The organism is Geotoga petraea (assembly GCF_900102615.1).
GTDB classification, from domain to species: Bacteria; Thermotogota; Thermotogae; order Petrotogales; family Petrotogaceae; genus Geotoga; species Geotoga petraea.
This window is the reverse complement of the sequence record NZ_FMYV01000008.1, coordinates 1-57,671: the sequence shown is the minus strand read 5'-3', so window position 1 is coordinate 57,671 and position 57,671 is coordinate 1. Positions and strand designations below refer to the sequence as shown.

49 protein-coding genes (1 of these 49 running past the window's edge) are annotated in these 57,671 nt (G+C 28.4%); 41 read left to right on the top strand and 8 right to left on the bottom strand.

Going from position 1 to position 57,671, the window contains the following annotated elements; genetic code table 11:
• The 5 genes from BLS00_RS09080 to BLS00_RS10625 form a co-directional block, all read right to left on the bottom strand.
• Positions 1 to 945 carry the 5' end (the start) of an ATP-dependent Clp protease ATP-binding subunit gene (locus BLS00_RS09080; protein WP_091405116.1) on the bottom strand. Its footprint begins 1,560 nt before the window's first position, so only the first 945 of its 2,505 coding nucleotides appear in the window; it begins with the start codon at positions 943 to 945; the stop codon falls past the left edge of the window.
• Positions 926 to 1,063 (bottom strand): hypothetical protein, encoded by a 138-nt coding sequence (locus tag BLS00_RS10635; protein WP_167848998.1) that lies wholly within the window; start codon positions 1,061 to 1,063, stop codon positions 926 to 928. The genes BLS00_RS09080 and BLS00_RS10635 overlap by 20 nt, the downstream gene beginning before the upstream one ends.
• Positions 1,064 to 1,176: 113 nt before the next feature.
• A complete protein-coding gene (locus tag BLS00_RS09075) occupies positions 1,177 to 3,381 on the bottom strand; it encodes a TIM-barrel domain-containing protein (protein WP_091405113.1) in 2,205 nt (734 codons plus the stop codon).
• A 54-nt stretch (positions 3,382 to 3,435) separates the two neighbouring features.
• Entirely contained in the window at positions 3,436 to 3,576 is a 141-nt protein-coding gene (locus BLS00_RS10630) for a hypothetical protein (RefSeq protein WP_176759891.1), read from the bottom strand.
• A gap of 46 nt (positions 3,577 to 3,622) precedes the next feature.
• Positions 3,623 to 3,799 (bottom strand): hypothetical protein, encoded by a 177-nt coding sequence (locus BLS00_RS10625; protein ID WP_176759890.1) that lies wholly within the window; start codon positions 3,797 to 3,799, stop codon positions 3,623 to 3,625.
• A gap of 121 nt (positions 3,800 to 3,920) precedes the next feature.
• Here BLS00_RS10625 and BLS00_RS09070 point away from each other — a divergent pair, with 121 nt between their 5' ends.
• The 4 genes from BLS00_RS09070 (at position 3,921) to BLS00_RS09055 (ending at position 7,928) form a co-directional block, all read left to right on the top strand.
• Entirely contained in the window at positions 3,921 to 4,862 is a 942-nt protein-coding gene (locus tag BLS00_RS09070) for an Rpn family recombination-promoting nuclease/putative transposase (protein ID WP_091405111.1), read from the top strand.
• A gap of 156 nt (positions 4,863 to 5,018) precedes the next feature.
• The gene (locus tag BLS00_RS09065) at positions 5,019 to 5,351 is read left to right on the top strand and encodes a nucleotidyltransferase domain-containing protein (protein ID WP_205742428.1); all 333 of its coding nucleotides are present in this window, start codon (positions 5,019 to 5,021) and stop codon (positions 5,349 to 5,351) included.
• Positions 5,332 to 5,706, top strand: coding sequence for a HEPN domain-containing protein (locus tag BLS00_RS09060; RefSeq protein ID WP_167849000.1), 375 nt, complete (start codon positions 5,332 to 5,334; stop codon positions 5,704 to 5,706). Before BLS00_RS09065 ends, BLS00_RS09060 begins: the two co-directional genes overlap by 20 nt.
• A gap of 917 nt (positions 5,707 to 6,623) precedes the next feature.
• Positions 6,624 to 7,928 carry a Fic family protein gene (locus tag BLS00_RS09055; protein ID WP_091405106.1) on the top strand — a complete coding sequence of 435 codons (1,305 nt, stop codon included), beginning with the start codon at positions 6,624 to 6,626 and terminating at the stop codon, positions 7,926 to 7,928.
• 455 nt (positions 7,929 to 8,383) lie between these two features.
• On the opposite strand, the gene BLS00_RS09045 is transcribed toward BLS00_RS09055, so the two are convergent.
• Positions 8,384 to 10,297 (bottom strand): methyl-accepting chemotaxis protein, encoded by a 1,914-nt coding sequence (locus BLS00_RS09045; protein WP_176759889.1) that lies wholly within the window; start codon positions 10,295 to 10,297, stop codon positions 8,384 to 8,386.
• Positions 10,298 to 10,675: 378 nt separating this feature from the next.
• Between BLS00_RS09045 and BLS00_RS09040 the strand changes: the two genes are divergently transcribed.
• Positions 10,676 to 12,874: a GGDEF domain-containing protein gene (locus BLS00_RS09040; protein ID WP_091405100.1), complete on the top strand. Its 2,199-nt coding sequence runs from the start codon at positions 10,676 to 10,678 to the stop codon at positions 12,872 to 12,874.
• Positions 12,861 to 14,108 (top strand): alkaline phosphatase family protein, encoded by a 1,248-nt coding sequence (locus BLS00_RS09035; RefSeq protein ID WP_091405098.1) that lies wholly within the window; start codon positions 12,861 to 12,863, stop codon positions 14,106 to 14,108. Before BLS00_RS09040 ends, BLS00_RS09035 begins: the two co-directional genes overlap by 14 nt.
• Positions 14,109 to 14,376: 268 nt before the next feature.
• Here BLS00_RS09035 and BLS00_RS09030 read toward each other — a convergent pair whose 3' ends face one another.
• Positions 14,377 to 16,209, bottom strand: coding sequence for a hypothetical protein (locus tag BLS00_RS09030; protein ID WP_091405097.1), 1,833 nt, complete (start codon positions 16,207 to 16,209; stop codon positions 14,377 to 14,379).
• A 61-nt stretch (positions 16,210 to 16,270) separates the two neighbouring features.
• Entirely contained in the window at positions 16,271 to 21,307 is a 5,037-nt protein-coding gene (locus BLS00_RS09025) for a hypothetical protein (RefSeq protein ID WP_091405094.1), read from the bottom strand.
• Between the two features lie 324 nt (positions 21,308 to 21,631).
• Between BLS00_RS09025 and BLS00_RS09020 the strand changes: the two genes are divergently transcribed.
• The 35 genes from BLS00_RS09020 to BLS00_RS08855 form a co-directional block, all read left to right on the top strand.
• The gene (locus BLS00_RS09020) at positions 21,632 to 23,470 is read left to right on the top strand and encodes a GumC family protein (protein WP_091405092.1); all 1,839 of its coding nucleotides are present in this window, start codon (positions 21,632 to 21,634) and stop codon (positions 23,468 to 23,470) included.
• Positions 23,471 to 24,051: 581 nt separating this feature from the next.
• Positions 24,052 to 25,353 carry an AAA family ATPase gene (locus BLS00_RS09015; protein ID WP_091405089.1) on the top strand — a complete coding sequence of 434 codons (1,302 nt, stop codon included), beginning with the start codon at positions 24,052 to 24,054 and terminating at the stop codon, positions 25,351 to 25,353.
• Complete coding sequence (locus BLS00_RS09010) at positions 25,334 to 25,537, top strand: hypothetical protein (RefSeq protein WP_176759888.1); 204 nt, start codon at positions 25,334 to 25,336, stop codon at positions 25,535 to 25,537. The genes BLS00_RS09015 and BLS00_RS09010 overlap by 20 nt, the downstream gene beginning before the upstream one ends.
• Positions 25,538 to 25,835: 298 nt before the next feature.
• Entirely contained in the window at positions 25,836 to 27,680 is a 1,845-nt protein-coding gene (locus tag BLS00_RS09005; RefSeq protein WP_091405086.1) for a GumC family protein, read from the top strand.
• 795 nt (positions 27,681 to 28,475) lie between these two features.
• Positions 28,476 to 29,810 (top strand): exopolysaccharide biosynthesis polyprenyl glycosylphosphotransferase, encoded by a 1,335-nt coding sequence (locus BLS00_RS09000; RefSeq protein ID WP_244885749.1) that lies wholly within the window; start codon positions 28,476 to 28,478, stop codon positions 29,808 to 29,810.
• A gap of 9 nt (positions 29,811 to 29,819) precedes the next feature.
• Entirely contained in the window at positions 29,820 to 30,563 is a 744-nt protein-coding gene (locus BLS00_RS08995) for a formyltransferase family protein (RefSeq protein ID WP_244885750.1), read from the top strand.
• Positions 30,560 to 31,393, top strand: coding sequence for an XrtA system polysaccharide deacetylase (locus tag BLS00_RS08990; RefSeq protein ID WP_091405074.1), 834 nt, complete (start codon positions 30,560 to 30,562; stop codon positions 31,391 to 31,393). The genes BLS00_RS08995 and BLS00_RS08990 overlap by 4 nt, the downstream gene beginning before the upstream one ends.
• A 32-nt stretch (positions 31,394 to 31,425) precedes the next feature.
• Positions 31,426 to 32,652 (top strand): glycosyltransferase family 4 protein, encoded by a 1,227-nt coding sequence (locus BLS00_RS08985; protein WP_091405071.1) that lies wholly within the window; start codon positions 31,426 to 31,428, stop codon positions 32,650 to 32,652.
• A 41-nt stretch (positions 32,653 to 32,693) separates the two neighbouring features.
• On the top strand, positions 32,694 to 33,716 hold the full coding sequence (locus BLS00_RS08980; protein WP_091405067.1) for a polysaccharide biosynthesis protein: 1,023 nt from the start codon (positions 32,694 to 32,696) through the stop codon (positions 33,714 to 33,716).
• Entirely contained in the window at positions 33,713 to 34,822 is a 1,110-nt protein-coding gene (locus BLS00_RS08975) for a capsular polysaccharide biosynthesis protein CapF (RefSeq protein ID WP_091405064.1), read from the top strand. Before BLS00_RS08980 ends, BLS00_RS08975 begins: the two co-directional genes overlap by 4 nt.
• Positions 34,823 to 34,827: 5 nt before the next feature.
• On the top strand, positions 34,828 to 35,955 hold the full coding sequence (gene wecB / locus BLS00_RS08970) for a non-hydrolyzing UDP-N-acetylglucosamine 2-epimerase (protein ID WP_091405062.1): 1,128 nt from the start codon (positions 34,828 to 34,830) through the stop codon (positions 35,953 to 35,955).
• On the top strand, positions 35,955 to 37,085 hold the full coding sequence (locus BLS00_RS08965; RefSeq protein ID WP_091405059.1) for a glycosyltransferase family 4 protein: 1,131 nt from the start codon (positions 35,955 to 35,957) through the stop codon (positions 37,083 to 37,085). Before wecB ends, BLS00_RS08965 begins: the two co-directional genes overlap by 1 nt.
• 14 nt (positions 37,086 to 37,099) lie before the next feature.
• Positions 37,100 to 38,497 (top strand): O-antigen polymerase, encoded by a 1,398-nt coding sequence (locus BLS00_RS08960; RefSeq protein WP_091405057.1) that lies wholly within the window; start codon positions 37,100 to 37,102, stop codon positions 38,495 to 38,497.
• Positions 38,494 to 39,609, top strand: a complete 1,116-nt coding sequence (locus BLS00_RS08955) for a polysialyltransferase family glycosyltransferase (RefSeq protein WP_091405055.1) — start codon at positions 38,494 to 38,496, stop codon at positions 39,607 to 39,609. The genes BLS00_RS08960 and BLS00_RS08955 overlap by 4 nt, the downstream gene beginning before the upstream one ends.
• Positions 39,606 to 40,769: an acylneuraminate cytidylyltransferase gene (locus BLS00_RS08950; RefSeq protein WP_091405052.1), complete on the top strand. Its 1,164-nt coding sequence runs from the start codon at positions 39,606 to 39,608 to the stop codon at positions 40,767 to 40,769. The genes BLS00_RS08955 and BLS00_RS08950 overlap by 4 nt, the downstream gene beginning before the upstream one ends.
• Positions 40,770 to 40,773: 4 nt before the next feature.
• Positions 40,774 to 41,670 carry an N-acetylneuraminate synthase family protein gene (locus tag BLS00_RS08945; protein ID WP_091405050.1) on the top strand — a complete coding sequence of 299 codons (897 nt, stop codon included), beginning with the start codon at positions 40,774 to 40,776 and terminating at the stop codon, positions 41,668 to 41,670.
• Entirely contained in the window at positions 41,670 to 42,944 is a 1,275-nt protein-coding gene (locus tag BLS00_RS08940) for a glycosyltransferase (RefSeq protein ID WP_091405049.1), read from the top strand. Before BLS00_RS08945 ends, BLS00_RS08940 begins: the two co-directional genes overlap by 1 nt.
• Complete coding sequence (locus tag BLS00_RS08935) at positions 42,941 to 43,369, top strand: sugar 3,4-ketoisomerase (protein WP_091405047.1); 429 nt, start codon at positions 42,941 to 42,943, stop codon at positions 43,367 to 43,369. The genes BLS00_RS08940 and BLS00_RS08935 overlap by 4 nt, the downstream gene beginning before the upstream one ends.
• Entirely contained in the window at positions 43,350 to 44,447 is a 1,098-nt protein-coding gene (locus BLS00_RS08930) for a DegT/DnrJ/EryC1/StrS family aminotransferase (RefSeq protein ID WP_091405156.1), read from the top strand. Before BLS00_RS08935 ends, BLS00_RS08930 begins: the two co-directional genes overlap by 20 nt.
• A 6-nt stretch (positions 44,448 to 44,453) precedes the next feature.
• Complete coding sequence (locus tag BLS00_RS08925) at positions 44,454 to 45,869, top strand: oligosaccharide flippase family protein (RefSeq protein WP_091405043.1); 1,416 nt, start codon at positions 44,454 to 44,456, stop codon at positions 45,867 to 45,869.
• A 4-nt stretch (positions 45,870 to 45,873) separates the two neighbouring features.
• A complete protein-coding gene (locus BLS00_RS08920) occupies positions 45,874 to 46,935 on the top strand; it encodes an ATP-grasp domain-containing protein (RefSeq protein WP_091405041.1) in 1,062 nt (353 codons plus the stop codon).
• 167 nt (positions 46,936 to 47,102) lie between these two features.
• Positions 47,103 to 48,053, top strand: coding sequence for an RNA polymerase beta'' subunit family protein (locus BLS00_RS08915; protein ID WP_091405039.1), 951 nt, complete (start codon positions 47,103 to 47,105; stop codon positions 48,051 to 48,053).
• The gene (locus tag BLS00_RS08910) at positions 48,040 to 48,795 is read left to right on the top strand and encodes an ABC transporter ATP-binding protein (RefSeq protein ID WP_091405036.1); all 756 of its coding nucleotides are present in this window, start codon (positions 48,040 to 48,042) and stop codon (positions 48,793 to 48,795) included. The genes BLS00_RS08915 and BLS00_RS08910 overlap by 14 nt, the downstream gene beginning before the upstream one ends.
• Positions 48,782 to 49,360, top strand: coding sequence for a pyruvate kinase alpha/beta domain-containing protein (locus BLS00_RS08905; RefSeq protein ID WP_091405034.1), 579 nt, complete (start codon positions 48,782 to 48,784; stop codon positions 49,358 to 49,360). Before BLS00_RS08910 ends, BLS00_RS08905 begins: the two co-directional genes overlap by 14 nt.
• A 14-nt stretch (positions 49,361 to 49,374) precedes the next feature.
• Positions 49,375 to 50,328 (top strand): ABC transporter substrate-binding protein, encoded by a 954-nt coding sequence (locus BLS00_RS08900; protein ID WP_091405031.1) that lies wholly within the window; start codon positions 49,375 to 49,377, stop codon positions 50,326 to 50,328.
• Positions 50,329 to 50,338: 10 nt separating this feature from the next.
• Positions 50,339 to 51,115 (top strand): ABC transporter permease, encoded by a 777-nt coding sequence (locus tag BLS00_RS08895; RefSeq protein WP_091405029.1) that lies wholly within the window; start codon positions 50,339 to 50,341, stop codon positions 51,113 to 51,115.
• Positions 51,116 to 51,127: 12 nt separating this feature from the next.
• Positions 51,128 to 51,658 carry a GNAT family N-acetyltransferase gene (locus BLS00_RS08890; RefSeq protein ID WP_091405027.1) on the top strand — a complete coding sequence of 177 codons (531 nt, stop codon included), beginning with the start codon at positions 51,128 to 51,130 and terminating at the stop codon, positions 51,656 to 51,658.
• Positions 51,655 to 52,527 carry a glucose-1-phosphate thymidylyltransferase RfbA gene (rfbA, locus tag BLS00_RS08885; protein WP_091405026.1) on the top strand — a complete coding sequence of 291 codons (873 nt, stop codon included), beginning with the start codon at positions 51,655 to 51,657 and terminating at the stop codon, positions 52,525 to 52,527. The genes BLS00_RS08890 and rfbA overlap by 4 nt, the downstream gene beginning before the upstream one ends.
• Positions 52,528 to 52,544: 17 nt before the next feature.
• Entirely contained in the window at positions 52,545 to 53,591 is a 1,047-nt protein-coding gene (gene rfbB, locus BLS00_RS08880; RefSeq protein WP_091405024.1) for a dTDP-glucose 4,6-dehydratase, read from the top strand.
• An 88-nt stretch (positions 53,592 to 53,679) separates the two neighbouring features.
• Entirely contained in the window at positions 53,680 to 54,678 is a 999-nt protein-coding gene (locus BLS00_RS08875) for a mannose-1-phosphate guanylyltransferase (RefSeq protein ID WP_091405021.1), read from the top strand.
• Positions 54,679 to 55,359: 681 nt separating this feature from the next.
• Complete coding sequence (locus tag BLS00_RS08870) at positions 55,360 to 55,551, top strand: hypothetical protein (RefSeq protein WP_091405020.1); 192 nt, start codon at positions 55,360 to 55,362, stop codon at positions 55,549 to 55,551.
• Positions 55,552 to 55,665: 114 nt separating this feature from the next.
• A complete protein-coding gene (locus BLS00_RS08865; RefSeq protein ID WP_091405017.1) occupies positions 55,666 to 56,634 on the top strand; it encodes an Rpn family recombination-promoting nuclease/putative transposase in 969 nt (322 codons plus the stop codon).
• 83 nt (positions 56,635 to 56,717) lie between these two features.
• Positions 56,718 to 56,840 (top strand): hypothetical protein, encoded by a 123-nt coding sequence (locus tag BLS00_RS10845; protein ID WP_259700011.1) that lies wholly within the window; start codon positions 56,718 to 56,720, stop codon positions 56,838 to 56,840.
• 332 nt (positions 56,841 to 57,172) lie between these two features.
• Positions 57,173 to 57,460 (top strand): helix-turn-helix transcriptional regulator, encoded by a 288-nt coding sequence (locus tag BLS00_RS08860; protein WP_091405015.1) that lies wholly within the window; start codon positions 57,173 to 57,175, stop codon positions 57,458 to 57,460.
• The coding region (locus BLS00_RS08855; protein WP_143012954.1) for a hypothetical protein at positions 57,438 to 57,671 on the top strand (234 nt) is incomplete at its 3' end. The genes BLS00_RS08860 and BLS00_RS08855, both read left to right, overlap by 23 nt.

The window sequence follows — 57,671 nt, the reverse complement described above, 5'->3', positions numbered from 1 at the left end:
AGTAGCACCAATAACTTTTATTTCACCTCTTGCAAGAGAAGGCTTCAAAATATTTGCAGCATCCATAGTGCTACCTTCTGTTGCACCAGCCCCCATAAGCATTTGTAATTCATCTATAAAAATGATTGCTTCATCTTTCAATTTTTTTGCTCTGTCTAAAACACTTTTCAGTCTTTCTTCGAATTCTCCTCTAAACTTTGTTCCCGCTATAAGTCCAGTCATATCCAGCTGAAAAATTTTCTTGTCTTTAAGATAATAAGGCGCGTCTTCCTCAACAACTTTTTGAGCTAATCCTTCTATAATAGCTGTCTTACCAACACCAGCATCTCCGACTAAAACAGGGTTGTTCTTAGTTTTTCTGGAAAGAATTTCAATAATTCTCTGAATTTCTTTTTCCCTTCCTATAACAGGAGTTAACTTCCCTTTAGAAGCTTCTTCTGTCAAATCGATAGTATATTTTTTTAAAGGATCTCTTTGTCTTGAAGAATCCTCTTCGTCGTTTTCGTCAATTTGTTTTTTCAACTGCTTTCTTATAATTTTTTCATTTGTATATTTGTTAAGTATTTTAGAAGCCATTGAATTCTTCTCGAGAAAAATTCCCAGCACAATTCCCATCAAAGAAATTTTGTGTTGATTTAATTTTCTCAATTCTTTTTTGGCTATTTCCAGCGCTCTCGCCAAGTTGTTAGACAAATAAAGCCCGCCTACTGGTCCTGAATATCTCATTCCTATATCTTCTGATATTGCATTGTCTAAATCATTCAACAAACTATCTAAATCTTCCACATCAAAAATCTCGTTTACATATTTGTCGTCTTGTTCCACAACAGAATAAAGCAAATGCTCAGGTTTCATCAAATTGCTTTGGGTACTTGCAAGAAAAGTTTGAGCATCTTGTAAGGCTTTTAGCGCTTTTTCTGTAAAATCATTTGGATTCAATCTCATTTTCTTCACCTCCGATTATATCTTCTTCTTCTGAATCAAAATACTGTTCGAAAATATCTTCATATATTTCTTCGCTTATATTTTCAGCTTTTAAAACAATATTCTTCTTTTTGTCCATTTATTTAAGTTACACCTCCGAAAATAATGTTTTATCATTCGTAACATAAGATTGCTAACTACAAATATATTATAACAAAAAAAAACCGAGCTGTCAAAAGCTCGGTTTTTTGATTATATTTCTATGGTGTTTTCTATTATGTTTCCGTGTTCGTCGTATATCTCAAATTTGATCCTCTTTATAGCCAATTCATAAGTTTCTCCGGTTTCAGGATTCTCGTGTTCATCTTTTTCAACAGAAAATTTATACTCATTTCCTTCTTTTTCTACTGTAATCAAAGCCTCTGCAAACTTACCTTTTTGATAATCTTTTGTTTCTCCATCATCTTCGTAATAGGTAAATTCTGCTTTGTCAGTAACTAGCCCAATAACTGTTATTTCTTCTATTTCTTTTTCACCAACGTAATTCATAGGTTCAGAAATGGTGATCAACTTGTTTTCTTTTATAAAAAGTGGGATTTCATTCAAGTCAGCATCAACGTAGAAATCACCAGGGAAATAAATAGACATCTTTCTTTCATCGTATTTAGACGCAACCCAGCATAACCATTTATCATCACCTGGCAGATGAACAAACCTTCCTTTGGCATTCTGCGTGTGAACTGGTGCAACCATTATAGAATCACCGTACATATATTGATCTTCAATTTCTTTAACCCTTTTTCCTTCATAATCCATATGAAGCGGTTTGATAAATGGTCTGAGTTCGCTAACTGATTTCATATATTCAGAATAAGAATATGGGATAAGAGAATACCTAAGTCTTATAATATCCCTCATAATATCTTTTGTTTCTTCGTCAAAGGCAAAAGGTTCTTGCTCTCTTGTTCCAAGTGCTGAATGATTTCTGTAAAGTGGTGTAAAAGCACCAAGTTGCATCCATCTAATAACAAGCTCTGGAGAAGCGTTTGACCCAAAACCCCCTACATCTGCACCGGTGTAGAAAAATCCAGCCATATTCAACGATTGCAACATTCTCATTTGAACAAGCATATGATCCCACCATGACATGTTGTCTCCCATCCAAATAGTCGCAATTCTATGGTGCCCTAAATAAGAACTTCTGGATAAAAGCAGATATCTTTGATTTGGTATTATGTTATCGAAACCTTCTTCTACAGTAGCCTTTGCCATGAAATATCCATACAAATTGTGAACCAAATCGTGGTTAACTGTACTTCCATCATCCGCTCTATGGTAAAAACTCTTATAATCTTCTCTGTTGTTGGCCATGTCGAACATCTGTTCTTTGGCGAGGAAAGATTTGATACCCATATCTTCATTTCCCCTGAGATTTTCTCCAATTTCAACCAATTTGTTGAAACCTTTTAAAGAATAAAAAATAGATGGTTCGTTCATATCGTTCCAGAAAGAGTAAATCCCTTTATCTGTAAAAAATTTGTACTTCTCTCCCCACCACTTTCGAGCTTCTTTGTTTAAAAAATCAGGAAAATGAGTTAATCCTGGCCAAACTGCTGCGACAAAGTCTTCGCCGTCTTTGTCCTTACAGAAATAATTGTTTTCTTTTCCTTCTTCGTAAACACTGTAATTATCCTCTATTTTAACCCCGGGGTCAATAATAGGAACCAATTTAAACCCATCTTTTTTCAAGTTTTTAGCAAAATCTTCAAAGTTAGGAAATTTCTCTTCGTCAACTGTGAAAACTTTGTAGTCTTTCATATAATCTATGTCCATATATATGGCGTCACAAGGGATGCCGTCTTTTCTGAAGGATTCTGCTATATTGTTGATAGTATCTGCATCTGGATAACTCCATCTACACTGTTGGAAACCCCAGCTCCATTTTGGAGGAACAAAAGGAGAACCAGTGAGTTCCAAATATTTTTTTATGACTTCGTATTTATCCTCAATATCAAAAAGATAAAAATCAAAATCTTTAGAAGGAACTTTAACAGTCATTAAATCTTTGTGCGTATATCCAATATCAAAAACAATTTCTCCTGGAAAATCGATCATAAAAGCAAACTTCTTGCTTCCGTCTATAAAAGCGAAAGGATGAGAACCATATAAAGATCCTTTTTCCGGAGTATGGATTGGGTCATCTGTCGAATAAAGTTTGTATTCTTTACCCCTTTTATTCAAAGCCCCTAATTGCTCTCCAAGCCCGTAAACATAATCATCTTTATCCATTTCATAAACAAATTCATAATAATTTTCATACTCTTTCACTTCAAAATACGGAAAATCTTCAGAGTTATCAAAATCATCTGTTATCTCTTTAATAACAGCAGTAGTGTTAAACGGTTTACCTGTTCTAAACAAAATCACATCGTCCAAAACCATTTGTTTTTTAAACATCGCTCTCCCTCCCATAATAGATTGTCCATATCAATTATACCATTTATACAATCACTATGTCAGTTCAAATGGATTTAGAAAAGAAATCCCCTCTAAAATGACCATTAGAGGGGTGTCAGTGAAACTGGCAGGGTGTTTTAGAGATTTTGCCTTTTCTCTTCCAACGTCCAACCTCGATTCTCCATCCAAAATCATTTATGATTTCTATCACAGGGGTGTTTTAGAGATTTTGCCTTTGGTTTTACAAACAATTAACAACTATCAACAAACAACAACAGGAATTATGAAATAATTCCCATACCAACAACGATTTTTCTGAAAGAAAAATCTCAACAACCAACAACTGGAATTGCAAAGCAATTCCTATTCCAACAACAGAAATCATTTCATGATTTCTATCACAGGGGAGTTTAGGCACTTTGTTTCACCTCCGACCAGCTAAAAAGCCACTTGACAAAGAGAAATATAATTATGTATAATTATACGAACATATGTATATATAATATTTTAATAAAAATTTGGTATAATGGAGGTGAGAAATGGGGGAAAAAGATAAAAAATTCAAAGAGCTATTAAATGATAAGCACATATTTTTAGAATTTATGAAAGCATTTTTCCCAATAGAAGGACTGAAAGAAAAAGATTTAATTCAAGAAAAAACAGATTTTATATCAAAAGATTATACAGAAAAAAGAAGCGATGTACTATACAAAATAAAAAAAGATGGAAAAGAAATATATTTATACATATTGCTAGAGCATCAGAGTAGTATTGATCAATTAATGGTATATAGATTTTTGAACTATATGGTAAAAATATGGGATCATTATATAGAAAACAATAAAAAGGAATCAAAAAAGAAAAACTTCAAGTTACCTCCAATAATACCGATACTGTTCTATGATGGAGAAAAGAGGTGGACACCACCAATAGAACTAAAACAAAAAATAAAAGAATCAGAAAATTTTAAAGAGCTAATCCCAAACTTCAAATACCATAAAATAGAATTAAACGAAATAGAAGAAGAAAAACTATTAGGATTAAAAAATGCAATGGGAACATTACTATATTTAGACAAAAAGATAGAAAACAAAGATATATTAGAAGTATTAGAAAAATCAAGAGAGATATTTGAACAATTTGAAGAAACAGAGAAAGAAAAATTTAGAAGTCATTTTTATGGATTTATAAAAATATTATCAGAAAAAACAGACACGGATATAGAAGAAGAGATAAAGCACTATGAGGAGGTGCAAGAAATGTATGAAAGTTTTGCAAAGAAATATATTAAAGAAAAAGAAGAAGCTATAAGGCAGGGAATACAACAGGGAATACAACAGGGAATTCAAAAAGAAAAGATAGAAGCCACTAGGAATTTTTTAAGAGAAAATGTTGATAAAAAAGTAATTTCAAAAGCCATGGGAATTTCAATTGAACAAATCAAAAAAATTGAAGAAGAAATGAATCAAAACAAGAATTAATCTACAGCCTCCTTTAAAAGGGGGCTTTTTTAATAGGTAGAAACTTAAATATCTCGACTAAGATACGAAAAGTCGCATAGAGAGATTTCATTAGTCAATATTCGAAAAAAATTTGATATAATTAAAATATAATAATTATTAATTTGAGGTGATCATATGAACAAAAATATTAAAAATGAAATAGAAAAAATTACCAATAAAATAAAAGATACAGAAAACATTAAAAAAATATACCTATTTGGTTCATATGCTTATGGTAATCCAAACATAAATAGCGATATAGACCTGTGTATAATCTCTGATGGAAATAAAAGAAAAATAGAAATAATGAACGATATAAGGGAAAAAATAGGATATTCTATTGATTACCCTTTAGATATAATTGTATATAAACCAGAAGAATTTATTGAAAGAGCTAACTCAAAAACAAGTTTAGAAAATAAGATTTCTAACAATGGAGTTGTTATCTATGAAAAAAGAGCATCTTGAATGGATAAAAATTGCTGAAAAAGATTTATTAACAGCAAAAACAATGATTGAAATCGACACCCCTCCATTAGAGATAATCTGTTATCATTGTGAACAAGCTGCAGAGAAATATTTGAAAGCTTATTTGATATTTAATGGTGAGCCAATAGCAAAAACACATGACTTAGTTTTTTTAAACAAAAAGTGTATAGAGAGAGATAAAGATTTTGAAAAAATAACAAAAGAATGTATTAGATTAACTAATTACGGAGTCAATATAAGGTATCCTAATTTCATGGATATAATAAGAGAAGATGCTGAAATAGCTTTGAGAGATGTAAAGAAAATTATTGATTTAATTAATAAAAAAATATAATAATATTAAGCTATTGCCTCCTTTGAAAAAGGAGGCTTTTGTATTTTTTACCAAAAACCAACAACTATCAACAAACAACAGAAATCATTTCATGATTTCTATCACGGGGAGTTTAAGCACTAATCCCCTCTAAAATGACCATTAGAGGGGTGTCAGTGAAACCGACGGGGTGTTTTAGAGATTTTGCCTTTGGTTTTACAAACAACTAACAACTATCAACAAACAACAGAAATCATTTCATGATTTCTATCACGGGGAGTTTAAGCACTAATCCCCTCTAAAATGACCATTAGAGGGGTGTCAGTGAAACTGACGGGGTGTTTTAGAGATTTTGCTTTTTCTCTTCCAACCAACAACCAACAACTAACAACAGGAATTATGAAATAATTCCCACGCCAACTTCCAACAGAAATCTTTGATTTCCATCACAGTGGTGTTTTAGGTTTTAACTCCCCTCTAAATGTGTTAGAGGGGAAATGCGAAGCACAGGGGAGTTTAGGCACTTTGTTTCACTAACAACCAACAACCAACAACAAACAACAGGAATTATGAAATAATTCCCCCCCAACAACCAACAACCAACAACAGAAATTGTTTTACAATTTCTACTCATCCTCCATCCAAAATCATTTATGATTTCCATAAGATTTCTAAAATATAAACATAAAACAAAAACCTTTATTTTAAAGGGATATAGAAAGTTAAATTTAAAAAGAAATGTGATATAATAAAATAATACAATAAGTATTTAAAAGTATATTTAATAAAGGGATTACTCTAAAAAATAAAAAATAATTTTTGTCCGAATTATTAAAACAAGATTTAATCATACAATCTATAAAACCAACAATAAATATGAAATAAAAGTAATATTTAAACATTAAGTAAACTATTATCCGGACAATAGGGGTGAAAAGATGGATTTGATATTACCAAGAAAAAAGATATTTAAGCTTGAAAAAATAGATATCACTAACAAAGAATGGCTTTACATGATAAAAAACGATACCAGACATTCTCTACAAATAGAAGGAATAGTTTCTTCAGAAAAAGATTTAAAATCTATAATAAAGGGAAATTATGACGAAGATGACGAAATAGTAAACTACTTTTCCACAGCTAAACATATGTACAGTTACGCAATAGAATACTACAAAGACAACGAATTTGCACTAAGCAAGGCCACAATAAGACAAATACAAAAACAACTATTAAGTGGATCATCAAACGAAAAAATAAAAGGTGTATTCAGAAATAATAATATAGATATTCACTATGCACCAAATATAAATCCACCAGAAAATGACATAGATTTCTGGGTTGAAAACTGGATAAACTACGTAAATTATTCATTAAAAAAGTATAATATATATCAAGCGATGGCAAGAATACATAATTATTTTGAAGGCATTCATCCTTTCAACGATGGAAATGGTAGAACAGGCAGAATAGTTATGAACTATATATTGTTGATGAAAGGATATCCAAACATAGTAATAAAAGGATTAAAAGAAAATGACAGAAAAGAATATTACAAAGCCCTGGAAAAAGGCGATGTTGGAATAAATCAGGTATTCAAAACAACCCCAAATAAATCACCACAAGAAATAGATAAAATAATAAACAAAGGAAACTTCGAAGACTTAGAACAGCTAATAAAAAGGGCCTTAATAGAATCGTTTGATAACTATATATGTATGGAAGAAAATGATTTCTATACAACTGAAGAAGTAGCAAAAATACTGAATAAAAAACAAGACACAATATCAAAAGATATAAGAAGAGGAAATTTGATAGCAAAAAAGCAGGAAGGTAAATGGTATATTCCAAAAAAATATTTTAATATTTTGAATACCTCAAAAAGTGCCATAAAAGAAAAAACAAAAAACGAGATATTTTATTACACAGAAAACATAGATGAAGCTTTTAATTACAGTATAGGAGTATGTTTAAACGAAGAAATAGATTTAGAGATAGCTGTAGAAAATCAAAAACTTTTAAAAGATCTAAAAGATTTAATAGACACAGAAGAATTACTGAAAAATAAAGAAACCAATTACAACAAAGAATTAAAAATCAGGTATATTACCCCAAGAAAACAAGATAACCATAAAAATTCTTTGCTGCTTGCAATAAAAATATCTCCAAAATTTTTTAATAAAATAAAAGACAAATACAATTATAAAATCATAGTTATACAAAAAAAAGAAGATAAAAAATAGATAAATATTGGAGTATCAAAATTATAAGCTGCTTTCAGCAGCTTTTATTTTATGTTTAAGGTTTATCATCTCGATTTTTTTTCACACTCTGAGCATGGGTTATAAATCCCCTCTAAAATGACCATTAGAGGGGTGTCAGTGAAACTGACGGGGTGTTTTAGAGGTTTTACTATCAACCAACAATCAGCAACTAACAACAGAAATTGTGAAATAATTCCCACGCCAACTTCCAACAGAAATCTTTGATTTCTATCACATGGGAGTTTAGGCACTAATCCCCTCTAAATGTGTTAGAGGGGAAATGCGAAGCACAGGGGAGTTTAGGCACTTTGTTTCACTAACAACCAACAGGAATTATGAAATAATTCCCACACCAACAACTGAGAATTTGTAAAACAAATTCTCACTAACCCCCATCAACAGGAATCGCAAAGCGATTCCTTTATGACAATTTTTTAAAGTTTAAATTTATTTATATTTCTATTTAACTGAGCGGAAAGATCATGAAGCTCTTCACTGTTCAACTCAACCTTTTCACTTTCGCTCTGCTGTTTATTCACGGATTCTATAGTAAGAGAAATCTTCTCGGTGATTTCTTGAATAGACTTAGCCACCTTGTCCATAGCAGAACTCATCTCTTCGGAACTTGCACTCTGTTCTTCTGAACTTGCTGTTAGATTTTCAATACCATTGTTCATGTCTTCTATCTTAGAATAGATTTTGTTAAATCTATCAGATATATTTTGCATTTCGTCGTCTATTTCATGGATAACACCAACTGTTTTATTTGTACCATCATTAACAGTTTGTGTGTTATTTTTAATTTTGTCTAATACTTTGGCTATTTTTTCAGTAGATGATTTTGAATCATCTGCAAGTTTTCTTATTTCATCTGCAACAACTGCAAATCCTCTCCCAGCTTCTCCAGCCCTTGCCGCTTCTATTGCAGCGTTAAGCGCAAGCAAAGAAGTTTGTTCTGTAATATTGTCTATTGTTTCAATAATGGATTCTATATCCTCTGTATTTGCATTTAAAACTTCGACACTTTTTTGGGTTTTATTTGATTGTTTAACAGCTTCTTCTATAACATTTTTTATCTTACCAATTGCTTCAAGACCATCAGAGGTGTTTTTATAAGTGTCTTCGGCATATTCGTTTAAGTTTTGAGCTTCTTTTGATATAGAAGTGGCAGAAGAAGCAACTTCTTGAACTCCACCAGTAACTTGTTCTACTGCAGATGCAGAACTTTCAGTGTCTTGTTCTATCCTTTCTGTTTGATCTAAAATGTTTTTGTTTTCTAATGTATTTTTATTGGATATTTCAGAAAGACTCTTGGAAGAAGTTTCTATTTTCACCCCAATATTTCTAAACTCTATTAGAGATACCCTTAATTTTTTGGCCATGCTATCCAATTCTTTCGCTATTATAGAAATTTCGTCATTCTTATTTGTCTTAAAGTCTACAGTCAAATCCCCGTTACCAAAAGAGTTTACTTTTACAGATAATTCTTTTATAGGTCGTATAACTGATCTTATGAAAAAATATGATAATATAATTGCTACAACAAAAACAACAAGAGCTAAAATAGCTATGTTGATAGAATTAGCAAAAGACGTGCTAGAAATAAGAGATGTTGGAATTGTTGAATACAATGTCCAGTCTCTATTCTCAAAATCTTTAAAATAAAAATTTCTATCTTCTACAGTGACAATGTTTTTGCCTTTTGATTCTTTTGGAATGCTATTATAATCAAAAGGTAAATCTCCAGAAGAGGCAATAAGGTTTCCATCCGAGTCAATAATATAGTTGAATTGACCGTCGTAAACTGTGTTAGAAATCAAGCTAACCAAAGAATTATAATTCATGTCTATCCCTAAAACTCCATTCATCCCAGAGCTTGTGAAAGCTGAAGCAAAAGTTATCGTTAACTTATTTTCACCAAAACCTTTTTTATATGGTAAGGTAAGTACTACATCTTCTTTTCCAAAAGCATTCTTATACCAAACGGTTTCTAAAGCATTGTAATTCTCTAAATCTCTGTCTGGTTTTGTAATAAAAGTTCCATCGTTCAAAGCAAGATAAACATTATCCACCGCTGAATAAGAATCTACAATATTTCCAAAATTCTGAAAAGTCCACGTAAGCCCGTTATTTGCTAAATTAATGGAAATATAATTAGTCAATTCTTTTACTGGTTCTATATAAGAATTAACAGCCTGGATTTGGTTACTCTGCTGATTTAAAATTGAAGTTTCGATAGAATTTTCAGAAGTGTTGTAAAAACTAACAAAACTGAATACAGAAATAACCAAAAGCGGTAAAACAGAAACAAACAAAATCAAATAAATAATCTTTGTTCTGATTTTCATATTAAAAACCCCCCTAAATTTAATTATTATAAATATTATAGCATATGAAAAAACACTATGCATCTTTCCCCTCCAACCTCGATTCTCCAACAAAAATCATTTATGATTTCTATCACAGGGGTGTTTAAGCACTAATCCCCTCTAAATGTGTTAGAGGGGAAGTGCGAAGCACAGGGGAGTTTAGGCACTTTGTTTCACTAACAACCAACAACAGGAATTATGAAATAATTCCCACACCAACAACTGAGAATTTGTAAAACAAATTCTCACTAACCCCCAGCAACAAAAAATTGCAATAGCAATTTTTTATGCTATAATACTATCTTATAAATTTTTCAAAAAATTTGATATAATCTAACCAAGGCGGGTGCTTATTACGTGAACAATAACCAGAAAGAGAATAATTTTAATAACAAAAAATCAAATATTATAATTCTCGTAATAATTGCTATAACACTCATAGCAATTTATTTTAGTTATTATAATTTAAATAGAAAATCAACAGAAAAAAATCAACAATCATATTTAAACCACCAAAAACTCCAAACAACGACAATAATAACCAGCATAAACAATTCACTTCACGACATAAAACATCACTTGGAATCTTTTGCTTCCTTATACGGAACTATATTTGAAGAAGATGATTACGATATATACAGCTCCGTTTTCGCTTCCATAATGGAAAGCCATCAAAACATCCATTCCTTAAAATACTACACAAAAGACATGGAATTACTCTATGAATACACCCTTCCACAGACAGACCAACAAAAAATGGATAACTTAAACAACGAATGGATAAACAGCTACTTACCAATTATGAGTAATAATCAAAGAAAATCCTATATACCCATGATACACAGCGATTCAGAAAATCAATGTATGGGAATAATAATACCTTTTTACAAAAATGACGAGCTACAATCTTTTATTATAACAACCCTTGATCTGAATAAAATAGTGAATGAATACATAAAGTTGGCAAATATACCGCCAGTTACAGAAGTTTTTTTTGTTGACAGATATGGATCTACAATATATTCAAACAACAACGATGATTATGGAAAAACGATTTTCGAACTAAACAGAAGGATGAGCCCTTTGCTCGAAATTTACAACCAGTTTATCACTACAAAATCTGGTTCCGATGATTATACCATAAATAACAACGGAGATAGAATCGAATACATACTTTCTTGGGACTCTTTTACTATAGAATCAAGAAAGTTTATCCTAACAATTAGTACACCAAAAAGCTATATAAACCAGAATTTAGAAGTTGTCTCAGAATGGATGATTTTATTGAACATAGTCATAACAGTTCTCATGATTTTGTTCATATACCTAACCTTTAAATTAAGAAACAAAAATCTCATACAACTTAAAAACCATTATGAACAAATAGCAAATCAAAAATCAAAAGAATACTACGACTCTCAAAAAACTCTTACAGAACAAAATATAGATCTTCAAGAAGCGTATGAAAAATTAGAAAATACAAACAAACAACTTTTAGAGAAAAAATGGGCTTTGGAACAATCTTATTCAAACAACCAGATTTTAGCGGATAGACTGGAAAACATAATAAATCTAATAACCAGTATAGACATGACATCGGCAAAATCTTTGGAAGATTTCTTAATCGAACTTTTTGATACAGTATTAAAAGTCATCCCAGAGGCAGATTATGGGAGTGTTTTCTTATACAAAAAAGATTACATAAAATACCTAAAAACAAAGGGACACGACATGGAGTTTTTAAACTCTTTAAAAGTTCCATCAGAAGCATTTTCTCAGTTTGACAGAAGCCGCTCAACAATAGTGGAACACATTGAAAATGTACCACTACCAGGAATGTCAGAAGAAAAATTAAAAATTTTTGAAGAAAAAACTCTAACTATGAAACAGTCAATAACGTTTAATTTAACGATAAACGACAAAAAAATAGCCGGGATATCCCTGGATATAGCCGAAAAAAGTGAAAAATCTTTTGACGAAACAACTATACAAATAATGGAAGCTTTCAGAGAATTATCCAATATTTTTTTAAAAATACAGAGTTATCAGCTTGAACTGAACAGAAAGGCAACATACGACAGTCTAACCGGCACATATAACAGAAGAATAATTCTGCAAATATTGGGACAAAACATAAAATTAGCGAAAAGACAAAATCAACCAGTTTCTGTTTGTTTTATAGATGTTGACAAACTCAAATATATAAACGACCATCTGGGTCACAGAATAGGGGACAGCTTGCTTATAAATGTGACAAGAATAATAAAAGAAAATATAAGAGAAATGGACTCCCTTGCAAGAATAGGGGGAGACGAATTTTTAATAGTTTTCCCAAATTGCACAAAAGAAAAAGCAGAAGAAATATGGCAGAGGATATTGGAAGATTTCAAAAAATTCAACGAAAACAACAAATTCTATTCCATAGAAGTGAGCCACGGTATATCACAATTTGATAAGGTTCACGTAAAAAACGTTGACGAGCTAATAACAGAAGCAGACGAAAAAATGTATAAAGAAAAAAACAGAAAAAGGGAGGAAGGCAATGACAAACCATGATTCGATAAAAAGGTTGAAAGAATTTGAGCTCAAAGACTTTCAAATGCCAGATTACGAAAAATACAACTTCGCAAACATACCCAACACAATAAAATATTTGTTCGAAATGGAAACAGAAAACGCTCTACCAAAAAAAGCATACGATATAAACAAAAAAGCCGGCAAAATAGTTTTTTTCTTTGTAGACGCACTGGGCTGGAACTATATAGACGAACTTATGGAAAAAAGTGATTTCTTGAGAAAAATGGAAAAAAACGGCATTATTTCAAAATTAACATCCCAGTTTCCATCCACAACATCAGCACACGTAACAACAATACACACAAACATACCTGTTTATAAAACAGGTGTTTACGAATGGTACTATTACGAACCAATGGTTGATGAAGTCATATCCCCTCTCATAAACAAAAAAGTGAGAACCAACGAAGACCTCTACAAAATAGGATATGATTCCGAGCTTTTGTACCCCATAAACAACTTCTACACAAGGTTAAAACTAAATGGCATAAAAACATACGTTCACCAACCAGACAAATTCAAACACAGCGATTACAACACCAATATAGCAAGAGGCGCACAAATACACGGATACAACACACTAATAGAAGGACTCGTCACACTAAAAAACATAATAAACGAAAAAGAAGAAAAACAGTACCATTACTTCTACCATTCTGCAATAGATACATCGGCCCATATACACGGCCCACACGCAGAAACAACAAAAGATGAAATAGAAATGTTTTTCTACGCTTTTGAACGCTTCTTCTACAGCAAAATAAAAAACAAAGAAAACGTACAGATAATAATTTCCGCAGACCATGGACAGATGGAAATAGACAAAAATACCACTTATTATGTAAACAAAAAAATAAAAAATTTTGACCAATATATACAAAAAAACAAAAAAGGAAATCCAAAAATACCATCCGGCGCAGAAAGAGACTTTTTCATACACGCCCTTCCAGAAAAACAAGAAGAATTGTATAACATATTAAAAGAAAACCTTGTAAACATAGCTGAAGTATACAAAATAGAAGAAATGATTCAAAAAGGACTTTTTGGAACACCGGGAGAAAAATTACTGAACAAGTTGGGAAATATACTCATATTACCTTTTGCAAACAAAACAGTGTGGTGGTATGAAAAAGATGTATTCGAAGTAAGGCTAAAAGGACAACACGGAGGACTATCCAAAGACGAAATGCAAATACCGTTTATAACATTCTAAAAAATGCATAAAAATAAAAAAGTGACGGATTTTTCGGGCAAAAAATCCGTCAAAAAGTTTATAAGGGTTTGCTAAGTTTCGAGTGATACAAGAAGATTAAAAAACCTTCTTATGTAGGGGTTAACTACACACATATTATAACATGAAAAATTAATTAATAAACAATTATTACAAAAATTTAATATATAATCACTTGATAGGTTAATTAACATTGTAAACTCCAATCAAAAATCCAAATGAAAAATTAATTGATCAAGTGATAGGTTAATTAGAAAACTTTAATAGAATTAAGTGATTCTACAAAAGGTAAACTGTGATAGGTATTTGTAGAAGTATTGTACTTAATAACACCTTTTTTACTCTCATCCCACATATAACCAGTGATATAGATATACTTGCCATCATCAGTTACATCATAATCGTAAATTTCAACACCTTTATTAAATATATCATAAACATTTTCTTCACCAGTGAATAGATCCAAACTTGCTATAGACTGTAAGTTTGATTCCATAATATCCATTTGAGTCTTTTCGCTATAAGAGAAAAAAACTTTCTCATCTTTGTATTTAAATTGAGTTGGATAGTTAAGCATTCTGTTAGTATCTAATGTTTTAAGGTCTAATTTACTTCCATTATCAATTATTTTTACTAAACGAGGATGATTATATAGAGTACCTTCTATTCTTTGAGAATAAATACCAAGGCTAAAAACATCGCCTTCTTCATTAACATAAAGGTCCTCAACCTTGTTATAATCAAAATAACCATAACCTAGTTCAGCCCAATGTTCTCTATCCCAATCTTTAAATAAAGTGCCAGAAATATATTTGTTAAGAAACTCTCTACTACCTTCTTCAGAAACCAGATCTTGTGTAATGGTTGAAAGATCTAAATCTCTAAGTTCTTCCCATTTTTCTTCAGAAATAAACTCAGGCTCTGAAGAGTACAGGCCTCTTATTCTCTCAAGAACTTTTTCTTTTATAGGCACTCCGTCATCACCTGTGACAATATCTTTCCACGCATAACCTTCTAAATAAAGACTTTTTGTATCTTCAGTAGAATCAGGAATGAGAGTGATATCGCCATAAGTAAACAGAGTAAAATCAGTATTATCTCCACCATCAGCAATAGATATATTATTAGCATCGAAGTCGGGAGAAATATTGCTATAAATAAAATCTCCATCATTTATATCTACTTTCATAATTCCATCACTATTATCATCTAAAGAAGAGTTAAGGTTATTACCAATCATATAAAGCAAATCATTAACAGGATCAACTACAAAATCGTAAAGGTATTTTGAATTAGTGGAATTATAATAGATAGCATTTGGATAAAAACTACCTGATTCATTGGTAACTCTTAAAAAGCTAGCACTTTCACCTGATTCCTTTTGAGACGTTCCTTTAATATAGACCCTATCTTTTGTGTCAGTATCAAATTTATCTATACTAACGGCAAAATTTGGAGTCAAAAGTTCTGATTGATTATTTTCTTCTATATTATATTTATAAATGTTGTGTTTCCCGTTGTAGGCAACCTTGAAATAAATATTTCCATTTTTCTTTATTATTGGCTCTCTATTTCCCCATTCCCAACTCCACATGTCTAATAATCCTTGGTCATATTCAAAATTGCTAAAATCTATTGGCCAAATTACACTATAACTATTATCCTGAAAGACTCTGACAAATTGCATGTTAATAGTTCTATCTCCGTTGTTGTATGCAAACATACTTTCAAAAGCTATGTACAAACTGTCGTCATCTCCAACAGAAATAAACGCTATATTTGGCAAATCTATTTCTTCATCTACGTTGAGAATACTGGTCAAGCTTCCTTCATCAGTTATTTTGTAAATAACATTAGAAGAGGTGTTTTTTGTAAAATAAATTCCATTCCTTGTTTCATAAGTTTGTTGAGTTTGTTCTTCAACTTCTCCTTTTGTTGTTATAGCAACTGCTCCAGATATATCAAAAAGAGTGTTGTGAACAACTTCGTTATCTGGAATATTATTTTCTAAATCATTTGGAACACAAGATACTAAGAAAATCACCGATAAAATTAAAGCCATAAAAAACATTATTTTTTTCATAAAAAAACCTCCCAAAAATTAATATAAAAACAGACAGCTAAAAAATAGCTGTCTGTTTGATTTAAAATACTTTTATTGAATCTAATTTCATATTAGATGGTATTTTTGTGAATGTTCCATTGACTAAGTCAACTTTTATAACTACATCTTCAATCTTGCTCCAATCAATGGCACTCAAAAACATAGTTGAGTTATCTGAAGTCACGTCATAATCATAAATATCTAATTTTGGCATTCCAGAAATATCCAACAAATTATCTGTTTCTTTAGTGGTTAAATGTAATCTGGCAATTTTTTTATAGGAAGTACTTTGATCTTTTTTTTCTGAATGGATGTAGTAAATATAATCTCCTTTTATTTCGACGTTAGATGGAGCATATTCTGTATGTTCTATTGTTAAATAATCCAAATCTTTATCAGAATTTGAATTCATTAATTTGAAAATTGATAGTCCATCTAAACTATCTCCCCAAGTGTTACTGTACATAGCGTATAAATTATCATTGCTATCATAAAAAAGCTCCTTAATATTATAAAAACTAATATAAGAATTTCCAACATTATCTCGTAACCAATCGCTAATCAAAATTCCATCAAAATAATTGTTTATAAAATTAGTATATTCTACAGCAAAATCATAAATAAATTTTGGTTCGACATTATTTTTGTAAAATGGATTATTTTGGTTATTATTATCTATACGATATATCATTCCATCCCAGTTATTTAGATTTTCGAATATCTTTTCTTCTTCAATATAATTAAAACCATCTATAAAGTAATCGTTGAAATGTTTGGTAAACTTTTCTTTGTTTATTGTGTCATCTGCATTTAAGTAATCTGGGTTCCAGTCAAATTCATAAATATTCATACTCCAAGTATTTAGTGATGAATACTTTGAAAATAATCCAAACGATTTAGAGTTTAAATTTGTAATATTTTTACTCAAGTTATACAACAATTCTGAAGAATAATCTGAATAGTATTTAGAAAAAGTATCATATTTTTCTTTTATATAGTCGTTATCAGAATCAGTATATTCATCGTAATAGTTTGGAAGAATATATTCAGTATTTCCGAATATTTCATTAAACATTTCTTCAGAAATTTCTAAAGGTAAATATGATAAATATTCATTAACTAACTCTTGATTAACTGAGGTATCTTCGTTCAAAAATTTGTCTTTAAGAGTAAATACTTTATAATAAATTCTATCAATCAAATCATTTGGTATTTCTGCCATAAGATTTGCCTTTATATTATTGTTATCATATCTAATATTTTTGAAAAAATGGCTTATTTCATCGTTCAAAAATTCTTTTTCATAAGTAGAGCGATCATAAATATAATAAAAATATTCGTTCCAATTCTTAAACTCTTCCAATAAGGCGGTTCTATCATATGTGAATCCGTATAAATCATATAAGTCTAAAAGATAATTTAATTTTTCTTCAGATAAATTTCCTAAATCATCATAGAATTTATCCTTAAATTCAAATTTTCTTACATAAAAGGTTTTATAATTTTTTTCAGTTTTCTTAAGAATATTGTTGTTAAGAGGAGAAATGAATAGTTTGTATTTTTCTATCATATTAGAGTTTAATAATCCATAAGGGTCTTCGTATTCTCCATCATAAGAATTATCTGTTCTGTAATACATGTTCCAGTTCTGAACTTCTTCAAAAGAGTATTTTGAAGAATCAATTATTCCATCAAAATAGCTTATAAAATTATTGAATTTAGTTTCATCTAATTCTTCTGAAGCATTTAATAAACTACTGTCCCATTTTAATCTATAATAGTTCATAGATTTTAAATTTTTATCTTCAGCATTAGTTAAAAAATCTAAACTTATTTCATTTATATTTTCTAAAATTTCATTGACTATATAATGGGTTTTATATTCTGTGCTTGTTTCTTCAAAACTTTCCCAGTCATTATGAAAAATACCATCCCAATTATTTAGAAGATTAATTTGAGTCTCTGTATAATCCTCATAAGGGTTTTCCAACAACTTTAATATAGTATTTGTTTTTATATTTCCAGCATCATCTAAATATACGTCCCTTATTTCATATGTGGTAGAAGTACTCTTTTCAGTTATAGGAATTAAAACATTTTCTGTTAAGTTTACTAATTTTTCTTCTTTTGAACCATACTCATATAAATAATGAGCGTATTTATAAATAGATATATCATCTATAGCTGGGTAAATATAAGAATCATTGTAACTATAATATCTTGGTAAATAATTATTCCAATTTAAAAAAGCATTGTAGGCTTCATCGGTTAAATCATTGTTTTTTATTAAATCAACAATTATATGAGTTCCTTCAGGAGTAGTAAATTGATAAGATAGTTGAGTAGAATCTCTAGATACACCTGCATTAGCATCAAAATTCATTAAAAAATAACTCAATAACTCTCTATCTAAGTTTCCCATGTCATCATACATAAAATCAGACCATTCAAAATAATAAAATTCAGGAACATATAAAGTATCATTATGAGTTAATACACTATGATCATTAGCAGAATTAATATCATTCAATATAGTAAATAAATCTTCAGAATAAAATTCATAAAATTTTTCTAAATGCATAGAATCAAGATAATTTGAAGTAAATATATCTTGAGAATAATAGCCATCCCAGCTATTTAACAAATCTTTATTCTCTTGAGATAATGAGAATTTAGGCATAGAATAACTAACTAGTTTTTCGAGTTTTGAGAAATCGATGTTCCCATCACTTGCCAACAACTCTGTAATAAAATCATATTGATATAAATTTAAAGTTTGAATATATTTTTCATCAAAAAACCAATCATAGCTAACATTCCAATCTCTTGCAGCATCTACTATATTTCTGTAATCTTTGTCATATATTTTCTTATAAAAATCATATAAAGGATCTTCTTGATTGTAAGTATCCCAAGTATGATATTGAGACCAATTTTTAAGGTATTCTATTTCATCATCTTTAAATTGCCTATCTCTAAAAATAAAATCGACAAAATCTTTATTTAAAGAACCATCTTCATTTTTTAGAGTATCTTTCCATTCATATTTTCTAAAATCTGGGGTTCTATAAGAATCACTTTCATCAAAAAACACTTTATTTTCGTAAATTGTTGTTTTATCTAATAATGATTTTATGTTGTTATATACTTCTTCATCATCATTAAAAAAATATTTTAAAATAATTTCTTTATTTCGTAAAGTTGTTTCATCCTTTGAATCACTAAATTCATAAAATACTTTTTCCCAATTTTCTATATCTTCAATATCGTTAGCTGTAATTTCTAAATTAGTATCTGTTGAATATTTGGAGATAAAAGCATTTATTTTATCTAAATCCAAAGCATCATTTGTATAAAAAGAATCATCAACTTCATAAAAAGAGAATTGAGAATTTAAATTTCTTAAATAATCATTAGATTTTTCTTCTATAATATAATCGTTGTCGTTATTTTCGTACTTTCTATAATCAGTATTATGATTATTGTTAAAAACAGAAATGAAGTCAAAATCTTTTTCATAATTGTCTGTTTCAATGTCTATTCTAACTATTCCGTTTTTACCTCTTATATCGCTTCCGTTTGCAACTATTCCAGATTTTTCCCTTTGTGGAATAAAAGTTTGAATGTTATTAGCATAATCAGTATTTGAATAATAAATATTGCTTTCATAGTATGTTCCGTCTTTATAGACTTTGAATTGTGAGTTTCCTCCCATTGAAAATTCAATATAAATGTTTCCATCAACATCCGCTTTGAATCTTCTTATTCTTAACTTGTAATCAGGAGTAACTAATTCTGGAGTGTTATTTTGATTGGGCCTATATTCGTAAATATTATTCTTTTCTCCATCATTTTTCCAATTATTAGTTTTGAAATATATATAACCATTATCTGCCTTTAAAACTGATTCACCTTCTTGGTAATAATCATTTCTAACCTCAATATTTCCTTCATTCCAAGGATCATTAATGAAAGGATCTAAAGGCCATAAAACTTGAAACTCGTTATCTGGGAAAACTCTTATAAATTGTGCAGTAAATCTTCTATCTCCATTGTTAAAACTTAAAAAGTTTCTAAAGATTATATAAACACTCCCGTCTTCTTCTGTTGAAACATAAGCTATTTCAGGAGGGTTATACCCTTCTGGGAGATTCATTATTGATTCAATAGAGCCATCTGTCAAAATTTTTACAAGTTTATTTGAACTACTGCTTTTTGTTTTTAAATCTTTTAGAGTTAAAACTTTTCCATAGTTATCTGGGATACTATATCTGCTTCTGTTGAGGCTATTTGTTGACTCTTCTTCGCTATTAGAAGCAATTGCAACTGCATCAGAAATGTCAAAAGATAAATCAACATCATAATCATCAGGGTCTTCTGGGTCAACTGGGGTCTCAGGGTCAGATAAATCCACTGAATCATCTGTAATTTCCAAAGTGGAAACATATTTATAACCAGGAGAATAAAAATTGGATTTTTCTACAACTGTTGTTGCAGATATAGTTGTATCATTTTCAGTGGTTATTTGATTAATTGTTAAAGTATATAAACCAGGGTTAAAAACTAAATTTGATGTTGCCTCATTAGTGATAGAATCTTCTGCAATAATACCACTTTCATTACTAATTATAATATTATGAGTAACATCCAAAGATTTATCTGATCTATTGTCTGTAACTTCAATTTCTAAATTACTATCCATCATTTCATAACTAGCGTTAAATGTATTATTATCTTTTGTTAAATTAAATGATTTTTGTATTTTAGCTATTACAAATCCATCGTTAATAACTCTAATATTAACTTCATAATTCCCTGAAACCAAATTGCTAAAAACAAAAGGTCCAGAGATTTCGTTAACAGTTAGGTCCCCTTCTTTTAAAAAGTTTCCATTATAAAAAAGGGAATATTCAATCTTATTCCAATTAACCGTGTGACCGTCATATTCTGAAATAAAAGAGCTCGAATCTGGTTGAATAGTTAAATTGATCGTTTCATCTTGCTCTTGTCCAGGAAAACATGAAACAAGCAATAACGATACTAAAATCAATGAAAAAACAAATAATAATTTTTTCATAAAAAAAACCTCCCCAAAAATTAGATTCCATTAAAAAAATTATACCATAATTTTAATTTATGATATAAAATAAAATAAAGATTAACCAATTAATTTAAAAAATAAATATATTATAGTAATAAATTAATTAATCGAACGTTTGATTAATTAATTATATACAATCAAAAATGCAAATGAAAAATTAATTGATCAGGTGATATAAGAATTTAATAAAACATAAAGTGGCATTAACTTGGATTACTTTATATATGCTATAATTGACTCAAAGAACGTACACACTAATATTATTTTTAATTTTATTTTTTTTATTATCGGAGGGTGAAAATGGAAAACCAAGAAATGGAATTAACTTTTTCAGACATAATAAGGATTTTTAAAAGAAGAAAATGGTTGTTTGTTGGAATATTCATAACAACTGTTTTAATAACTTTAGTTTATTTGTTCTTTTTTGCAACGCCAACTTACAAAGCAGAACAAATAGTCGAATACAAAAAATCATCTGGTTCTTCAATATCTTTTGGAGATGCTTCTGGTCTTGCAGCGCTTGCGGGCCTTAGCAGTTCAACAGGAGACACAGGGTTAGACAACGAGATACAAAAAATGAAATCAGATGCTGTTTTAGGAAAAGTGGTAGACGAATTAAACTTGGTACAAAAAGCAGAAGAAAACAAAAACTGGCTTGCTAAAATAAGAGGAATAGAATACACCAAAAGAGGGTTTATAAAATCAATAAAAGATAAAATAACTATTGAAACAGTTGAAAATACAAGCATGCTCAGTATATCTTACGAAAGTAGCGACCCAACACAAGCCGCTTCAATAGTGTCACTAACATACGATTATTACACACAATTTGTTAAAGAAAATTATTTTAAAGATACTGAAAAATATCTAACACAACTTCAAAATGTATTTGACGATGTTTCAAGACAATACGACCAAGTAAACAAAGAACTACTGGATTTTCAGACAAAAAACAAAATAACAACCAGCACAGAACAAACAGACCCAATGATCCAATATTACGCAGATACATACATGCAAAAAATTCAGCTTGAATCACAAAAAGCTAATTTAGAAATAAAAAAAGAGACAATAGAAAAAAATCTCTTTGAAATGGATCCTCAAATGAAAGAATTCATACTGTTAAACTCATCAAATTCAAATATAACAACAATAAAAAATCAAATAATACAAAATCAGATAAAACTTGAAACATTGAAACTAAACCAACCAAACTCACCACAAATAAGAGAGTTGAGCTCGACTATTCAAGTCCAACAACAACAACTTCAAGAAGAAATGCAAAACATATTATCGAGTGATATGAACTTTTTAGCCACCATAGACAGAGAAAAATTCAACGAATACATCCAAACAAAAACACAGTTAGAACTCTTTGACATCACAGAACAGGTAACAAACAGAATGCTTGAACTGGTAGACCAAGAAATAGCGAGTAGATCTCCTATAATGTACAAATACTTCCTTTTACAAAAAGAACAAAAAATATTGGAAGTCAAATACAACACAATACTAAACACACTTGAACAAGAAAACTTAAAAAAATCATTGTACGAAAGCAATTTCAACATAATAACTGCAAGCTACGTCCCAGAAAACCCAATAGCCCCAAACAAAAAACTCATCCTCGCAATAGGCGGAGTACTTGGGATATTCCTTGGAATATTGGGAGTGTTTGTAAAAGAATCATCCGACAACAAAATAAAAGACATACACGAATTTGAAACATTGTTCAAAATACCAGAAACAACCATAAAATCAGAAAAAGACCTCGAAAAAATAGTGAACATAATATACGAAACACAAAACAAAAAAATCGGAATAATAGAAACCCAAAACAACCTAAACAACCATTCAAAAAAAGTTCATTCCATAATAAAAACAATAGATCCAGAAATAGAGTTCACAGACACAACAGAAAACAAACCATACGCAGAAAAAATAAAACAGTTTGAAGAAGACAAACAAAAAGAAAAATTCATCGTAAGATTTAATTCAATAGAAAGCTCAGAATACCTTTTATACAAAAACCTGATCCAGAAAAACATAGTACTAATAAAAGAAAAAGACACAGAAATAGAAACAATAGAAAAAATAAACAAAACAATCAAAAACCCAATATACGTATACATAAAATAAAAGCTGCTGAAAAGCAGCTTTTTTAAATCCCTTCTAACAACCAGCAACAAAAAACCAACAACAGGAATCTCTGATTTCTATCACAAGGGAGTTTAGGCCTTTTGCCTTTGATTTTCCAACCAACAACTAACAACAGAAATCTCTGATTTCTATCACGAGGTGTTTAAGCACTAATCCCCTCTAAAATGACCATTAGAGGGGTGTCAGTGAAACTGACGGGGTGTTTTAGAGATTTTGCCTTTGATTTTCCAACAAACAACAAACAACAAACAACCAACAACAGAAATCTCTGATTTCTATCGCGAGGTGTTTAAGCACTAATCCCCTCTAAAATGACCATTAGAGGGGTGTCAGTGAAACTGACGGGGTGTTTTAGAGGTTTTATTTCAAACAACTAACAACTATCAACCAACAACAAATAACCGAGAATTTGTTTTACAAATTCTCACTCTCAACCAACAACTGGAATTGCAAAGCAATTCTAGCATTCACATTCTTTCGCCGCATATGAGCAAAAACCTCCATGGTTTTGAAAAAATATAAAAATAATATATAATATAACAAAAAGGGAGGTGAAGAGAATGATAATAGACTACAAAGTAACAAACTTTAGATCTTTTAAAAATGAAACGACATATTCTTTAAAAGCTGGAGCAGAAAAAACTCATAATGAAAATTTAATAAGAAAAAAAGGGTTAAGGATTTTACCATGTTCTGTGATATATGGAGCAAACGCTAGTGGAAAATCAAACTTAATAATGTCTTTATCAATAATGAGAGATATAATATTAAACGGCAACCTAAATACAGGTTCATATGAATCAAAAACTATAGAGCTGTTTCCTTTTGCTTATCAAGAAGAAGAAAACCCAATAAAATTTGAAATAAATTTTATAAACCAGAATAAAAATTATAAATACAGCTTTTCGATAAAAACAAAATTTTTATCAAAAGAAAAAGAAATATTTTCTGAAAAATTAGATATTATTGATAGCAAAAAAAATGAGATAAATATATTTAAAAGAGAAAAAAATAAAGTTATAATAAACACTAATCAAAGAGCTTTAAGAAAAATTAAAATGAAAAAAGATTTTTTGACAAAAATACAACAACAACTAAATTCTAACTTAGATAAAGAAACACTTTTTTTAACTGGTGGATTTAAAAACATAATAAGCAACAAAATAACAGACACAATAATAGATTTTTTCAAAAACAAACTCATAGTTGTAAGTGACTTTACCATAAAAAAGGCTAGTTTAAAATTCCAACAAAATGAAATAAAAAAAGACAATGTCTTTATTTGGAATAAAATATTAGACGGATTCTTCAAAAGCTCAGATTTTGGCCCTCAAAAAGTAGCATTTCATAAAAGAAAAAAGTTAGAAGAAAATCAAGATGAATCAGAATTTCAATTAGTTTCGATATATAATAATACAGTAATTCCCGCGGAATTGATGGAATCAAGAGGTACACTTAAATTAATCGATTTTGCTCTAATGTTTGAACAATTATTTCAAAAAGGTGGAACTTTAGTTATAGATGAATTTGATTCTGCAATTCATCCAGAACTAATAAAAGGGATAATATCATTATTCAACAACCAAAACATCAATAAAATAGGTGCTCAACTAGTATTCACAACGCACAATCCAATATATTTAAACAACAAAATATTTAGAAGAGATCAAATAAACTTTGTAGAAAAAGACACAGATACCTATGAAAGTATAATATATAGACTCTCTGATTTTGGTAGTGAAGAAGTTAGAAATGACCATAATTACTTAATAAACTATTTCAAAGGTAATTATGGCGCCCTCCCATATGTGGATTTTACAAAATTCATAAACCTTCAAGAGAGTGAAAAAAAGAATGATTAGAAGACAATATCTTTGTGTATGTGAAGGATTACAAGAAGAAAAATATATAAAAAGAGCTAATAAAATAAAAGAGCAAAAATTACAAGAAGATAAAAAAGAAATACACGGATATGAGTATTACCCAAATCCATATTTAAATATTCAGACATTTATCTCAGAATTATTAAAAATATCAACAAAATAAAAGCTGCTGAAAAGCAGCTTTTTTGACTACCTTCTAACAACCAGCAACCAGAGTGCCTTGCATTCTATCACTAACAACCAACAACAAAAAACCAACAACTAACAACAAACAACAGAAATTGTTTTACAATTTCTACCCCGAATTCGTTAATCACTTGATATATTAATAACATATAACAATATACTTAAAAACAAAAATTTAAATTGCATACATAAAAATATATGTTAAAATAAGAATGGTATTTAACAACCAATAAACATATCTAAATACAAATAACCCTACATAACGGAGGAAAAACATGGAAAACCAAGAGATGGAATTAACTTTTTCAGACATAATAAGAATATTCAAAAGAAGAAAATGGACATTCACGTTAATATTCGTTGCAACAGTAGCAATAACTCTCATATACCTGTTCTACTTTACAACCCCAACATACAAAGCAGAACAACTTGTCGAGTTCGAAGGCCAAACTTCTTCGACATCATCGCTCAGTCAATACGCTGGTCTTGCTTCAATGGCGGGGATATCCATCCCTTCTGGCGGTGGAAGTACAAACTCTCTAACAACAGAAATAGAAAGAATGAAATCCGACAGAGTACTTGGCCAGGTAGTAGACCAACTAAACATGGTAGAAAAAGCAAACCAAAACAAAAGCTGGTTATCAGAAATAAGAGGAATAGAATACACAAAAAGAGGATTCATAAAATCAATAAGAGAAAAAATATCAATACAAAACGTAGAAGGAACAAACTTCGTAAAAATAAGCTATGAAAGCAGCAACCCAACACAGGCTGCTTCGATAGTATCACTAACATACCAATACTACCTTGACTACGAAAAAGAATACACACTCGGAAGATCCAACAAAACAATAAACCAAATAGAATCTATCTTCACAGACCTGGAACAACAATTCAACAAAATAAACAAACAAGTATTCGACTACAAAATCGAAAACAAAATAAGCGACGACGCAATCCAAACAGACCTCATAAACTACTACGAAGAAACATACCTAAAACTTTTAAAAATGGATCAAGAAAAACAACAACTCGAAATAACGCTACAAAGTATAGAAAAAAACCTTGCAGAAACAAGCGAAGAAATGAAAGAACTAATGCTCACAGCATCACAAAGCAACCTATCCAATCTAAAAAACAAACTAATAAATTATCAAATAGAGCTCGAAACACTAAAACTAAACCAACCAAACTCACCCAGGATAAGAGAACTCGAATCCGTAATAACAGTAACAGAAAACGAACTAAAACAACAACAAAACAAACTACTCGAAAACAATATGACATATCTCTCTGTAACAGACAGAGAAAAATTCAGCCAATACATACAAACCCAAACACAGCTGGAACTATTCGACGTCACAAAACAGGTCTACCAACAAATGCTCTCTGTAATAGACACTGAAATAAACAAAAAATCACCTGTGGTATACCAATACCTACAAATGATGAAAGACCAAAAAGTAATAGAAAGCAAATACAACATGTTCTACAACACCCTTGAACAAGAAAGAATGAGCCAAAAACTATATACACCAAAATTCTCAATGGTTCAAGTAGTATACCAACCAGAAAACCCAATAGCCCCAAACAAAACACTCATCCTCGCAATAGGCGGAGTACTTGGAATATTCCTTGGAATATTGGGAGTATTTGTCAAAGAATCATCCGACAACACAATAAAAGACAAAAAAGAATTCGAAACACTATTCAAAAATCCAGAAATAACACTAAACTCAGAAAAAGAAATAGAAAAAATAATAAACAAACTATACCAAACCCAAAACACAAAAATAGCAGTAATCCAAACATCACAAAAAATCCCAACAAACTTTGCAGAACAAATATACAACCAAATAAAAAAAATAACCCCAGAATACACATACACAGACCCAACAAAACCACAAAACTACGAAGAAAAAATAAAACAATTCGAAGAAACAAAACAAAAAACTCACACAATAACAAAATTCACAAACATAGATTCCCCAGAATACATACTATACAACCCAACAATAAACAACAACATAATACTAATAAAACAAAAAAGCACAACCATAGAAACAATAGAACAAATCCAAAAATCCATCCCCAACCCAACATACATATTCATAAAATAAATTACAAAGTAATTTATTTTGTTGTTGGTTTCTTGTTGTTAGTTTTTGGTTAAGTACATATTTGATATTAAACTTTTTTTCAAACAACAAACAACAAACAACTAACAACAGAAATCTCTGATTTCTATCACAAGGGAGTTTAGGCACTTTTTTTCAAACAACAAACAACAAACAACTAACAACAGAAATCTCTGATTTCTATCCCGGGGTTTTTAGAAGCTAATCCCCTCTTAATGTGTAAGAGGAGTCCCTGTGAAACAGGGGAGGAGTTTAGGCACTAATCCCCTCTAAAATGACCATTAGAGGGGTGTCAGTGAAACTGACGGGGTGTTTTAGAGGTTTTATTCCAACCAACTTCCAACCGAATTCGCTCCTCGAATTCATTAATCACTTGATAAAAAAATAACAAAAACATAACATTTTTTAAAATCCCGTGATTAAAACGAAAAATTATGATACAATAACACATGCTTACCCACATAGAAACAAAAATACTCATATTTTATGATAAAATAATAAATGTAGAATACAAACATAAAATTCCAAAAAAACAAATTTATTTTTGCAAAACAGCTAATAGATTTTTAGTTTTTTCCAACAACCAACAACAGAAATCTCTGATTTCTATCCCGGGGTTTTTAGAAGCTAATCCCCTCTAAATGTGTTAGAGGGGAAGTGCGAAGCACAGGGGAGTTTAGGCACTTTGTTTCACCAACAACAAACAACTGAGAATTTGTAAAACAAATTCTCACTCTCAACCAACAACCAAAATCACAAAGTGATTTTGACAAGGAAGTGTTCATTTTGAAACGGCTCGTAAAAATAATCGATTACATTATGCTTTTTACGCTAAACTACATAATAACAGAAAACATAATCATATCTTTAATATTCTCTCTCTTAATCGAATTAGGTATCTATGCTTTCCGAAACTACGACAAAGAACATATGAAAAATTATAACGAACAAATAATAAGAACAATAGTAGGTACAATAATAGGATTTGTTATAATACTATTGTTCTATGTTTTCATACCTCAGCACATAAACAGATTCATATTTATATATAATTTCACATTCGCTGTAATAGTCTTTCCATTAATACACATAATAGAATACAAAATATATATAAAAAGAAAATCTCCAATAAATTACCTTGTAATAGGTAGAGAAGAAGAAATGGGAGATATATTAGAAGAAATAAGCAAAAAGACACTAAACAAAAAAAGATTTGTTGAGTTCATAAACCCATCGCCAACAAGACTCGATAAAATAGTAGAAGAAAGAATATTAAACGAAGACATAAGAGACAAAGCAAGAAACAATAAAACACAAAAATACAAAAAAAACGTAGAGCCAAAAATAGATAGAATTTTGGTAGCAGACCCATATTTAGAAGAACTGGTAAAGCCAAAACTAAAAGAATACAAAAGTAGAGGGGTACAAGTAGAATATCTTCCAAACATGGTAGAAAAAGAACTAAAAAGAATCCCAATAAAAGTTGCAGAAAAATTCAAAGAATACTACGAAGTAGCCTTTGAACAAATAGAAGAAAGCCCTGGAAAAAGAATATTAGACATATTAATATCTACGGTTTCATTAATAATTCTTTCACCATTTCTGTTAATAATAAGTCTAATAATACTATTAGAAGACAAACTTCCAATAGTATTTAAACAAGAAAGAATGGGAATAAACGAAAATCCATTTTTAATGCACAAATTCAGAAGCATGAAAAACGAAGACAAAACAAAAGCAAAATTTGCTTCAGACGAACAACACAGAATACTAAAAATAGGGAAAATAATGAGGCCAATAAGACTAGACGAAACACTACAGTTTTTTGACATATTACGTGGGGCTATGTCCTTTGTTGGCCCAAGGCCAGAACAACTAAAATTCGTAGAAGAATACAACGAACTAATCCCTTTTTACTACGCAAGGCACAAACTAAAACCAGGCCTAACAGGCTGGGCACAAATAATGTACCAATACGCAGCAACATTAGAACAATCGAAAGAAAAACTAAGCTATGATCTATATTACGTAAAAAACAGAAACTCTGTTTTAGACATACAAATAATACTAAAAACTGTGGAAGCAGTTGTATGGAAGAGAGGAGCAATGTAGTTGAAAGTGATGTTTATAACTCAAGAGGATCCTATATATGTAGGAGAATTTTGGGATGAGTTTTCAAAAAATATTAATCAATTATCTCCAAATATAGAAATAACTAGTATGGTTTCTTTAATGCCACTTGGTAAAAATAATAAAATAGATTTATTTAATAGAGTTTACAATATGTACGGTTTTATAGGTACTTTCAAGGTAGGGATAAAATTTCTAAAATCTAAAGTTGAAAAAAAAGATTTAAATTATTATTGTAAAAAAATGAATATAAATTATGTTAGTACAAATAAAATACATTCAAAAGATTTTCTAGAAAAGGCTTCAACCCATGATTTAATAATATCAGTTGCTGCCTCGAGGATATTTAAAAAATCATTAATAAATTCTCCGAAATTTGGAATAGTCAATATACACAGTGGCCCTTTACCATATTATAAGGGTATGATGCCTGTTTTTTGGCAAATGAGAGATGGTAACAAAGAAATAGGAATTACTATACATTCTGTAAATGAAGAAATAGATAGTGGAAGGATTTATAAACAAGAATTTGTTGATATATCAGATATAAAAAAGTTAGATGAAGCTATAAGATACACTAAAAGAAAAGGCGCAAATTTGATGATGGATTTTTTAAATAATTTTGAATCATATTATAATAATTCAGAAGAAATGAAAAAAGAAGGCACTTATTTTACCTTCCCAAAAAGAAAAGATACCAAAAAGTTTAAAAGAAATGGGTATAAGTTAATATGAAAAATAATATATATTTAACTTTTGATATAGAAGATTGGTTTCAAGTTGAGAATTTAAGGGCTATATATCCTCCAGAAACTTGGAAGAAACAAAAACTAAATGTAGAAAATAGTACAGATATAATATTGAATTTGTTAGATAAACATAATGTCAAAGCTACTTTTTTTATTTTGGGTTGGATAGCAGAAAGAAGACCCGATTTAGTAAAGAAAATACATAAAAAAGGTCATGAAATAGCTTCTCATGGTTATGGGCACTTATTGAATTATAATCTATCCAAAAAAGAATTAAAGGAAGATTTAAAAAAATCAAAGTTTATATTAGAAGATTTAATTGGTGAAAAAGTAGTTGGTTATAGGGCTCCTAGTTTTTCCATTTCAGATGAATTATTAGATATTTTATATAATTTAGGTTATATATATGATTCAAGTTATAATGGCTTTTCAATACATGACAGGTATGGAAAAATAGAACTAAAAAACGAAAACAATCAACCATTTTTACATAAGTCAGGAATAATGGAATTTCCTTTGCCTTTAGTTGAAGTTTTTAAAAAGAAAATTCCTATTTCTGGTGGAGGTTATTTTAGATTATTTCCATCAATTGTCTTTAATAACCTTGCAAAAAAATATATGAGAAATAACAAAGATTATGTTTTTTATATGCACCCTTGGGAATTTGATGTTAATCAACCAAAAGTAAAGGATATAAAATTTAGCTATAAGTTTAGGCATTATGTGGGTATAAAAAAATCTAGAAAAAAATTAGAAAAATTTATACTTATCAATAAAATAAATGTATTTAGATTTATGAAAGATAATTTAGATTAACTAATTACTGTATATTAAAAAGGGGTGTAACTTTGAAAAAAAGATATGATTTAGTTCTTTTAACTTTAAATTTTTATCCAGGTACAGAAGCAACTTCTAAACTATTGTCGGACTTAATATTTTTTTTATCAGGTAAAAATTTAAAAATATTAGTCATTAGTCCAAACAGATTGTATTTGACCCCTGAAAAAAAATTAAATAATTTTGAAAAAATTAATAACAATTTAGATATATTAAGAATTAAAGTGCCAAAATTAGATAAAAACAAAGGTATTCAAAAAATATTATTATTTTATTTGTTCTCATTAAAAATAAAAAAAATATTAAAACAAATAGATTATAAAATTGCTTTTTCTCTTATTCCACCTTTTTTTACTGCATATAAAGCTTTAAAAATTTCTGAAAATAAGAAATCTAAATTTCTTTTTTTAGTTCATGATTTACATCCTGACACAATGATTAGAAGAAAACAAGCTAAAGAAAATAGTTTTATAATTAAATTATTAAAAAAGCAAACGCAATATTTATTAAAAAAATCCTCCAAAATAATTGTAATAGGTAGGGACCAAAAAAAATATATTTCAAAAGAATACAATGTTAATTCTAATAAAATAAGCTATATTCCTAATTGGTCAAAGGACTTACTTTATAACCTTGAAATTAATAAAAATATAGGAAGCAAATACTATGGAGAAGGTTTTAATATTTTGTATGCTGGAAACATAGGAGAAGCACAAATACCACAATTAGAAAGATTCATACTAATAATGAAGAAAATAGAAAAATTAGATGAAAAAATTAACTTCATTGTAGTTGGAAATGGAAGGAAAAAAGAAAAATTAATAGAGTTAAAAAGAAAAAAAAATTTAAAGAATATTGATTTTTATGATTACGTTTATGATTATAATGAATATCAGAATTTAATGTATTATGCTGATTGTTATTTTCTTTCTTTAAGAAATGAATCAAAAGAAATGTCTGTGCCAAGTAAAACGTATTATTATTTAAGTGGAGGGAAACCAATAATTGCAGATATTCCTATTGATTCAGAAATAGATATATGTTTAAAAGAGTATGATTTTGGTTTTAATATTAGTAATTTAAGTGATGATGAAGCCATAAATAAAATACTAAAATTAAAAAATGATAAAAATTATTATACTTTATTATCTAAGAATTCAAGGAGGACATATGAAAATAAATATACTTTAGAAATAAGTGCTAATAAATATTATAATTTAATTAAATCCCTTTTATAGTAAAAATATAAACATTATTTTAAATAAACTGGAGGTCTGACATGTTTAAAGACAAAACACTAATGATAACAGGTGGAACAGGATCTTTTGGAAATGCTGTGTTAGATAGATTTTTAAAAACAGATATAAAAGAAATAAGAATATTTTCAAGAGATGAAAAAAAACAAGATGATATGAGAAAGAAATATAACAACAGCAAATTGAAATTCTATATAGGTGATGTTAGAAACTTACAAAGCATAAAAGATGCATTAACAGGAGTAGATTATGTTTTTCATGCTGCAGCATTAAAACAAGTACCATCTTGTGAGTTTTTCCCAATGCAAGCAGTACAAACAAATATAATTGGAACAGATAATGTATTAACAGCATCAATTGAAAAAGGTGTAAAAAAAGTTGTTTGTTTATCTACTGATAAAGCCGCATATCCTATTAACGCAATGGGAATGAGTAAGGCGTTAATGGAAAAAGTGTTAGTTGCAAAATCAAGAACAGTAGACCCAGAAAAAACTTTAATATGTGGAACAAGATATGGAAATGTAATGGCTTCAAGAGGCTCTGTAATACCACTATTTATTGAACAGATAAAAAATAAAAAACCATTAACCATAACAAATCCAGATATGACAAGATTTTTAATGAGTTTAGAAGAAGCAGTAGAACTTGTTCTTTTTGCATTTGAAAATGCAAAAACAGGAGATAGAATGGTTCAAAAAGCCCCTGCTTCTACAATAAGGGACTTAGCTCAAGCATTAAAAGAGTTGTTCAATTCAGATAGTGAAATAAAAATAATTGGAACAAGACACGGAGAAAAAATGCACGAAACACTTTTGACAAAAGAAGAATTTGCGGTATCTCAAGATTTGGGGGAATATTACAGAATTCCTGCCGACGAAAGAGATTTAAACTATGGAATGTATTTTGAAGATGGCGAAGAAAGATTATCTTTAGATAAAGAATATAATTCTTTCAATACTCAAAGGCTTAATGTTGAACAAGTAAAAGAAAAATTGTTAGAATTAGACTATGTAAGAAATGAAATACAAAGGTGGAAAGAACAATGAAAATATTGGTAACAGGCTCAAAAGGTTTTGTTGGGAAAAACTTAATAGCAGAACTCAAGAACTCTGGCTATGAAGAGATTTATGAATACGACAAAGACACTCCAAAAGAAAAATTGAATGATTTCACAAAAAAGTGCGATTTTGTTTTTCATTTGGCTGGTGTAAACAGACCTGAAGATCCAAAAGACTTCATGAAAGGTAACTATGGTTTTACTCTTGAACTTTTAGAAAAACTAAAAGAAAATCAAAACAAAAGCCCAATATTGTTAACTTCTTCAATCCAAGCTGAATTAGACAATCCATACGGAAAAAGCAAAAAAGCTGGAGAAGATTTGTTGTTCCAATATGCTAAAGGAAACAATACAGAGGTATTTATATACAGACTCCCAAACCTTTTTGGGAAATGGAGCAAGCCAAATTATAACACTGTCGTAGCAACATTTTGCTATAACATAGCAAGAGATTTAGAGATAAAAGTAAATGATCCACAAGTTGAATTAACTCTTTGTTATATAGATGACGTATTAAAAGAATTCAAAAAAGCATTAAAAAATAAACCATCAAAAAATGGAGATTATTGTTTTGTTCCAACTACACATAAAATAAAACTCGGTGAATTAGCTGATACAATAAAAAGTTTTAAAAATTCAAGAAACAATTTAAAAATCCCTAACATGGAAAATCCTTTGGTAAAAAAACTGTACAGTACATACTTAAGTTTTTTACCAGAAAACGATTTTTCATATGAATTAAAAATGAATGTAGATAACAGAGGCTCTTTCACAGAAATATTGAAAACAGAAGAAAGAGGACAAGTATCTGTTAACATATCTAAACCAGGAATAACAAAAGGCAACCATTGGCACCACACTAAAAATGAAAAATTTTTAGTGGTTAGTGGAAAAGGTGTAATAAGATTTAGAAAAATAGACGAAGAAAAAGTAATAGAATATTTTGTTAGCGAAGATAAATTAGAAGTAATAGATATCCCACCTGGATATACTCACAATATTGAAAATCTTGGAGACAAAGATATGGTAACTATAATGTGGGCAAATGAATTATTTGATCCAGAAAATCCAGATACATACTATTTGGAGGTTTAAAATAGATGAAAAAACTAAAAGTCATGACAGTAGTGGGAACAAGACCTGAAATAATAAGACTATCTCAAGTTATAAATAAGTTGGAACAATCAGAAGTGATAGACCATTATTTAGTTCACACTGGACAAAATTATGATTACGAATTAAACGAAGTATTCTTTAAAGATTTAAATTTAAAAAAACCAGACTATTTTTTAAATGCCGCAAAAGGTTCACCAGTTGAAACCATAGGAAATATACTTTCAAGCATAGACCCAATATTAGACGAAGTAAAACCAGATTCATTTTTGGTACTTGGTGATACAAACAGTTGTCTTTGTGCTATAGCAGCAAAAAGAAAACATATACCAATATTCCATATGGAAGCTGGAAACAGATGTTTTGACCAAAGAGTACCAGAAGAAACAAACAGAAAAATAGTTGATCATATAGCAGATATAAACCTAACATACAGCTCAATAGCAAGAGAATATTTAATAAAAGAAAATATTCCTGCAGATAGAGTTATAAAAACAGGCAGCCCAATGTATGAAGTATTAAAAAACAAAGAACAAGATATAGAAAGTTCAAAAATATTAGAAAAACTAAATCTTACTAAAGATAAATATTTTGTTGTATCTGCACACAGAGAAGAAAACATAAATTCAGAAAATAATTTCAACGATTTAATAGATAGTTTAGATGCAATAGCAGAAAAATATGAAATGCCAATAATAGTTAGCACTCATCCAAGAACGAGAAAAATGATAGATTCAAAAGATATAAAATTAAACAAATTGATATCTTTGATGAAACCACTTGGGTTCAATGACTATATTAAACTTCAAAAAAATGCAAAAGCAGTACTAAGCGATAGTGGAACTATAAGTGAAGAATCGTCTATACTAAAGCTAAAAGCTTTAAACATAAGACAGGCACACGAAAGACCAGAAGCAATGGAAGAAGCCTCTGTAATGATGGTCGGCCTAAAAAAAGAAAGAATTCTCCAGGGGTTAGAAATATTAGAAACTCAAGAAAAAGATACATTGAGATTGGTAAAAGATTACAGTATGTCAAATGTTTCTGACAAAGTATTGAGAATAATAATTTCTTATACAGATTATATAAATAGAGTAGTTTGGGGAGAGAATTGATGAAAAAAATCGGTATTGATTTATTATGGGTAAAAGTCGGAAAAAATGGTGGAGCTGAATCATATATAAGAAATATTTTAGATGGACTTAATAATTATGCAGATGAGAAAATGTTTAATTTTATTTTATTCTTGACTGAAGATAATTATAAATCATTTGAAAAATATTTTAAAAAAGAGATTTTTAAAAAAGTAATTTTACCTATTAAAAGTGAAAGAGTTTTCTCTAGAATAATAAAAGAAAATATACTTTTAGATAAATATGCAAAAAAAGAAAAAATTGATTTAATGTTTGTACCTGTTTATAGCAAGCCATTGATAAAAAATAAAAAAATACCTTATATTATAACAATACATGACCTTCAAGCTTTACATTATCCAGAATATTTTTCAAAAATAAAAAATCTTTGGTTAAGATTTGCTTGGAAAAGATGCGCACAAACTGCCGATAAAATAGTTGCTATTTCTAATTTTGTAAAAAAAGATATTGAAGAAAAATTTGATATTGATTCAAAAAAAATAACTGTAATATATAATCCAATAACTGGTATAGACAATATAGAAAATTTTCAGAAAATTAAAAATAAATATAATATTGAAAAAAATAATTATTATTATACTGTATCTTCGCTTTTACCTCATAAAAATTTAAAGACATTACTATATACAATGAAAAAAATAAAAGAATCAAATCTAAATATACCAAAAAAATTAGTAATAAGTGGAGTAGGAGGTAAATCTGAAGCAGAAATAAAAAAAATAATTAATGATTTAAATATTCAAAATGAAATAATATTAACAGGGTTTATAAGTAATGAAGAAAGAAATTCTTTGTATAAAAATGCAAAAATATTCTTATTCCCTAGCATATTTGAAGGGTTTGGGATGCCACCTATAGAAGCTATGAATTTAGGAACTCCAGTTATAACTACTAAAAAGGCTTCAATTTATGAGGTAACAAAAGGGAAAGCTATTTATGTAGAGGATCCATTTAATGAAGGTGAATGGTTTGAAAAAATTAACAAATTTAATGAGATGAAAGATAGTATACATAATTATAAAGAATATGATTTAGAAAATATAATTAAAAGATATATAAACTTATTTAAGGAAAAATATAAATCTATATAAAATGAGGCATAATTATGACAAGCGTTATTACAAAAAATAATAACTTAAAAATAGCATATATTTTAAAAACTTCTGTAATGCTATTAATAACAATAGTAAGTCTTTTTATTTATGGTTATAATTTGACTATATATACTACTGTTAATTTGTCTTTTTTTATAAATCTTTTGTTTATAATTGTTTTTTCAGCAATACATATTTTTTCAAGAAAAATTTCATTGATGGACAGTGTTTTTTTGGTATTTTTTTATACTTTTTTTTGGTTAGCTCCTCTTTTACAAACAGAAACCGGGAGATATCCAAACACCATGCCTTTTGATGAAAGACTAATTGTTTTAACTAATCTATATTTATTAATTTTTGGGGTTAGTTATTTTTCTTTTAAGAATTTACTGCACTTTAGAATTAAAATCAAAAAAATAAATCCTAATTATTATAAATTGAATGATAAAACTTTTAATATTATTTTTATAGCTAGTATTTTGATACTACTTGTTTTTTCTGATTATCTTATATCAAATATATTTTCAAATGTGGGAATAGGCTTAAATTTAGAAAGATCATCTGGGCTAATATTGAATACATTTATTTTTTCTTTTCCTTTATACATTGCGTATCACTCTAGTTTAAATTTTAGAAATTCTAAAAAGTATTTATTCTTATTTATATTGTCTTTAATTATATTGATTATTTTTAAAAATCCTTTTTTTGTGAAAAGAAATGCACTTGGACCAATATATTTAACATTATTTTTTCTTTTTTATAAAAATAGATTTAATAATTTGAAAATATTTTTGTTTTTGGTATTAATTTTGACTATTATATTTCCATTTTCTCAAGCTTTTACACATAATAGAGATTTAGTAGCGGGAGATTTACTAAATACTTTTATAACAAGAGTGCAAACTTTGGATGTGAAATATGCTTTAACCTCTTTAGATTACGACGCATGGTCTAATTTTATGGCTTCAATAAAATATTCAGAAATTAATGATATTACTTACGGAAGACAACTTTTAGGTTCGGTTTTGTTTTGGGTTCCAAGGTCTATTTGGAGCAATAAACCTATAGGTTCTGGAGCCTTAGTTGCGGAAAACATGTTAATGACAAAATATAATATGTGGTTTTCCAATTTGTCAATGCCCTTTCCAGGCGAAGGATACATAAATTTTGGAATTATTGGAATTTTTATGTTTTCTTTTATACTTTCAATAATTTCAAAGATTACAGATGAGTTTTTTAAATATAACGACTTAAGGTTAATTTTTTCTTTATATGTTAGTTTTCATATGATATTTATGCTTCGAGGTGATTTGATGAGTAGCCTTGCATATTTAGTAGGAATATTATTGGCTATATTCTTTGTGCCGGTTTTTTTAAATAAAATATTTTATAAAAGAGGCAAAAGATGAAAAAAAATAATTCACTTTTTATATGTACTAAACCTTATCAGTATTTAATTATTAATTTAATTATAAAATCGTTTGAATTGAAAAATAATAGCTTGGTGATACTAAATCATTTTAGTGGAGCTAAAAATTTTTATGAAAAAATTAAAAAAGCAGAAAGTTGGAAAGACATTTATTTTATTAATGATACAAATATTATTAATAAGCAAAAAAAATTAAGTTATATTAAAAAAGTTATTTACTATAACAAATGGAATAAAATTTATAATGAGTTGGAAAGTTTTAAAAAATATGATCAATTATTTATTGCACATGATACTGTTTTGGTTGAGTATGCTTTTATGAGATATTTTAAAAAAATGGATAAGAATGTTTTTTTATATGAAGAAGGTGTTGACAACTATAAAAATATAAATTTCAAATCTAATTATCTTCTAAAATATATTAAGAAATTTTCAAACTTGTTAAACATTCCTGGCGATGCATTAGGTAAGTCAAAGTTTGTTGATGAGATATTTTTACAAAATCCAGAAATTGCAAAAAATAATTTGAAATCAATTAATAAAAAAATAAAAAAAATACCATTGAGTTTAGATAAACTCCTAAACGATGAATCTTTTATAGAGCACCTAAATATTATTTTTGACAAAATGAAAGATATAACTTTAGATAGCGATAGTGAAACTATTAATATTTTTCTAGGAGATCCGAATATATTTAAAATATCACAGTTGAAATCTTTAAGAAATTATTTTTATAATAACATTAATAATGAAAGCACATTATATATAAAACAACATCCAGCAGAAAAAAAACGTTATGTAATGAATTTGTCGAATAATGATTTATATATACCTCAAAATATTCCAATAGAAATTTTCAGCAGTAAGATGATAAAAAATAATATTAAAACTTTAAATGTTTTCTCTTTTGGATCCACAGCTTTGATAAATCTTTATCAACTTCTTAAAGGTAATATTAAAATGAATTTTTACATTTTTAAAACCAATGATTTAAAAGAAGAATTCAATAATGCCTTTAAAAAAAATCTAGAATTATACGATGATTTTAAAATAAAGTATAAAATAATATATTTAAGGAGTAAAGTAAATTGAAAAAAATAGCAATGATTCCTTTAAGGGCAGGCTCAAAAAGTATTAAAAATAAAAATAGAAAAAAAATGTTAGGAAGACCTCTTTTTACTTGGGTTTTAGGTGAAGCTTATCATAGTAATTTAAATCAGGTCTATGTGTTTACAGATGACAAAGAAATAATAGATTATGTTGAGAAAGAGTATAAATATACGGATAAAATAAAAGTATTACAAAGAAGTGAAGAGAGTTCAACTGATACAGCATCTACAGAGTTTGCTATGAAAGAATTTGTGAATTCAATAGATCATGATTATGATTTATTATTTTTATTGCAAGCTACTTCACCTTTGTCTACAAAAGAAGCTATAAATAAAGTAATTGAAAAAATTGAAAAAGATTCATATGATTCTGCTTTAACAGTTGTAGAAAATAAGAGATTTATTTGGGATAAATGCGGAAATTCAATTAATTATGATTACAACAATAGGCCAAGAAGACAAGATTTTGAAGGTTATTTAGTTGAAAATGGGGCAATATACGGTACAACTAAACAACAATTCGAAAAATCAGGAATTAGAATAGGTGGAAATATAGGAATTGTAAAAATGCCAGAAGATACTTTGATAGAAATAGATGAACCAAACGACTGGTATATTGTTGAAAATCTTTTAGAAAACAGACTTAGGAAAAATAAAAAAAAGAATTCAAAAATAAAGGCTTTATTTTTGGATGTAGACGGTGTTTTTACGAAAGGAACTGTTTATTTTGATAATAATGGAGAATTATTAAAGGAATTCAGTTTAAGAGATGGTATGGGATTAGAAATACTTAGAGAAAATGATATAGAAGTTTTTGTAATTACATCAGAAAACTCGGATATAGTAAAAAGTAGAATGAACAAACTAAAGATAGATAATTACTATCCAGGAGTAAAAGATAAATACACAAAAATAGAAGACATTTTAATAGATAGAAATTATAAAAGAGAAGAAATAGCATATATTGGAGATGATATTAATGATCTTTCTAATTTAATATCAGTTGGGTGGTCTTTTTGCCCTAAAAATGCTGTGAAAGAAATAAAAGATAAAGTTGATATTATTTTAAATAATGATGGAGGAAGAGAAGCCATAAGAGAAGCGGTAAGCTTTATAATTGAATATAATAAAAGGGAGGATTAATAATATGAATTTTAATTTAGAAGAAAATTATAAAAAACCAAAAGTAATAGCTGAGATTGGGTGTAATCACAAAGGTGAAATCGATATAGCAAAAGAAATGATAAAAATAGCTAAAATATTTTGTGATGCTGATGTTGTAAAATTTCAAAAAAGGAATCCAAAAGAATTGTTAACTGAAGAAGAATATAATGCTCCACATCCAAATCCTGTTAATTCATATGGAAAAACATATGGAGAACATAGAGAATATTTAGAACTTACAATTGAGCAACATAAAGAACTTAAAAAATATGCTGAAGAAGAAATAGGAATAATTTATTCAACTTCTATATGGGATATGACATCGGCAAAAGAAGTTGTAAGCATGAATCCAGAATTAATAAAAATACCTTCAGCGATGTCAACCAATTGGGAAATGCATCAATATTTGTGTGACAATTACCAAGGTGAAGTACATGTTTCTACAGGGATGACAACTAGAGAAGAAGTAGAAGAAATTGTAAAATTTTATGAAAAAAACAATAAAAATAATGATTTAGTTTTGTATCATTGCACGTCGGGTTATCCTGTCCCTTTTAAAGATACAAGGATGTTAGAGGTAGGAAAATTTAAAGAATTATATGGGAAAAGAGTTAAGGCTATAGGTTTTTCTGGTCATCATTTAGGAATTGCAATTGATATAGCTGCTTACACATTAGGTGCCGAATGGAATGAGAGACATTTTACTTTAGATAGGACATGGAAGGGAACCGATCATGCAGCTTCTTTAGAGCCAGACGGATTAAGAAGATTAAAAAGAGACTTGATTGCTACTTATAAATCCCTTAAATTTAAACCTGATGAATTATTAGATATTGAAAAAGTTCAAGCTAATAAATTAAGATGGGATAGAAAAAAATAATGAATGTATTAATAATAACAAGGCATTATAAAAGGGGAGGTTCAGAAACATATTTAGCTAGAAAGATTAGATGGTATATTGATAATAATTATAATATTTTATTGTTGGTTCCTAAAAAAGGTGAAATAGAAAAGGACTTCCCTGATATATTTAATAAAATTGATATTATCTATTATCCAAAAATCGAGGTAAATCCTTCTTTTTTTAAAAAAAATAAAAGAAAAATAGATGAGCAAATAATTAATAAAATAAATAGATTTAATCCTGATTTTATTGAAAGTCACAATTATCCTGCAGGATTTTGGGGTGATGAGATATCATCAAAAATAAAGGTTAAAAATTTTATATTGTTATTAACTCAAAAAATTAAATTTGGTGAAATAAATAATTTAAATTTGATAAGAAAGCAATATAATGAAAAAAGATTATTACCCTTAAACCCCTTTGAATCAAACGAATTATTATCAATAAATAATATTCTGGTAGAAAAAATTTGGGATGATAAAATATATTTTCCAGTATCTTTTTCAAATGATTTCATAAAAAATAATGAAATCCCTAATAATGATGTTACAAAAAAAATTAAAAATTTAAAGGATAATAATTATACTATTATTAGTACTGTATGTAGATTAGAACCTAATAGATCAGACTACATTTCTTTATTAATTGAAAAATACAGAGAAATAAAAGAAATTATAGGTAATGTTGTATTTTTGGTTGTTGGAAATGGTACTTTATTTAATAATTATAAAAATAAAGCTAAAAAAATTGATAAAAATATTGTGTTTGTAGGTGAAGTCTATCCTGACCCAAATTATATTTATAAACTTAGCGATATATATGTTGGTAGTGCTGGCACAACGTCAATTAACAGTATGCTGGTTAGTACTCCTACAATCATATGTGATTCTAAGGGAAAATGGTTTAGAATTCCTTTTTTCAATGATAGTGTATTCACTAGTGTTGATATGAAGACTGATTATACAGACTTTACTCAAGTATTAAAATTGTTGTTGCAAAAATATAAAAAAATCAAAGAGATACAAAATAATAAATCAGAAAATGAATTTTCGGAAGATTTAGTTAATAAAAGATTTATAAAATATGCAACTAATTACCAACATGAAATTGTGAATTACAATTATGAAAAAACCCTATATATAAAAAAAAATATATTAAAAAAATTTATAGTAGAAAATTTAAAATACTTACCAGAAAAACTTATAATTAAAGGCTGGTTCTTTAAAAAATTTTTAGAAGGTAGATTATGAATAAAATTATAAAAATCAAAACTTTTGGTAATAGAAGCAAAGGCTTCTTATCTTTTTTTGAATCAAACAAAGATATTCCGTTTGAAATAAAAAGAATATATTATATTTACAATGTTCCAGTGAATACAAAAAGAGGAATGCATGCACACAAAGAACTTAATCAAGTTCTTTGGTGTCCTTATGGTGAGATAGAAGTTATATTAGATAACGGAAAAGAGAAAAAATCTTATTTATTAGATTCACCAGAAAAAGCATTGTTAGTTGGAAAAGGAATTTGGCATGATATGTATTGGAAAAAAGAAAATTCAGTATTGTGTGTGGCAGCATCTGAATATTATAATGAAGAAGACTATATAAGAGATTATGAAGATTTTCTTAGATATGTGAAAGAAGGTTATTGGAATGATGAAAATAAACTTTACTGAATTAAAAAGAGGCTATGAAAAATACAAAAAAGAGTATGATAAAGCTGCAATAGAAGCCTTAGAATCTGGATGGTATATATTAGGCAAAAAAGTAGAAGAATTTGAAAATAATTTTTCAAATTTTGTGGGAGCTAAACATTGTGTTGGAGTTAATTCTGGTTTAGATGCATTGATTTTAGCTGTTAGATCTTTAAATATTGGAAGAGGTGATGAAGTTATTGTTCCAGCTAATACTTATATAGCAACAGTATTAGGTATTACAGAAAACGATGCTACACCAATTTTTGTTGAGCCAGATGAATACTATAATATAGATGCCAATAAAATAGAAGAAAAAATAACAGATAGAACAAAAGCTATAATGGTTGTCCACTTATATGGACAAGCAGCAAATATGAAAAGAATAAAAGAAATAGCAGATAAACATAATCTATATTTGATAGAAGATTGTGCCCAAAGCCATGGAGCTAAATTCGAAGGAAAAACTACAGGAACCTACGGAGATATAGGATGTTTTAGTTTTTATCCTACCAAAAATTTGGGTGCTTTTGGAGATGCTGGAGCTATAGTCACAGATAATGTTGAAGTAGCAGAAAAAATAAAAATGTTAAGAAATTATGGAAGTCAAAAAAAATACCACAATAAAATTGAAGGAATTAATTCAAGGATAGATGAAATACAGGCTTCTTTGTTAAACGTGAAATTAAAACATTACAATGAATTGAGAAAACAAAGAGAAAAAATTGCAAATAGATATTTATCTGAAATAACAAATCCAAGAGTTGAGTTACCAAAAGCCAGAAAAGGTTCAGAACATGTTTGGCATTTGTTTGAAATAAGAACAGCAGAAAGAGATAAATTACAAGCATATCTAAGAAATAATGGAATAGGAACTCAAATACACTATCCAATCCCCCCTCATCTTTCTGAAGCCTATGAATATTTAGGGTATAAAAAAGGTGATTTCCCTATTACTGAAAAGTTAGCAGATACTTTATTAAGCTTACCTATCTATGATGGAATGAAAGATGAAGAAATTGATTATGTTATAAAAATTATTAATGAATATGAGAGCTGATATATTTTGAGCAGAGCGAAATTATTTGTAGAAAATTTCTTGGCATATGGTTTTATAAATGTATTGAATAAAATAATACCTTTGTTATTATTGCCTGTAATTACAAGGCTGCTTCCAAATACTGAAGCATTTGGTTTTTTTGATATGTTTAATTTAATTATTGGTTTTGGAACCCCTTTGGCAGTAATGGGCTTGTATGATGCTATGTTTAGGGAATATTTTGAAAAAGATGACCAACAGTATAAGTATGATGTAACTACGACTACTCAAAGGATAATATTGTTTAATTCTATTATCATTAGTATAGTATTGATTGTATTCAGTTCATTTTTTTCAAACTTATTTTTTGGAGTATCTGAACATAGTAATATAATAATGTTTGCTTCTGTTGCTTTATTGTTTTCAGCAAATAGAAGTCCAATTCAAGCTCCAACAAGAATGGAAAATAAAAGGAAAATTTTTGTTATTTCTGGTTTATTAGAATCAGGAGGTTATTATTTACTTTCTATCTTGTTAATTAATTTAGGATTTTCTTATTATGGTTTAATTTATGCAAAAATAATGACTATTCCTGTCTTAGTGTTATTTTTTTGGTTTCAAAATAAAAAATTCTTTTTAAAAGGGAAATTTAATAAAAAAATAGCAAAAGAATTGCTAAAGATAGGTTTGCCTTTAACTCCTGTTTTTTTAATTTATTGGGTTTATAGATCTATGGATAGAATAATGATAACTAATATTTTAGGAACTTCAGAATTAGGAGTTTATGCATTAGGAGCAAAGTATGCTATGGTTAGCCAATTAATTTATACAGCTTTTGCAGGTGGATGGCAATATTTTGCTTTTTCTACCATGAAAGATAATGATTATAAAAAAATGCTAGGAAACATTTGGGAAGTTCTTTTTATCATTTCAACTTATTTTTTTATTCTAATGTTTCTTTTCAAAGATATCATTTTTAAATTACTATTTGAGGGCGATTTTGTTAGAGGTGTAGAAGTTTTCCCTTTTTTGGTTTTAGCGCCGTTATTATTAATGCTTTATCAGATATTAGGAACTCAATTTCAAGTAACAAAAAAAACATATCTATCCCCTTTAGTTTTATCAATAGGAGTAGTAGTTAATATATTGTTAAATTTATATTTAATACCAATTATCGGAATTAAAGGAGCAGCTTTAGCTACAGTAATGGGATATGTTATATCTTTACTAGTTACTGTGATAGTAGTTATGAATAAAAAACTTATAACCTTTAGAAAAAGAATTTATATAAATATTTTGACCTTTTCTATTCTTTTTGTATTTTATTATTTTTATTTTAATGATTATAAAATTACAATTATTGTATCTATTTTATATATTATAATCTCAGCAATATCATATTTTAAAATTATAAAAAATTATATTAAAAAGTTAAGAAGGTGAAAAGATGATAAAAGTATTAGTAGGTGGCGCTGGAGGAACTGGAGGTAATAATTTTATACGCTCTTTAAAAAAAGAAAAAGAATTTTATGTTGTGGGAATGACTTCAAATAAAAACCATGTGTTTTTATCAGAAGCTGATGAAACATATTATATGCCACCAGCTCGAGGTGGAAATTATATAGATAATTTGGTGTTTTTAATTAAGAAAACAAAACCAGACTTTATATATGCTTACCATGATTTTGAAGTTGAAAAATTATCAGAAAATAGGGAAATACTTGACAATTTAAATGTTAAATATTTTTTACCCTCTAAAAGCGTAATTAGAAATTTAGTTAATAAATATTATACTAACAAAATTTGGAAAGACAGAGGAATTTATGTTCCTGATACAATTATTTTAAATACGAAGGATGATTTAATAAAAATACTAAATAAATATAGTAAAATATGGATAAGAAATGTCGAAGGTGGGGGTGGAGATGGATCTTTACCAACTGATGATTATAATTTTGCTAAAGCTTGGATAGATCATTTTGAAGGCTGGGGCAAATTTTCTGCTACCAAATGTTTATCTACAAAGAGAGTAAGCTTTACATCAATTTGGGATGATGGAAATCTAATTATTGCTCAAACGAGGGAAGGATTGTCATGGCTTCTTGGGGATAAGTCCTTATCAGGAGTAACAGGAGTTACAGATAAAGGGATTACTATTGATAATGAAGAAATAAATGAATTGTCAATAAAAGCAATAAAATCAATAGATGAAAAACCGAATGGAATTTATACAGTCGATATATCATATGATTATGAAGGGAATCCCATACCTACAGAAATAAATCCAGGAAGATTTTTTACTCCTATAAATTTTTTTACAGAATTAGGATTGAACTTCCCAATGATATATACTTATTTGGCTTTAAATATGAAAGAAAAGATAAAATTACCTAGTAAAAAAATAAATCCACTTCCAAATAATCTTTGCTGGTTAAGAAATGTTGACACTTTACCTAAAGTCGTTAATTTAGAAGATATTGAAAATTTGAAATATCCCTATAATAAATAAAATATGTTAATCATAAGAATTTTATATCACCTCTCAAATAGATTTTATATAAATTTGAATCTATTTGAGAGTGTTTTTTTAATAAATAAAATTATTTGTTATCTATAAAATCTTGTGATATAATGTTGTTGTGATGGACAAAATATGTACATAAAGGGAACGATTATATGGATGAAATAAAAAAACTATTAACAAGAAATGAATATATAGGTGAAGGAATAAAATTTAAAACATTATTTATTTTGGACATTAAAAATAAAAAAGATAATATAGGAGTAAGAGCTCTATCTAGAGAAACAGGATATTCGAGTTCTTTTATTTCTAAATTAGTAAATAATCTATTAAAAGAAGGATATTTAGATACAAATTTTAATATAAATAACAAGGGGGAAAAATATTATAAAAAATTGAAATTAGAATTTAAAGAGATATTAAATAAAATAAATTATTTGAGTTCGGAAATTATAGCAAAGGAAAAAGTAAATATCTATTCTGTAACAAGCCCATTTTCTTTATATTTATCTGAAAATACAAACAATTTATATAAAATAATATTAAAAACACATACCTATAATTTTATTCAAAATATTGAAAAAAATTCATTTTCTATAATAGGCATTATCCCATATATGAATCTAAAAAGTTTAGGCTTAAATATAGAGATAATTAAAGAAATAGAAGGTGGAAATCATATTGTTGTTGGGAAAGAAAAAACTAAAAAATTGATTATATTAGGCGAAAACACTGTAACTGATTCAATTTATAAAAATTCGAATATCATAGAAAAAAATTTTTTCAAAAAATATAATGATATTTTATATATTGACAATATTAATGATTTAGAAAAGAAATTACAAATAGACTCAAGTTACAATGTTTTTTTGTGGGAACCAATTAGTGATTATATTATAAAAAAATATGATCTTAAAAAAATAAAAATATTTAAAAATGCTAATGTTTTTACACAAGTTTTTATTAGAAATAAAGATATTTTTTTAGAAAAAATAATTGAAGAGAAAATAATTTTTGATATAAAAAATAAATATGAAGAATATTTAAAAAATGATAAGAAAATCAATGTTCATAAATTGGAGGGAAAGCTTTATGATAGATATTAAAATAAAAGAAAAGAAATTTGATAATTTAGTAGTTTTAAAAAATATAAATTTTAAAATAAACGAAGGTGAATTCATATCTATTTTAGGGCCATCTGGTTGTGGTAAATCCACACTTCTTAGAACTGTTGGAGGGTTTGAGGACTTTGATGGAACAATAAAAATAGAAGAAAGAATAAAAGAAAAACCAGGAAGAGATGTTATTATGGTTTTTCAAGATTTTAACCAACTTTTCCCTTGGTTGACAATAGAGAAAAATATTCTTTTTGCTCTTAAACATGATAATAAAAATTTAAAAGAACATAAAAGTATAGCAAAAGAATATATTAATTTAGTAGGTTTGAAAGATTATGCAGATTATTACCCTCATCAATTATCAGGAGGAATGAAACAAAGAGCTGCTATAGCAAGGGCTTTGGCATTAAAACCTACTATTTTATTAATGGATGAACCTTTTGCTGCTTTAGATGCTCAAACAAGAACAATTTTGCAGCAAGAATTGCTAAAAATATGGGAAAAGGTAAAAACTACAATAATTTTTGTAACTCATAATATTCAAGAATCAATAATATTAGGGGATAAAATAGTTGTTATGGGTACAGAACCTGGGCATATATCAAAAATATACAATAATAATTTAACGAGACCACGTAGGCCAGATACTGAAGGTTTTACTGATTTGTGGCACGATTTGTATACAAATTTAGACCAAAAAAGGTTTTTGGAAAAAAATGTTGGAAAATAAAATTTATTTTTTAAATGATGGTAAAGAAAAAAACACGATAAATTGTATTCAAAAAACAGTTGATTTTTGTACTGAAAATCATATAAAAAAAATTATTATTAATTCAACTACTGGATTTACTGCAAAAAAGGCGATGGAAACAATAAAAACTCAAAACTTAGAATTGATATTTGTAACTCATATGAGTGGATATAAAGAAGAATCTATAAATGAATTTGACCTAAACTTAAAAAAACAGATAGAAAAAAATGGCTATAAAATTTTCACTGGTACACATATTTTAAAAGGTATAGAAGCATCATTTCAAAAATACTATAATGGAATATATCCATCCATAATTTTTGCTGATGCACTAAGAACAGTAAGTCAAGGCACAAAGGTAATTATTGAAAGTTCCATTATGGTTAAAGATGCTGGTTTAATAAGTAAAGATGAATGGGTTGCAGTTATTTCAGGTTCTCATAGAGGTGCTGACACTTCAGCTTTTATCAAACCATCTCATTCAAATAATATAAAGAAATTTGTTTTTGGCGGTTTTATTACAATGAAAAATAAATTCTTTTAAATGGAGGGAAATGTATGAAAAAAAACTTGGTATTTTTACTTTTAATTTTGGTAACTATTTTTTCTTTTTCTGGAAAAATTAGAATTGCTCAACAGTTTGGTTTGGGTTATGCACCATTGTTAGTAGTTAAACATATGAATTTGATTGAAAAATATGCACCTGGAACAGAAGTAGAATGGATGACATTAGGTTCTGGAGCTGCAATAAATGAAGCTTTAATTGCAGGAAAATTAGATATAGGATCAATGGGAGTTGGCCCATATTTGATTGGTGTCGATAAAGGTGCTCCTTGGAAAATGGCCACACCTTTAGTTGTACAGCCACTAGGACTTCAAACTAATAATGATAATATTAAAAGCTTAAAAGATATAAAACCCACTCATAGAATTGCTCTTCCATCTCCCGGAAGTATTCAACATATCTTATTAGCAATGGCTGCTGAAAAAGAACTGGGTAATGCCAGAGCATTAGATATGAATATAGTTGCTATGGCTCATCCAGATGGTGCTAATGCATTAATTTCAGGTAGTGGGGGAATAACAGCTCATTTTACATCTCCTCCTTACATTTTTGAAGAGTTAAAATCTGAAAATATTCATCAAGTAGTTGATGCTTTTGATGCGGCTGGAGAAAAATTTACTTTTTTGGTAAGTGTTGCTACCGAAAAATTCCATAATAATAATCCTGAATTATATTCTGCATTTGTTAATGCTATTAATGAAGCAATGTATGAAATAAACTATAATACAGATGAAGTAGCTGAATTATTAACACAAGATTTTGATTTGGGCAAAGAAACAATAAAAGAATACTTAACTTGGGAAGGAACAAATTTTACTTCAACACCTTATGGTATAGAAAGATTCATTTCATTTATGAAAAAAGTTGGATATTTAAGAAATGATTTAGATAAAAATGAAGAACTATATTGGGAAAATGTTTTAGCTATAATTGGAAAACAAAATTAGGAGTTTAATTATGAAAAGAAATATAAAAATATCTTTAGCATTTATAATAATAATAAGTTTATGGGAACTATTTCCAAGATTGGGAATAGTTTCTCCATTGTCCTTACCGCCTTTTAGTGCTGTAATAAAATATTTTATAGAATCAATTTTAGATTTATCTCTAGTAACTAGATCTTTAACTTCACTAAGAATTATTTTATATGGCTATGGATTAGGCGTAAGCATAGCGTTTTTTTTAGCAGTCTTAGGAATTATATTTGACGATTTTTGGGCTTTTTTAAGATCTTTAAGTGCAATTTTACACCCTATTCCTGGGATAGCTTTACTGCCTTTGGCAATATTATGGTTCGGTATTGGTGAATTTTCAATTATTTTTGTTATAATTCATTCTGTTTTATGGCCAATGCTTTTAAATGCTTATTCTGGATTTAAAAATATCGACAAGACTCAACTAGAAGTAGGTAAAAATTTAGGATTAAATAAAACTCAAATAGTACTACAAGTAATGCTTCCTTCTGCTTTTGCAGAGTTAATAACTGGGTTAAAAATAAGTTGGGCAAGAGCATGGAGAGCATTAGTTTCTGGTGAAATGGTCTTTGGCGCTTCTGGTGCTTCAGGTGGGCTAGGCTGGTTCATTTATGAAAAAAGATTTTTTATGGATACTGCTGGTGTTTTTGCTGGTTTGATTATGATTGCCTTATTAGGTATAATAGTAGAGTATTTTATTTTTGGCTTGATACAAAAAAATACTATTGAAAAATGGGGTATGCAAATTGCAAACTTATAATAGGATCATAACATGAACAAAATTAGATTACGAGATTTAAAAATATCTGATATTGATTATATGAGAGAATTTGTGGAGAATGACGAAATTTCAAAAAATTTTGTTTTTACCAGATATCCATATTCTAAAGAAAAAATGATTTCTTTTATTAAATCTTCTTGGGAAGATAAAAATAATGTACATTATGCTATTACAGATGAAAATGATAATTATATAGGTACTGTTAGTTTGAAAAATATTAATTATATAGATAAGAATGCTGAATATGCGATTGTCATAAGAAAAAAATATTGGGGACAAAAAATAGCATTAAAAGCAACTGATAAAATATTATTTTATGGTTTTAATACTTTGAACTTGGAAAAAATATATTTAAACGTTTTGAGTAATAATATAAGAGCTATAAATTTTTATGAAAAATATGGTTTTAAAAAAGAAGGGGTTTTTAAAAATCATATTTATCATTTTGGTAAATATGTTGATATGGAATGGTATGCTTTTTTTAAAGATGATTTCAATATTACGAAGGAGGTAAAGTCATGAAAGGTATTATTTTAGCAGGTGGAAGTGGTACAAGACTTTACCCAATAACTAAATCTATTAGTAAACAGTTATTACCAGTTTATGATAAACCAATGATTTATTATCCTTTGTCAACATTAATGTTAGCAGGGGTAAGAGAAATATTAATAATTACTAATCCAGAATTTATAAATTTATTTAAAGAATTATTAGGTAATGGAAATGAATTAGGGCTTAATATTGAATATAAAGTTCAAGAAAAGCCAAGAGGGCTTGCAGATGCATTCATAGTAGGAGAAGAATTTATTGGCAATGATGATGTCGCATTGATATTAGGGGATAACCTATTCTTTGGGCAAGGATTTGGACCAAAGCTTAGAAAAGCATCTTCTTTAGAAGAAGGGGCTACAATTTTTGGATATTATGTTAAAGATCCAAAATCATTTGGAGTTGTTGAATTTGATGAAAATAACAAAGCTGTTAGTTTAGAAGAAAAACCACAGAAACCAAAATCTAATTATGCAGTTCCAGGACTTTATTTTTATGATAATTCTGTTGTGGAAATAGCAAAGAATTTAGAACCATCTGAAAGAGGAGAGCTGGAAATAACAGATGTCAATAAAAAATATTTAGAAAAAGGTAAATTAAATGTGGAATTGTTAGGAAGAGGATTTGCTTGGTTAGACACAGGAACACATCAATCTTTGTTAGAAGCAGCGAATTTTGTTGAAGCAGTACAAAAAAGACAAGGTATGTATATTTCTTCAATAGAAGAAATAGCGTATAGAATGGAATTTATAGATAAAGAACAACTGGTTAATTTGGCAAAGCCATTAATGAAAACTGATTATGGACAGTATCTAATGGATATTGCTGAAAACAATATCTGAATTTAGGAGTTGATCATATGACACTATTAGTAACAGGGGTAGCGGGGTTCATAGGGAGCAACTTTGTATACTACTACCTAAGAAAACATAAAGATAGAAAAATAATAGGATTAGATAGTCTAACATATGCAGGAAATATAGACAACCTATCCAAATTAAATGTAGAAGAAAAAAATAGATTCACCTTCATAAAAGGTGACATAAATGATACAGAGCTACTTGAAAAAATATACAAAGAAAATGAAATAGATGGAATAATAAACTTTGCAGCAGAAAGCCATGTAGACAGATCAATACATGACCCACAAATATTCTTAAAAACAAACATATTGGGAACACAAAACCTACTACACGTATTCAAAAAATACTACGATAAAAACAAAAACCATAAATTTTTACAAGTATCCACAGACGAAGTATATGGAGCATTAGGACCAACAGGATACTTCACAGAAAAAACGCCATTAAACCCACACAGTCCATACTCAGCAAGTAAAACAAGTGCAGACCTAATAGCAAAAGCATATCACGACACATACGATTTGAATATAAACATAACAAGATGTTCAAACAACTATGGACCATACCAATTCCCAGAAAAGCTAATACCACTTATGATAAACAATGCTCTAAATCATAAGGACTTACCAGTATATGGAGATGGGAAACAAATTAGAGATTGGTTATATGTAGAAGACCATTGCAAAGCAATAGACATGGTATATGAAAATGGTAAAAAAGGTGAAGTATACAACATAGGTGGACACAACGAAAAAGAAAACATAGAAATAGTAAAAACAATAATAAACTATCTTCATGAAAAAACAGGAGATAAAGAAATAAACGAAAATCTAATAAAACATGTAAAAGATAGATTGGGACATGATAGAAGATATGGAATAGACCCAACAAAGATAAAAGAAGAATTAAGATGGGAACCAACAGTAATGTTTAACGAAGGAATAAAGAAAACAATAGATTGGTACTTAGAAAACAAAGAATGGATGGAATCAGTTATTTCTGGAGAATACAAAGAATTTTATGATAAAAATTATGTTGATTAAAATAGTATTTAATATAAAGCATCTGAATAAAAATCAGATGCTTTTTCAATAGAGTGTTGACAAACTATAAATCAGGGAGGTCATGAATATGAAAGCGATAATATTAGCCGGGGGATCTGGAGAAAGGTTTTGGCCATTGAGTACACCAGAAAAACCAAAACAGTTTTTGGAGATATTTTCAGAAAAATCATTAATAAGAGAAACATTTGAGAGGTTGAATTATAGATTAGAACCAAAAGATATTTTTGTTGTTACTGCAGAAAAACACAAGGAACAAACACTGAAAGAATTACCAGAATTAGGCATTGGTAACGTTATTCTCGAACCAGTTGCAAGGAACACAGCTCCAGCTTGTTTTGTTGGTTCTTTGATAGCAGAAGAAGACGAGGTAGTGTTTATTTTACCAGCAGACCATTATATACCAAATAAAGAGAAGTTTTGGGAAGTAGTAGAAAAAGGAATAAAGGCAGCAGAAGAAAACAATGGTTTGGTTACTATGGGGATAAAACCAACAAGACCAGAAACAGGATACGGATATATAGAAGCAGGGGAAGAAGTTGGAAATGGAGTTATGAAAGTAGATAATTTCAGAGAAAAACCAAATCATGAAACAGCTTTGGAATATTTGAAAGAAGGAAACTATTATTGGAATAGCGGGATGTTTTTATGGAAGAAAGATATATTTTTAGAAGAGATGAAAAGATATAATGAAGATATATATAATACATTGAAAGATATAAACCCAAAAGATGTAGAAGAGATAAGGAAAGTATATTTAGACTTAAGAAAGATAAGCATAGACTATGCTTTGATGGAAAAATCTGAAAGAGTGTTTACTATTATGGCAGATTATGAATGGTCTGATGTTGGGAACTGGGTATCTGTTAGAGAGATGGAAGGCTGTTCAGACGGTAAAGAAAATGTTCATCTTGTAGACAGCAAGAATGTTTTTGTTAAATCAAACAAGAATGTTGGAGTTGTTGGGGTGGATGATGTTGTGATAATAGAAACAGAGAACGGAATTTTGGTAGCAAAAGAGGACATGGTTAATGATATTAGGGAGGTTTATAGGAAAATTTATAAATAAATTTTCCGGTTGCTGGTTGTTTGTTGTTGGTAAAAACCTTTAAAAAACAAAGACAAAAGCCTAAACTCCTCCCCTGTTTCACAGGTGCTCCTCTAACACATTTAGAGGAGAATTAAAATCTAAAACACCCCGTCAGTTTCACTGACACCCCTCTAATAGTCATTTTAGAGGGGATTTAACCGCTAAACTCCCCTGTAGTAGAAATCAAAGATTTCTGTTGGAGGATCGAGGTTGGATGTTGGTAAAAACCTTTAAAAAACAAAAGGCCTAAACTCCTCCCCTGTTTCACAGGTGCTCCTCTAACACATTTAGAGGAGAATTAAAATCCTTAAATATTAATTGGAGATATCAACTTAGGTTGGTATCTTTTTTTATAGGTTTTATGATGGTTATAAATTAATCAAGTGATAGATTAATTCTATTTTTTAGAGTTTTTGAAAAACTATGAAAATTAAAGATTTTTTATTGTAATTGATTTTAATCGTCATTATACATACGTATATGCACATAGAAGAACTTCATTTTTTTGATGAGTCGTGAGAAAATTTATAAGTCATCGCAGATGACGAAGAGTGCAAAAAAGCTTTTATGCTAATTTGTTATTTATTATATTGTCGTTTGTATTTTTTTTATGGATATTTCAGGAGAGAGAAACTTTTTCAAAAATGATAGGAGGAAAGAATGAAGGAAAAAATTGAATTAACAACACCAAAGAAATTTGCAAGGAAGAACGGGATTGAGTATGTGGATGTTTTGTCTGCTATTAGGTTATCTGGTATCAGGCCAATTTATAAGGAGGTTAATATTACTCTTTTTGAAGAAAGGGATTTGATAGAATCTTTTGATAGGTATTTCCCAGGTATTTTGGAGTAGAAATCAAAGAATTCTGTATTTCCCACTTGACAAAGAGAAATATAATTATGTATAATTATACGAACATATGTATATATAATATTTAATAAAAATTTGGTATAATAGGGGTGAGAAATGGGGGAAGAGATCAGAAAAATAATAAACCAACCACACGACACATTTTTCAAAAAAACCTTTGGAGACAAGGAAATATCAAAAGAATTTATAGAAACATACATAGACGAAGAAATAACGAGAGAAATGGACTTAAAAAAGTTAGAAATAATAGATGGAACATATATAGACAAAAAGTTAGAAAAAGCATATTCAGATATACTGTATAAGACGAAAATAAAAAATACGGATACGTATATCTACATACTATATGAGCACAAAAGTTATCCAGATAAAAAAACAACATTCCAACTATTGGAATATATAAACAAAATAATGAAAAAAACATTAAATCCAAAAACATCAAAAACAAACATAATAATACCGATACTAATATATCATGGGAATCAAAAATGGGACATGAGTAACAAGTTAATAGACTATATAGAAAACAGAGAAAATTACCCAGAAAAAATAAACAAATACATACCGAACTATGAATACGAAATAATAGAGCTAAACGACAAAACAAACCAAGAAATAAAAGGACCGATACTATTAAAAATAATATTGGAAACATTAAAAGCAATAAAACAAAAAGAAAAAGACAAATTCATAGACAACATAAAAAAGATATTCAACATGATGGATAAATATGAAAAGATAGATTCACAAAAAGCGAAAGAAATATTTGGATTTATAATATACTATATATTAATAACAAGAGACGATACAGATGAATATGAATTAAAAGAAATAGACATAAAAAGAGGTGATTTGATTATGACTAGAGGTAGACAACTTTACGAGGACGGAATTAAAAAGGGTAAGTTGGAAGGGATGAAACTTGGAGAATATTTAAAAGCTAAAGATACAGTTAAAAAGTTATTATCAAAAAAATTAGATAAAAAAACTATTTCAGAGGTAACAGAATTATCTATAGAAGAAATCAAGAAAATTGAAGAAGAAATGAACCAAAACAAGAATTAATATACAGCCTCCTTTAAAAAGGAGGCTTTTTTAGTATGAAAAACATCAGACTCTTCGGCAGGTTCAGAGTGGCGTTATAAAAATTGTTTTACAATTCTGGTTTTTGGTTGATAGTTGTTGGAAGAGTGAAAAAGCTAAAAGCTTTTTCAGATGGAGGTTGGATGTTAGAGGTTGGAAGAGTGAAAAGTAGCAGTTTGGCAGATTAGCAGATTAGCATTTTTGCAAATTAGAAAAACCAAAAAACTAAACTACTAAAATGCTAATACGCTGTTTTTTTTCACTTGACAAAGAGAAATATAATTATGTAAAATAATACAAATGTATTTATATAAAAATATTTAATTTAGTATTTTAAAATACAACGAATATGTTGTATAATATAAGGGAGAAAAATAAGGATTTTTTATTTTATAAAAAATAAAGAAATAATAGTTTTATTTGATTATAAAATTAAGAAATCTAAAAAATTGGGGAATACTATTTTAAGACCGATTTTTCAAAAAATGAAAACATTGATAGACGAAATGGAGGAATAAAAATGGAAAAACTATATGATTTTAAAAAAGAAAAAGAAAAAATATTAAAAGAAAAACCAGAAATCAAAAAGATATATGATGATTTAGAATTAAAATACAAATTGATAGAAAGTGTAATAGAATATAGAGCTGAAAATAATCTTACACAAAAAGAATTAGCAGAAAATATAGGAGTGAAACAACAAGTTATATCAAGATTTGAAAGAGGTTTAGTAAACCCAAGAATTGATTTTGTTCAAAAGATATTAAATGCTACAGGAAAAGATATTGAATTTATTGATAAAAGATAAAAATAATTCTAAATTTTATCATGGGAATCAAAAATGGGACATGAGTAACAAGTTAATAGACTATATAGAAAACAGAAGAAAGATATTCAACATGATGGATAAATACGAAAAGATAAATTCACAAAAAGCGAAAGAAATATTTGGATTTATAATATACTATATATTAATAACAAGAGACGATACAGATGAATATGAATTAAAAGAAATAGAC

What these genes read in the sequence shown, in the direction of transcription:
- BLS00_RS10635 (WP_167848998.1), bottom strand. Translation starts at nt 1,063, where the DNA reads ATGGACAAAAAGAAGAATATTGTTTTAAAAGCTGAAAATATAAGCGAA.
- BLS00_RS09075 (WP_091405113.1), bottom strand. Translation starts at nt 3,381, where the DNA reads ATGTTTAAAAAACAAATGGTTTTGGACGATGTGATTTTGTTTAGAACA.
- BLS00_RS10630 (WP_176759891.1), bottom strand. Translation starts at nt 3,576, where the DNA reads ATGATTTTGGATGGAGAATCGAGGTTGGACGTTGGAAGAGAAAAGGCA.
- BLS00_RS09070 (WP_091405111.1), top strand. Translation starts at nt 3,921, where the DNA reads ATGGGGGAAAAAGATAAAAAATTCAAAGAGCTATTAAATGATAAGCAC.
- BLS00_RS09065 (WP_205742428.1), top strand. Translation starts at nt 5,019, where the DNA reads ATGAACAAAAATATTAAAAATGAAATAGAAAAAATTACCAATAAAATA.
- BLS00_RS09060 (WP_167849000.1), top strand. Translation starts at nt 5,332, where the DNA reads ATGAAAAAAGAGCATCTTGAATGGATAAAAATTGCTGAAAAAGATTTA.
- BLS00_RS09055 (WP_091405106.1), top strand. Translation starts at nt 6,624, where the DNA reads ATGGATTTGATATTACCAAGAAAAAAGATATTTAAGCTTGAAAAAATA.
- BLS00_RS09045 (WP_176759889.1), bottom strand. Translation starts at nt 10,297, where the DNA reads ATGAAAATCAGAACAAAGATTATTTATTTGATTTTGTTTGTTTCTGTT.
- BLS00_RS09035 (WP_091405098.1), top strand. Translation starts at nt 12,861, where the DNA reads ATGACAAACCATGATTCGATAAAAAGGTTGAAAGAATTTGAGCTCAAA.
- BLS00_RS09030 (WP_091405097.1), bottom strand. Translation starts at nt 16,209, where the DNA reads ATGAAAAAAATAATGTTTTTTATGGCTTTAATTTTATCGGTGATTTTC.
- BLS00_RS09025 (WP_091405094.1), bottom strand. Translation starts at nt 21,307, where the DNA reads ATGAAAAAATTATTATTTGTTTTTTCATTGATTTTAGTATCGTTATTG.
- BLS00_RS09020 (WP_091405092.1), top strand. Translation starts at nt 21,632, where the DNA reads ATGGAAAACCAAGAAATGGAATTAACTTTTTCAGACATAATAAGGATT.
- BLS00_RS09015 (WP_091405089.1), top strand. Translation starts at nt 24,052, where the DNA reads ATGATAATAGACTACAAAGTAACAAACTTTAGATCTTTTAAAAATGAA.
- BLS00_RS09005 (WP_091405086.1), top strand. Translation starts at nt 25,836, where the DNA reads ATGGAAAACCAAGAGATGGAATTAACTTTTTCAGACATAATAAGAATA.
- BLS00_RS08995 (WP_244885750.1), top strand. Translation starts at nt 29,820, where the DNA reads ATGTTTATAACTCAAGAGGATCCTATATATGTAGGAGAATTTTGGGAT.
- BLS00_RS08990 (WP_091405074.1), top strand. Translation starts at nt 30,560, where the DNA reads ATGAAAAATAATATATATTTAACTTTTGATATAGAAGATTGGTTTCAA.
- BLS00_RS08980 (WP_091405067.1), top strand. Translation starts at nt 32,694, where the DNA reads ATGTTTAAAGACAAAACACTAATGATAACAGGTGGAACAGGATCTTTT.
- BLS00_RS08975 (WP_091405064.1), top strand. Translation starts at nt 33,713, where the DNA reads ATGAAAATATTGGTAACAGGCTCAAAAGGTTTTGTTGGGAAAAACTTA.
- wecB (WP_091405062.1), top strand. Translation starts at nt 34,828, where the DNA reads ATGAAAAAACTAAAAGTCATGACAGTAGTGGGAACAAGACCTGAAATA.
- BLS00_RS08965 (WP_091405059.1), top strand. Translation starts at nt 35,955, where the DNA reads ATGAAAAAAATCGGTATTGATTTATTATGGGTAAAAGTCGGAAAAAAT.
- BLS00_RS08960 (WP_091405057.1), top strand. Translation starts at nt 37,100, where the DNA reads ATGACAAGCGTTATTACAAAAAATAATAACTTAAAAATAGCATATATT.
- BLS00_RS08955 (WP_091405055.1), top strand. Translation starts at nt 38,494, where the DNA reads ATGAAAAAAAATAATTCACTTTTTATATGTACTAAACCTTATCAGTAT.
- BLS00_RS08945 (WP_091405050.1), top strand. Translation starts at nt 40,774, where the DNA reads ATGAATTTTAATTTAGAAGAAAATTATAAAAAACCAAAAGTAATAGCT.
- BLS00_RS08940 (WP_091405049.1), top strand. Translation starts at nt 41,670, where the DNA reads ATGAATGTATTAATAATAACAAGGCATTATAAAAGGGGAGGTTCAGAA.
- BLS00_RS08935 (WP_091405047.1), top strand. Translation starts at nt 42,941, where the DNA reads ATGAATAAAATTATAAAAATCAAAACTTTTGGTAATAGAAGCAAAGGC.
- BLS00_RS08930 (WP_091405156.1), top strand. Translation starts at nt 43,350, where the DNA reads ATGAAAATAAACTTTACTGAATTAAAAAGAGGCTATGAAAAATACAAA.
- BLS00_RS08920 (WP_091405041.1), top strand. Translation starts at nt 45,874, where the DNA reads ATGATAAAAGTATTAGTAGGTGGCGCTGGAGGAACTGGAGGTAATAAT.
- BLS00_RS08915 (WP_091405039.1), top strand. Translation starts at nt 47,103, where the DNA reads ATGGATGAAATAAAAAAACTATTAACAAGAAATGAATATATAGGTGAA.
- BLS00_RS08910 (WP_091405036.1), top strand. Translation starts at nt 48,040, where the DNA reads ATGATAGATATTAAAATAAAAGAAAAGAAATTTGATAATTTAGTAGTT.
- BLS00_RS08905 (WP_091405034.1), top strand. Translation starts at nt 48,782, where the DNA reads ATGTTGGAAAATAAAATTTATTTTTTAAATGATGGTAAAGAAAAAAAC.
- BLS00_RS08900 (WP_091405031.1), top strand. Translation starts at nt 49,375, where the DNA reads ATGAAAAAAAACTTGGTATTTTTACTTTTAATTTTGGTAACTATTTTT.
- BLS00_RS08895 (WP_091405029.1), top strand. Translation starts at nt 50,339, where the DNA reads ATGAAAAGAAATATAAAAATATCTTTAGCATTTATAATAATAATAAGT.
- BLS00_RS08890 (WP_091405027.1), top strand. Translation starts at nt 51,128, where the DNA reads ATGAACAAAATTAGATTACGAGATTTAAAAATATCTGATATTGATTAT.
- rfbA (WP_091405026.1), top strand. Translation starts at nt 51,655, where the DNA reads ATGAAAGGTATTATTTTAGCAGGTGGAAGTGGTACAAGACTTTACCCA.
- rfbB (WP_091405024.1), top strand. Translation starts at nt 52,545, where the DNA reads ATGACACTATTAGTAACAGGGGTAGCGGGGTTCATAGGGAGCAACTTT.
- BLS00_RS08875 (WP_091405021.1), top strand. Translation starts at nt 53,680, where the DNA reads ATGAAAGCGATAATATTAGCCGGGGGATCTGGAGAAAGGTTTTGGCCA.
- BLS00_RS08870 (WP_091405020.1), top strand. Translation starts at nt 55,360, where the DNA reads ATGAAGGAAAAAATTGAATTAACAACACCAAAGAAATTTGCAAGGAAG.
- BLS00_RS08865 (WP_091405017.1), top strand. Translation starts at nt 55,666, where the DNA reads ATGGGGGAAGAGATCAGAAAAATAATAAACCAACCACACGACACATTT.
- BLS00_RS08860 (WP_091405015.1), top strand. Translation starts at nt 57,173, where the DNA reads ATGGAAAAACTATATGATTTTAAAAAAGAAAAAGAAAAAATATTAAAA.